Annotated in this window: 51 protein-coding genes (1 of these 51 cut by a window edge); 25 read left to right on the top strand and 26 right to left on the bottom strand. The window is 72.4% G+C overall.

Features of this window, described 5'->3' with window-relative positions:
* The 7 genes from ACFWJW_RS23885 to ACFWJW_RS23855 all read left to right on the top strand — a co-directional run.
* A protein-coding gene (locus ACFWJW_RS23885) for a BtpA/SgcQ family protein (protein WP_387244887.1) crosses the window boundary here: on the top strand, nt 1–238 show its 3' portion. Its footprint begins 572 nt before the window's first position; the window shows 238 of its 810 coding nt (coding positions 573–810); its start codon lies beyond the left edge, outside the window; the stop codon is at nt 236–238.
* 59 nt (nt 239–297) lie between these two features.
* Nucleotides 298–1443 carry an SIS domain-containing protein gene (locus tag ACFWJW_RS23880; protein WP_387244884.1) on the top strand — a complete coding sequence of 382 codons (1146 nt, stop codon included), beginning with the start codon at nt 298–300 and terminating at the stop codon, nt 1441–1443.
* Nucleotides 1440–2147: a cupin domain-containing protein gene (locus tag ACFWJW_RS23875; protein WP_387244881.1), complete on the top strand. Its 708-nt coding sequence runs from the start codon at nt 1440–1442 to the stop codon at nt 2145–2147. Before ACFWJW_RS23880 ends, ACFWJW_RS23875 begins: the two co-directional genes overlap by 4 nt.
* 92 nt (nt 2148–2239) lie before the next feature.
* Complete coding sequence (locus tag ACFWJW_RS23870; protein ID WP_387244878.1) at nt 2240–3577, top strand: aldehyde dehydrogenase family protein; 1338 nt, start codon at nt 2240–2242, stop codon at nt 3575–3577.
* An 89-nt stretch (nt 3578–3666) separates the two neighbouring features.
* Nucleotides 3667–3981, top strand: coding sequence for a phosphopantetheine-binding protein (locus ACFWJW_RS23865; RefSeq protein WP_387244874.1), 315 nt, complete (start codon nt 3667–3669; stop codon nt 3979–3981).
* Nucleotides 3968–4930: an LLM class flavin-dependent oxidoreductase gene (locus tag ACFWJW_RS23860; protein ID WP_387244871.1), complete on the top strand. Its 963-nt coding sequence runs from the start codon at nt 3968–3970 to the stop codon at nt 4928–4930. The genes ACFWJW_RS23865 and ACFWJW_RS23860 overlap by 14 nt, the downstream gene beginning before the upstream one ends.
* Nucleotides 4931–5026: 96 nt before the next feature.
* Nucleotides 5027–5794 (top strand): class I SAM-dependent DNA methyltransferase, encoded by a 768-nt coding sequence (locus ACFWJW_RS23855; protein ID WP_387244869.1) that lies wholly within the window; start codon nt 5027–5029, stop codon nt 5792–5794.
* Between the two features lie 262 nt (nt 5795–6056).
* Here ACFWJW_RS23855 and ACFWJW_RS23850 read toward each other — a convergent pair whose 3' ends face one another.
* The 5 genes from ACFWJW_RS23850 to ACFWJW_RS23830 all read right to left on the bottom strand — a co-directional run bounded on the left by ACFWJW_RS23850 (nt 6057) and on the right by ACFWJW_RS23830 (nt 11495).
* Nucleotides 6057–7016 (bottom strand): pirin family protein, encoded by a 960-nt coding sequence (locus tag ACFWJW_RS23850; protein WP_387244866.1) that lies wholly within the window; start codon nt 7014–7016, stop codon nt 6057–6059.
* A gap of 69 nt (nt 7017–7085) precedes the next feature.
* Nucleotides 7086–7862 (bottom strand): dimethylargininase, encoded by a 777-nt coding sequence (gene ddaH / locus ACFWJW_RS23845; RefSeq protein ID WP_387244863.1) that lies wholly within the window; start codon nt 7860–7862, stop codon nt 7086–7088.
* 83 nt (nt 7863–7945) lie between these two features.
* Nucleotides 7946–8335, bottom strand: a complete 390-nt coding sequence (locus tag ACFWJW_RS23840) for a GntR family transcriptional regulator (protein WP_387244860.1) — start codon at nt 8333–8335, stop codon at nt 7946–7948.
* 262 nt (nt 8336–8597) lie between these two features.
* Nucleotides 8598–10448, bottom strand: coding sequence for an asparagine synthase (glutamine-hydrolyzing) (gene asnB, locus ACFWJW_RS23835; RefSeq protein WP_387244857.1), 1851 nt, complete (start codon nt 10446–10448; stop codon nt 8598–8600).
* A gap of 354 nt (nt 10449–10802) precedes the next feature.
* Nucleotides 10803–11495, bottom strand: coding sequence for a class I SAM-dependent methyltransferase (locus tag ACFWJW_RS23830; RefSeq protein ID WP_387244854.1), 693 nt, complete (start codon nt 11493–11495; stop codon nt 10803–10805).
* A gap of 194 nt (nt 11496–11689) precedes the next feature.
* On the opposite strand from ACFWJW_RS23830, the gene ACFWJW_RS23825 reads away from it, so the two are divergent.
* Complete coding sequence (locus ACFWJW_RS23825; protein WP_387244851.1) at nt 11690–14233, top strand: SpoIIE family protein phosphatase; 2544 nt, start codon at nt 11690–11692, stop codon at nt 14231–14233.
* Between the two features lie 336 nt (nt 14234–14569).
* Complete coding sequence (locus ACFWJW_RS23820) at nt 14570–15574, top strand: lytic polysaccharide monooxygenase (RefSeq protein WP_387244848.1); 1005 nt, start codon at nt 14570–14572, stop codon at nt 15572–15574.
* Nucleotides 15575–15643: 69 nt separating this feature from the next.
* On the opposite strand, the gene ACFWJW_RS23815 is transcribed toward ACFWJW_RS23820, so the two are convergent.
* Nucleotides 15644–16111, bottom strand: a complete 468-nt coding sequence (locus ACFWJW_RS23815) for an Lrp/AsnC family transcriptional regulator (protein WP_085924269.1) — start codon at nt 16109–16111, stop codon at nt 15644–15646.
* A gap of 80 nt (nt 16112–16191) precedes the next feature.
* Between ACFWJW_RS23815 and ACFWJW_RS23810 the strand changes: the two genes are divergently transcribed.
* On the top strand, nt 16192–17475 hold the full coding sequence (locus tag ACFWJW_RS23810) for an APC family permease (protein WP_387244845.1): 1284 nt from the start codon (nt 16192–16194) through the stop codon (nt 17473–17475).
* Here ACFWJW_RS23810 and ACFWJW_RS23805 read toward each other — a convergent pair.
* On the bottom strand, nt 17465–17947 hold the full coding sequence (locus ACFWJW_RS23805; protein ID WP_387244841.1) for an SRPBCC family protein: 483 nt from the start codon (nt 17945–17947) through the stop codon (nt 17465–17467). The two genes, ACFWJW_RS23810 and ACFWJW_RS23805, sit on opposite strands and share 11 nt — an antisense overlap.
* Before the next feature lie 74 nt (nt 17948–18021).
* On the opposite strand from ACFWJW_RS23805, the gene ACFWJW_RS23800 reads away from it, so the two are divergent.
* On the top strand, nt 18022–18609 hold the full coding sequence (locus ACFWJW_RS23800; protein WP_042157401.1) for a TetR/AcrR family transcriptional regulator: 588 nt from the start codon (nt 18022–18024) through the stop codon (nt 18607–18609).
* 64 nt (nt 18610–18673) lie between these two features.
* Here ACFWJW_RS23800 and ACFWJW_RS23795 read toward each other — a convergent pair whose 3' ends face one another.
* Nucleotides 18674–19564: an esterase/lipase family protein gene (locus tag ACFWJW_RS23795; protein WP_387244837.1), complete on the bottom strand. Its 891-nt coding sequence runs from the start codon at nt 19562–19564 to the stop codon at nt 18674–18676.
* 321 nt (nt 19565–19885) lie between these two features.
* Between ACFWJW_RS23795 and ACFWJW_RS23790 the strand changes: the two genes are divergently transcribed.
* Entirely contained in the window at nt 19886–20533 is a 648-nt protein-coding gene (locus tag ACFWJW_RS23790; protein WP_387244834.1) for a pyridoxamine 5'-phosphate oxidase family protein, read from the top strand.
* 148 nt (nt 20534–20681) lie between these two features.
* Here the strand turns inward: ACFWJW_RS23790 and ACFWJW_RS23785 are convergent, their stop codons facing one another.
* The gene (locus ACFWJW_RS23785; protein ID WP_387244831.1) at nt 20682–21788 is read right to left on the bottom strand and encodes a helix-hairpin-helix domain-containing protein; all 1107 of its coding nucleotides are present in this window, start codon (nt 21786–21788) and stop codon (nt 20682–20684) included.
* A complete protein-coding gene (locus ACFWJW_RS23780) occupies nt 21785–25396 on the bottom strand; it encodes a DNA polymerase III subunit alpha (RefSeq protein WP_387244828.1) in 3612 nt (1203 codons plus the stop codon). The genes ACFWJW_RS23785 and ACFWJW_RS23780 overlap by 4 nt, the downstream gene beginning before the upstream one ends.
* Nucleotides 25397–25617: 221 nt before the next feature.
* Here ACFWJW_RS23780 and ACFWJW_RS23775 point away from each other — a divergent pair, with 221 nt between their 5' ends.
* Entirely contained in the window at nt 25618–26652 is a 1035-nt protein-coding gene (locus ACFWJW_RS23775; RefSeq protein ID WP_387244825.1) for a DUF3533 domain-containing protein, read from the top strand.
* A 377-nt stretch (nt 26653–27029) separates the two neighbouring features.
* Nucleotides 27030–27257, top strand: a complete 228-nt coding sequence (locus ACFWJW_RS23770) for a 4-oxalocrotonate tautomerase family protein (protein WP_387244822.1) — start codon at nt 27030–27032, stop codon at nt 27255–27257.
* 275 nt (nt 27258–27532) lie between these two features.
* On the opposite strand, the gene ACFWJW_RS23765 is transcribed toward ACFWJW_RS23770, so the two are convergent.
* Complete coding sequence (locus ACFWJW_RS23765) at nt 27533–28303, bottom strand: SDR family NAD(P)-dependent oxidoreductase (RefSeq protein WP_387244819.1); 771 nt, start codon at nt 28301–28303, stop codon at nt 27533–27535.
* 107 nt (nt 28304–28410) lie between these two features.
* On the opposite strand from ACFWJW_RS23765, the gene ACFWJW_RS23760 reads away from it, so the two are divergent.
* From ACFWJW_RS23760 to ACFWJW_RS23750, 3 genes are all read left to right on the top strand, one after another.
* Nucleotides 28411–29148 (top strand): TetR/AcrR family transcriptional regulator, encoded by a 738-nt coding sequence (locus ACFWJW_RS23760; RefSeq protein ID WP_387244816.1) that lies wholly within the window; start codon nt 28411–28413, stop codon nt 29146–29148.
* A gap of 404 nt (nt 29149–29552) precedes the next feature.
* Nucleotides 29553–29993 (top strand): subtilase-type protease inhibitor, encoded by a 441-nt coding sequence (locus tag ACFWJW_RS23755; protein WP_387244811.1) that lies wholly within the window; start codon nt 29553–29555, stop codon nt 29991–29993.
* 93 nt (nt 29994–30086) lie between these two features.
* Nucleotides 30087–30878, top strand: coding sequence for a metallophosphoesterase family protein (locus ACFWJW_RS23750; RefSeq protein WP_387244808.1), 792 nt, complete (start codon nt 30087–30089; stop codon nt 30876–30878).
* An 87-nt stretch (nt 30879–30965) separates the two neighbouring features.
* Here ACFWJW_RS23750 and ACFWJW_RS23745 read toward each other — a convergent pair whose 3' ends face one another.
* The 3 genes from ACFWJW_RS23745 to ACFWJW_RS23735 form a co-directional block, all read right to left on the bottom strand.
* Nucleotides 30966–32042, bottom strand: coding sequence for a S1 family peptidase (locus ACFWJW_RS23745; protein ID WP_387244805.1), 1077 nt, complete (start codon nt 32040–32042; stop codon nt 30966–30968).
* Between the two features lie 452 nt (nt 32043–32494).
* A complete protein-coding gene (locus ACFWJW_RS23740; protein WP_387244802.1) occupies nt 32495–33415 on the bottom strand; it encodes a slipin family protein in 921 nt (306 codons plus the stop codon).
* 226 nt (nt 33416–33641) lie between these two features.
* Nucleotides 33642–34550: a S1 family peptidase gene (locus ACFWJW_RS23735; RefSeq protein ID WP_387244799.1), complete on the bottom strand. Its 909-nt coding sequence runs from the start codon at nt 34548–34550 to the stop codon at nt 33642–33644.
* Between the two features lie 918 nt (nt 34551–35468).
* Here ACFWJW_RS23735 and ACFWJW_RS23730 point away from each other — a divergent pair.
* A complete protein-coding gene (locus ACFWJW_RS23730; protein WP_387244797.1) occupies nt 35469–35918 on the top strand; it encodes a cell division protein SepF in 450 nt (149 codons plus the stop codon).
* Between the two features lie 102 nt (nt 35919–36020).
* Here ACFWJW_RS23730 and ACFWJW_RS23725 read toward each other — a convergent pair whose 3' ends face one another.
* Both ACFWJW_RS23725 and ACFWJW_RS23720 read right to left on the bottom strand, forming a co-directional pair.
* Nucleotides 36021–37217 carry an acyl-CoA dehydrogenase family protein gene (locus tag ACFWJW_RS23725; protein WP_387244794.1) on the bottom strand — a complete coding sequence of 399 codons (1197 nt, stop codon included), beginning with the start codon at nt 37215–37217 and terminating at the stop codon, nt 36021–36023.
* Between the two features lie 131 nt (nt 37218–37348).
* Nucleotides 37349–38992, bottom strand: a complete 1644-nt coding sequence (locus tag ACFWJW_RS23720; RefSeq protein WP_387244791.1) for an MFS transporter — start codon at nt 38990–38992, stop codon at nt 37349–37351.
* A 212-nt stretch (nt 38993–39204) separates the two neighbouring features.
* Here ACFWJW_RS23720 and ACFWJW_RS23715 point away from each other — a divergent pair, with 212 nt between their 5' ends.
* Nucleotides 39205–40398, top strand: coding sequence for a hypothetical protein (locus ACFWJW_RS23715; protein ID WP_387244788.1), 1194 nt, complete (start codon nt 39205–39207; stop codon nt 40396–40398).
* Nucleotides 40399–40685: 287 nt separating this feature from the next.
* On the top strand, nt 40686–41723 hold the full coding sequence (locus ACFWJW_RS23710; RefSeq protein WP_387244786.1) for a phosphatase PAP2 family protein: 1038 nt from the start codon (nt 40686–40688) through the stop codon (nt 41721–41723).
* A 104-nt stretch (nt 41724–41827) separates the two neighbouring features.
* Here the strand turns inward: ACFWJW_RS23710 and ACFWJW_RS23705 are convergent, their stop codons facing one another.
* The gene (locus tag ACFWJW_RS23705; RefSeq protein WP_018087928.1) at nt 41828–42040 is read right to left on the bottom strand and encodes an I78 family peptidase inhibitor; all 213 of its coding nucleotides are present in this window, start codon (nt 42038–42040) and stop codon (nt 41828–41830) included.
* 522 nt (nt 42041–42562) lie between these two features.
* Here ACFWJW_RS23705 and ctaD point away from each other — a divergent pair.
* The gene (gene ctaD, locus ACFWJW_RS23700; RefSeq protein WP_387244782.1) at nt 42563–44242 is read left to right on the top strand and encodes a cytochrome c oxidase subunit I; all 1680 of its coding nucleotides are present in this window, start codon (nt 42563–42565) and stop codon (nt 44240–44242) included.
* Here the strand turns inward: ctaD and ACFWJW_RS23695 are convergent.
* From ACFWJW_RS23695 to ACFWJW_RS23685, 3 genes are all read right to left on the bottom strand, one after another.
* Nucleotides 44133–45167 carry a helix-turn-helix transcriptional regulator gene (locus ACFWJW_RS23695; RefSeq protein WP_387244779.1) on the bottom strand — a complete coding sequence of 345 codons (1035 nt, stop codon included), beginning with the start codon at nt 45165–45167 and terminating at the stop codon, nt 44133–44135. The genes ctaD and ACFWJW_RS23695 overlap by 110 nt on opposite strands.
* 72 nt (nt 45168–45239) lie before the next feature.
* Nucleotides 45240–46217 (bottom strand): hypothetical protein, encoded by a 978-nt coding sequence (locus ACFWJW_RS23690; protein ID WP_387244776.1) that lies wholly within the window; start codon nt 46215–46217, stop codon nt 45240–45242.
* Entirely contained in the window at nt 46214–47473 is a 1260-nt protein-coding gene (locus tag ACFWJW_RS23685; protein WP_387244773.1) for a glycosyltransferase family 4 protein, read from the bottom strand. Before ACFWJW_RS23685 ends, ACFWJW_RS23690 begins: the two co-directional genes overlap by 4 nt.
* Before the next feature lie 325 nt (nt 47474–47798).
* Here ACFWJW_RS23685 and ACFWJW_RS23680 point away from each other — a divergent pair, with 325 nt between their 5' ends.
* Nucleotides 47799–48593: a phytanoyl-CoA dioxygenase family protein gene (locus ACFWJW_RS23680; protein WP_387244770.1), complete on the top strand. Its 795-nt coding sequence runs from the start codon at nt 47799–47801 to the stop codon at nt 48591–48593.
* Between the two features lie 30 nt (nt 48594–48623).
* Here the strand turns inward: ACFWJW_RS23680 and ACFWJW_RS23675 are convergent, their stop codons facing one another.
* On the bottom strand, nt 48624–49184 hold the full coding sequence (locus ACFWJW_RS23675; RefSeq protein ID WP_387244767.1) for a transglycosylase family protein: 561 nt from the start codon (nt 49182–49184) through the stop codon (nt 48624–48626).
* Between the two features lie 284 nt (nt 49185–49468).
* On the opposite strand from ACFWJW_RS23675, the gene ACFWJW_RS23670 reads away from it, so the two are divergent.
* Both ACFWJW_RS23670 and ACFWJW_RS23665 read left to right on the top strand, forming a co-directional pair.
* Nucleotides 49469–50278 carry a hypothetical protein gene (locus ACFWJW_RS23670; protein ID WP_387244764.1) on the top strand — a complete coding sequence of 270 codons (810 nt, stop codon included), beginning with the start codon at nt 49469–49471 and terminating at the stop codon, nt 50276–50278.
* A 118-nt stretch (nt 50279–50396) separates the two neighbouring features.
* Nucleotides 50397–50729 (top strand): hypothetical protein, encoded by a 333-nt coding sequence (locus tag ACFWJW_RS23665; RefSeq protein WP_387244761.1) that lies wholly within the window; start codon nt 50397–50399, stop codon nt 50727–50729.
* A 26-nt stretch (nt 50730–50755) separates the two neighbouring features.
* On the opposite strand, the gene der is transcribed toward ACFWJW_RS23665, so the two are convergent.
* The 5 genes from der to aroH form a co-directional block, all read right to left on the bottom strand.
* A complete protein-coding gene (der, locus tag ACFWJW_RS23660) occupies nt 50756–52216 on the bottom strand; it encodes a ribosome biogenesis GTPase Der (RefSeq protein WP_387244758.1) in 1461 nt (486 codons plus the stop codon).
* Nucleotides 52217–52279: 63 nt separating this feature from the next.
* Complete coding sequence (locus ACFWJW_RS23655) at nt 52280–52936, bottom strand: lysophospholipid acyltransferase family protein (RefSeq protein ID WP_387244755.1); 657 nt, start codon at nt 52934–52936, stop codon at nt 52280–52282.
* A complete protein-coding gene (cmk, locus tag ACFWJW_RS23650; protein WP_387244752.1) occupies nt 52933–53667 on the bottom strand; it encodes a (d)CMP kinase in 735 nt (244 codons plus the stop codon). The genes ACFWJW_RS23655 and cmk overlap by 4 nt, the downstream gene beginning before the upstream one ends.
* Nucleotides 53668–53753: 86 nt before the next feature.
* Complete coding sequence (locus tag ACFWJW_RS23645; RefSeq protein WP_387244749.1) at nt 53754–54839, bottom strand: prephenate dehydrogenase; 1086 nt, start codon at nt 54837–54839, stop codon at nt 53754–53756.
* A complete protein-coding gene (aroH, locus tag ACFWJW_RS23640) occupies nt 54836–55198 on the bottom strand; it encodes a chorismate mutase (protein ID WP_042157464.1) in 363 nt (120 codons plus the stop codon). Before aroH ends, ACFWJW_RS23645 begins: the two co-directional genes overlap by 4 nt.
* Nucleotides 55199–55430: 232 nt before the next feature.
* Between aroH and ACFWJW_RS23635 the strand changes: the two genes are divergently transcribed.
* Nucleotides 55431–56126: a DNA polymerase beta superfamily protein gene (locus ACFWJW_RS23635; protein WP_387244745.1), complete on the top strand. Its 696-nt coding sequence runs from the start codon at nt 55431–55433 to the stop codon at nt 56124–56126.
* Nucleotides 56127–56302 lie beyond the last annotated feature (176 nt).

Below are 56302 nucleotides of genomic sequence, written 5' to 3'. Positions count from 1 at the left end.
GCTCTCGCACCCTGACGAACGCACGGCCCTGCACATGATCGCGTCCGTCCGCGAGGCCGCGCCCCACCTGCCCGTCATCCTGGCCGGACACACCAACCACGACAACGCGGCACGCTTGCTCGCCGCCGCGGACGGAGCGTTCGTGGGCACCTGCCTGGAGCGGGAGGGCTGGGGCGGCACGGTCGATACCGGCCTCGTGCGGCGTTACGTCGACATCGTCCGGGAGGCCGAGCGATGACGCCCGCGCACGGCCCGGGTCCCGGCCCGGCCGGACCGCCGCAGCTGGACCCTGAGGTGATGCTCCGTCAGGTACAGTGCCTCGCCGACGACCTACGGGCCCACGCCGCACCCTTCGCCGAACAGGTGCGAGCGCTGCCGGACTCCCTGGACCTGGCAGGCATCGAGTCGGTGGTCATCGTCGGCAACGGCGACAGTGACCACGCCGCCCGGGCCGTCGAGATGGCTTTCCGGTCCCTCGCCGGTGTGGACTGCCGGCCGGTGAGCGCGCTGCCCTTCACCCACTACCGGAGGTCCGCCGCCCCCTCCTCCCCGGCCCGCGTGCTCACCCTCGCGATCTCCGCCTCGGGCAGCAGCCCGCTGGTGGTCCGGTCGGCCGAGCAGGCGAGGGCGGAGGGGGGCGCGGTCGTGGCGCTCACCGGAGGAGCGGCGAGCCCGCTCGCCCGGGCCGCACACGGCACCGTCCTGCTCGCGCTGCCCGGCCAGGAGCCGTCTCCGGGCGTACGCACCTACCAGGCCAGTCTCCTCGGAGCGCTGCTGCTGGCGATAGCCCTGGGGCAGGCACGTGGACACCTGGACCGCGCGACGGCCGACACCCTGCGGGACGAACTCGGCGCCCTGGCCGACGCGGTCGAAGCCACCGTGGGCGAGAACATCCGGCGGACCCGGCAGATCGCCGACCGGATCGCGCACGCACCGGTGCTGACCCTGCTCGGTGGCGGACCGTCCCATGGCAGCGCCCTGTACAGCGCGGCGAAAGCCATCGAGACCTCCGCCGTCTTCGCCGTCGGCCAGGACCTGGAGGAGTGGTGCCATGTCGAGCGGTTCGCCGGCCCGCGCGACCTGCCGGTCTTCGTGCTGGCCCCGGACGGCCGCTGCTCCCGGCACGCCCGCCGGGTCGCACAGCGCGCCGCCGAGCTGGGGCGACGGCTCATCGCGGTCGCTCCCGCTGACCACCTCGACGGCCTCCACGCCTGGGCGGAGCTGCCCGTCCACGGGCAGGTGCGCGAGGAATTCTCCCCGCTGCTCTACCACTTGTTCGCCGCCCCTCTCGCCTGCCACCTCGCCCAGTGCCTGAACCGGGTCCCGTTCGCCGCCGGCCGGGCCCCGCACGCCCCGCCGGCACCGGCGAGCCACCAGGCGGCCCTGCGCTCCCGCCCGTTCCCACCCCCAACTCCCGAGACCGTGAAGGAAGAAGCACCATGACCGAGACCGCCCAGAGCCTGCCCCTCGAAGAGACCCTCGACATCCTGCGTAAGGAGTTGCACCACCTCCCCGCGGCGGAACGCGAGGCCAAGGCGGTGCAACTGCTGTCGGTCCTCGGCCGCGCGAAAGCCACCGACGCTTCGGCGCTCCCGCCCCTCGAAGCGCCCGGCCTCCGCCGCTCCCCCCTGCTGATCTGCGACTGGGCGGCCGATCTCGGGCTGGACGGGACGACCCAGCAGCTCGGCATCGAGGTGGCCCCCGGCCCCACCCGGGTGTCGAAGACCGACGACGCCACCGGACGCTCGCTGCTCTCCAGCGGTCATGTCGGTGCCGACATCCTGCACGTTCCCGCCGGCAGCGGCTTCGCCCCGCACACCCACCCCGGGGACCATCTGCTGTTCGTCCTGGCGGGCACCGGCACCATCGCCGTCGCCGGAGAGATCGTGGAGACCCGTCCCGGACAGGTCTACATGGTGGAGGGCGCCCTCACCCACGCGGTGGGCGCGGTGACCGACCACATGATCCTCGCCGTGGGCGCTCCGCACCGTCACCTGGACAGCCCCGAACGGCAGGAACTCACCGCGTACACCGCGCTCCTGGGTGACCTCGGCCGGATCACCTGCCGTATCTGCGACATCGAGGGCTCCAGCGGCGAGGAGCTCGCCGCGAAGGGCTGCCCGCACTCCCCGCACCGGCTCGGCTGAACCCTCGGGTCGTCGCACCACCTGCCGTCCCCTGACCCGAAACCACCTGGAAAGCAGGGCCCACGATGTCGCAGCACCCACTCACTCCGCCCTTGACCGACCCGCGCACCGGCCGGGAGCGGTGGTCCCTCGCCGTCGGCCGCGAAGCCGAGACCCGTGCGGCGGTGGCGGCCGCCCGCGGCGCCCAGCCCGCCTGGGCCGGCCTCACTCCCCGGGAGCGGGCGCGACGCCTGCTGCGGTTCGCGGACCTCATCGAGGAGAACGCCGCTTCGTATGTGGCGGCCGAGCAGGCCGGTACCGGGAAACCAGACGCCGAGGCACAGGGCGAGGTCGAGAACTGCGCCGATCTGCTGCGGTTCTACGCCGGCGCCCAGCGTGCCGACACCGCACCCGCGGGCGGCCGCCGGATGAGCGGCCGCGAGAGCTGGGTGCGCTGGGAGCCCATGGGCGTCGTCGCGGCGATCGTGCCCTGGAACTACCCGCTCATGATGGCCGCCTGGCGCATCGGGCCGGCGCTCGCCGCCGGCAACACCGTCGTGCTCAAGCCCGCGCTGACCACTCCGGACACCGCCCTGCTGCTCGCCCGGGACGCGGCCACGGCCCTGGTCCCCGACGCGTTGGTGACGGTGCCGGGCGACCGCGACACCGGGCGGCTGCTCGTCGCCGAGGACATCGACATGGTGGCCTTCACCGGCAGCGAGGCCGGGGGCCAGGATGTCGCCGGCCGGGCGGCACTGCACCGGGTCAGCCTGGAGCTGGGCGGCAACTGCCCCGCCCTGGTGCTCCCGGACGCGCCCGAGGACACCTGCGAGGAGCTGGTGCGGGCCGTCACGTACAACGCCGGTCAGAGCTGTGCCGCTCCGGCCCGGGTGATCACTCTGCGGGAGAACTACGACCGGACCGTCGCCGGGCTGGCCAAGGCGATGGGCGACCGGCGCGCCGGATCCGACTTCGGACCGCTCAACAACGCCGACCAGGCGGCGCGTTACGACCGCATCGTGGGAAGCAGCGCGGCGGGCGTCGACCATGTCGCCGACATCGCGGCGCAGCGGGGCCAGGAGAACGGCTTCTGGCGGCCCGGACGGATCCTCGCCGATCTGGCGCCGGACGACCCGGCAGTGGTGGAGGAGGTGTTCGGCCCGGTGCTGACGGTCCAGGCGGTGGACGACGTCGACGAGGCGGTGGCCCTGGCCAACTCCGTACGGCAGGCGCTCGCCGCGAGCGTCTGGGGATCCGGCACGGCCACCACACTCGCCCTGGCCCACGAGCTGAACGCCGGGGAGGTCTGGGTCAACTGCCACCTGGACCAGAGCCCCGAGCTCCCGCACGGCGGCCGCGGCAGCTCCGGGCACGGCACGGACATGAGCGTCCTCGCCCTCACGGAGTACCAGCGTCCCAAGACCGTCACGGTGCGCCTCCACACGCACTGACGCCCCCCGGCCGGGCCCCTGCCGGGCCCCTTGCCCCCAGCCCGGGTCCGCCGTGCCCGGCCGGGCCGACGAAGGAGAAGAAGAGAAACATGAGTGCTAGGACCGGTCGAACCGGTGACGCTCTGAGCGAGACGGTCCGCGACCTCGTCGCCCGCCAGTTGCCCGACACGGCCGGTGTCGACCTGACGCCGGACCTCCCACTACGGGACGCCGGGCTGAACTCCCTGGGCACCGTCGCCACGCTGGTGGCGATCGAGAGCGAGTTCGGTCTCAGCCTCCCCGACGAGCTGATCACCCCGGAGACCTTCCACAGCGTCCGGACGCTGGCCGCCGCCCTCGCGTCCGTGGTGGATGCGGAACCGGGCGCAACGGGCAAGGCGAGGGCCGAAGATGCCGTCACCTGAACCAACACTGAGGTTCGGAGTCCACTCCGGGCAGCAGTATGAGACGTACGACGAGATCCTGGCCCTGTGGCGCAGGGCCGAGGAACTCGGCTACGACTGGTGCTCGATCTTCGACCACTTGCGACCACCCATGGGCGGTCCGGAAGGCCCGTGCTTCGAGGGCACCACGCTGCTCTCCGCACTGGCCGCGCAGACGGACCGGATCCGCGCCGCGCTCATGGTCGCGCCGGTGGCCTGGCGTCATCCGGCGATGCTGGCCGCGCTCGCCGCGACCATCGACCACGTCAGCGCCGGGCGGGTGGAGATCGGCATCGGCGTCGGCGGGGCCGATCTGGCCCACGAGCAGTACGGCTTCGGCCTGCCGGCACGCACCGAGCGACGGGAAATGCTGGAGGAGACCGCCACGGTCCTGCGGGGCCTGTGGTCGGGCGAGCGGTTCTCGTTCACCGGCAAGCACGTCCGCATCACCGAGGGCTACCTCCGTCCGGCCCCGGTGCAGCCGCGGCTGCCACTGGTCGTCGGCGGTGCGAGCGGGCCCGTACTGCGGGTGGTCGCCCGGCACGGCGACGTGTGGAACAGCCTGCTCACGGACACCGCCCGGTATCGCCGACGCATGGAGCAGCTGGACCGCGAGTGCGAACGGGCCGGCCGTGACCGGGCGGAGATCCGCCGTTCGATGACCTTCCGCGCCCTGCTCGTCGACGACCCGGCGGAACTGCCGGCCAGACTCGACCGATTGCGTCGCACCTTCCCGCCCGATTCCCCGGTCTGGCCGGAGTATCTCCTCTTCGGTACGCCGGAGCAGTGCGTCGAAGCGCTGCTGCCCTACCGCGAACTGGGCGTCACCGACTTCGTGCTGGGCGTCCGGCCCCCGGTGGACCACGACACCGTCACGCTCTTCGCCGAACGCGTGATCCCCCAGCTGCGCCCCGCCTCCACCCCGGCGTGAGCCCACCATCCGCCCCTGAGCAAACACCCCCACCACACCATCCACCGTGCTGACGTTCACGTGCCCTGAGCGGTGCCGCCAAGAAGGGAAACCCGTATGGCCAATTACTATTCCAAAGGATTCGCCGCCTTCTTCGACAGCAGTTACACCGGCTGGGTGGACCGGTTCTCACCGAAGCTGGCCGAACACCTGGCACAAACAGCCGGGGACGACCTCACCGCGGCGGACATCTGCTGCGGCACCGGCGTGACCGCCGCGCATTTCCTTGAGCGCGGATGGACCCTCTACGGGGTGGACGGTTCCAAGGCCATGCTCGATCTCGCGCGCACCCGGCACACCGGGCGGATCGAGGAGGGCAGGTTCTGCGTAATACAGGCCGATGCCCGCTCGTTCGACCTGCCCACCACCGTCGCCGCATGCGTCAGCCTGGACGGCGCACTCAACCACCTGCCCTCCCTCGACGATCTGCGACGGTGCTTCACCGCGGTAGCCACTGCACTCGCACCGGCCGGCGAGTTCGTGTTCGACCTCTACGAGCAGTCGCACTTCCTCCACTGGAACCACGCCACGCTCACGGACAGCCCCGAGGCGGTCGTGGTCAAGCGCGGAGTATGGGACACCGGCAGCCGCAGCGGAATGCTGCGGGTCTCAGGCATGTTCAACGCCGGGGACCGGGCCCAGCGGGTCGACCAGACCCTGACGAGCTGGCACTACGACACCACCGACGTCACCGAGGCCCTGCACGCGGCAGGACTGGAGCCACTCCCCCACGACTTCGGCGGCATCGACCTCAAGTGCGACTCGGGCTCCTGCTCCCGGACCGACGTGCCGTGCCGCACGATCTATCGCGCGCGAAAGATCTGACCCGGCGGCGGACGGCCGACTCCACGACACCGGGTACCGGCGGTCCCGCCGACCGTGCGAGGCTCGGTGGCCGGGACGCGGAGGCCACTCGTGCGAGGGCCGGGAAGCCGTCCCGGCACGAGACGTGTTCGGCTGACCGGGCGGCGCCGCCAACGACCGCTGCGCGCAGTGGTCCGGGCCCCCTTCCGGACCGGGCTGCCCCTGTCCGGAAGGGGGCCCGACCGCTCTGCACGGCAACCTCCCCGTCCAATACCTTCGCAGGTCAGCGCACCCTTCCCCGAGGCTTCAGGGCCACCGGCGGGAGTTCGGGAGCGGCCAGTCGGTCGCCGTCGTAGCCGTGGACGGTACCGAAGCGGGAGCCGGTGGTCCATTCCGAGCGGGCGTCCTCGATGTCCTGCTGGGAGCGGCCGATGAAGTTCCACCACATCACGATCTTCTCCTCGAACGGCTCGCCGCCCAGGAGCAGCAGGCTGCTGTCCGAGTCCGCGCGCAGGGGCAACTCGGCGCGGCCGCAGCCGAGGTAGAGGAGGGAGCCGGGGGCCAGCCGGACGCCGTCGACCTCGCTCTCGCCGGAGATGGTGAGCGCCGCGTACTCGAAGTCGGGGTCGAGCGGCAGGCGGGTGTCCGTGCCGCCGGTGAGGGTGAGGTCGGCGCCGACGAGAGGGGAGTAGGTGGTGCCGGGCGAGGTGGCGCCGGCCAGTTCACCGAGGATGACGGTGGCGGAGAGGCCGCCGCCGTTGATCACCGGCAGGTCGGCGTGGTGCTCGAAGGACGGCGCGGTGTCACGGTGCGCGCCGGGGAGTGCCACCCAGAGCTGGGCGCCGTGCAGGAAAGGGCCATGGCCGTGCGGCGATTCCTCGGAGTGTGCGATGGCCCGGCCGGACGTCATCAGGCCCAGTTCCCGTGGCCGTACGGTCTGGAGACTGCCGAGGCTGTCGCGGTGCAGCACCTCGCCCTCACGCAGCCAGCTGACGGTCTGGAGTCCCATGTGCGGATGCGGCGGCACCTGCATGCCGGGCTCGTCGACGATGTCGTCCGGACCGTAGTGGTCGACGAAGCACCAGGCGCCGACCATCCGCCGGCCGAGGTTCGGCAGCAGCCGGCGGACGACGGTGCTCTCGCCGAGGGGTACCTGCTTGCCGGGCTGGACGTCGCGGACCGGGCCCGTGCGGCCGGTGCCGCCGCACAGGCTGGGCGCGGGTCTGAGATCGAGGTTGCTCATGGCGCCACGATAGGCACGGTCAGCGGTGCGGTCCGGGCAGGCACACGAAGCGCCGCGGATGATGCCCCGTCATGCATACAGCTCGCGCAGCCGCACGGACAGGCAGGTCACACAGCCCTCCAGCTTCTCGAACTCGCTGATGTCCACGACCACCGGCTCGTAGCCCAGATCGGCGAAGAGCTCCGCGCTGCGGGGCGCGCCGGCGGCCATCAGCAGCTTGCCGCCGCCGAGCAGCACGACATGGGCGCCGGACTCCTCGGGGACGGGCAGGAAGCGGGGGAAGACGGCGGGGTCGTCGACCAGGGGCGGATGGCCGATGACGGTGCCGTCCGGGAGCGCGGTCACGGCGGATTTGAGATGCAGTACGCGGCTCACCGGCACCGCGACCACGCGGGCCCCCAACGGCTCGAAGGCGGCGCGGAGTTGGCGGACGCCCTCGGTGTTGGTGCGGCCGCCGCGGCCCACGTGGACGGTGTCGCCGACCTTGAGGATGTCGCCGCCGTCCAGGGTGCCGGGCGCCCGGATCTCGTTGACGGAGCAGCCGAGCGCCTCGACGGCCGCGCGGGCGTCCGCCACCTCGGGCCGCCGCTCTCCGGCGCCGGGGCGGGCGAGCAGGGCGACATTGCGGAACATGACCATGGTGTCCTCGACGAAGACCGCGTCGGGGCAGTCGTCGGCGGGGGCGACCTCGGTGAGGTGCCAGCCGTGGTCGCGCAGCACCTGGACGTAGGACTCCCACTGGCGCAGGGCGAGGGCGGGGTCGACCGGGCGCCGGTCTATGTGGGTGACCAGCCCCTCGGCGAGGCGGGGACCGGGGCGGCGGACGAGCGCCTGCTTGCTGGGCATGCGGCTGCGGCTCCTTTCGGGGGGTGGATCGGGGGCGGTCGGGTACTCGGGGCGGGGTGCGGTCGGCAGGCAGGCAGGCCCGGTCAGTCGTCAACTCCGTACGTGGCGCGCAGGGCGTTCTCGACGGCGGCGCGGGCCGCGTGGTGGTCCAGGCCGAGGCGCTGGGCGCGGCGGGCGTAGTTCTCGGCGGCCGCGGCGGCTTCCTTGTCGGCGGCCTCCCCGGCCGCCGCGATGAAGCTGCCGTTGCGGCCGCGGGTCTCGATCACGCCGTCGGTCTCCAGGGCGCGGTATGCCTTGGCCACGGTGTTGGCGGCCAGGCCGAGCTCTTCGGCGAGACCGCGGACGGTGGGGAGCTTGTAGCCGACCGGCAGACCGCCGTCCCTGGCCTGGTCCGCGATCTGGGTGCGTACCTGTTCGAACGGCGCGGCGGCCGCGGCCGGATCGATGGTGATGGTCAAGGTCTGCGGGGACACGGTGGCGCTCCTGTTGCTGGTGGTGGGGCGGGCGGATGCGCGACGGCGCGTACCCCTGGGTGACCCCGGGGTCCGTGCGCGTACGCGTACCCGTCGGTGCGCGTGTTTGTCGCATCCATTGTGCGTCAGGAGCGCCCGCTGTGACGGGAGGTTTCTCCTCTCGGGAGGTGTCACCCGTCGGGCAGTGTCCAGTCAGGCGGTGTCCCCTCGGGCGGTGTCCCCCAGGCGGTTGTCCCCCAGGCGGTTGTCCCCCCGGGAAGGATCACAGCTCCAGGGTGGTGCCCGTCGTCCGCAGCCAGGCGTTCATGCCGAGGACCAGCTCGGCGCCGGGGCGGATGCCGGGCGTCGCGCCGTCGGCGGTGGCCTGCGCGAGGGCGCCGGAGTCCAGCAGCGGCCGGACGGGAGCGGCGCGGTCGGCGGCCAGCTCCTTGAGTTCGTCGCGCAACGCCTCGATATAGCGCGGGTCCTGGATGCTGGGGTAGGGGCTCTTGACCCGGTCGGCGACCACGTCGGGCAGCACGTCGCGGGTGGCGGCGCGCAGCAGCGACTTCTCCCGGCCGTCGAACGTCTTCATCGGCCACGGGGTGTTGAAGACATAGTCGACGAGCCGGTGGTCGCAGAACGGGACGCGGACCTCCAGGCCGACGGCCATACTGGCCCGGTCCTTGCGGTCGAGCAGGATCTGTACGAAGCGGGTCAGATGCAGATAGCTGATCTCGCGCATCCGCCGCTGGAGGCCGGTCTCGCTGTCGAGGCGGGGCACTTCGGCGAGCGCCTCGCGATAGCGGCGCGCGGTGTATCCGGGCAGGTCGAGCTTGCCCAGCAAGCCGCGGTCCAGCAGCGCCTCGCGGGTGCCGCCACCGCCGGCGAACCGGCCGGAGAGGCCGGCCGCGATCCAGGGGAAGGTGTCGGCGTGCACCGCCTCGGGGTCGTGGAACCATCGGTAGCCGCCGAAGACCTCATCCGCGGACTCGCCGGACAGCGCGACCGTGGACTGCTCGCGGATGGCCTTGAACAGCAGGTAGAGGGAGGTGTCGCCGTCGCCGAAGCCGTTGGGCAGATCGCGGGCGGCGAGGACCGCGGCGCGGTGGCCGGGGTCCATCAGGGCGGCGGTGTCCAGGACGATGTCCTGGTGCTCGGCGCGGACGTGATCGGCGAGGGCGTGCGCGTACGGCCCGTCGGGGGTACCGCGCAGATCGTCGGGCCGGAAGTTCTCGGTGTAGCCGGTGAAGTCGACGGCGAACGAGCGGACCGGGCCGCGCCCCTGGGCGGCCAGCGCGCCGGCGGCGAGCGCGGTGAGGGCGGAGGAGTCCAGGCCGCCGGAGAGCAGGGTGCACAGCGGGACATCGGCGATCAGCTGGCGGTCCACGATGTCGTCGAGCAGCGCGCGGACGTGCGCGACGGTGGTGTCGAGGTCGTCGGTGTGCTCGTGGACGGTGAGGGCCCAGTAGCGCTTGACGGTCACCCCGCCGCGGCCGACCCGGACGAGATGGCCGGGGCGTACCTCGTGCATGCCCTGGTAGACGGCGTGGCCCGGGGTCTTGGTGAAGGTGATGAGTTCGGCCAGGCCCTCGGCGTCGACGGTGGGGCGGATGGCGGGGTGGGCGAGGATCGCCTTGGGCTCGGAGCCGAACAGCACCCCGTCGGGGGTGGGGTGGTAGTAGAGCGGCTTGATGCCCATCCGGTCGCGTATCAGCAGGAGTTGCCGGCTTCGTGGGTCCCAGAGCGCCAGGGCGTACATGCCGTTGAGGCGCTCGGCGAACGCCTCGCCCCACTGGAGGTAGGCGTGCAGCACCACTTCGGTGTCGCTGCGGGTGCGGAAGGTGTGGCCCAGCTGCTCCAGTTCGGCGCGCAGTTCGCGGTAGTTGTACACCTCACCGCTGTAGGTGGTGACGAGCAGGGTGCGGCCGTCGTGGGTCACGGTCATGGGCTGCTTGCCGCCGTCGAGGTCGATGACGGCGAGTCGGCGGTGGCCGAACGCGGCGTGGGTGTCGAACCAGAGGCCGGCCGCGTCCGGGCCGCGGCAGGCCATGGTTTCGGTCATCGCCTCAAGGGTGGCGCGCTGTCCGGTGAGGTCGTGGTCGTAGGAGATCCATCCGGTGATTCCGCACATGCTCGCGGCTCCTCCTTCGGGGGCCGTCGCATCCGGGCGGCGGCCTGCGGCAGGCACCGTACGCGCGGATAGGTGTATCGGCCACACAAGCCGTCCCGGAGCGGCCGGAACGGGCCACGCGCGCACCGCATTACGGAAAAGCAGCGGCAAAGCGGGGCCCGCACACCGGAAAAGAAGCGGCAATTTCACCTCCTGCCGACACCATCGGCCGGTTCCCCGAAGACGCGCGTCACCTACGTGAGTTGGGGGCGGCCGAGGCGCCGGGCGCGCTCGCTGCGGCGCCGGCCCGGCGGGCGAGCAGGACCTCGTCGCCGGCCCGGCGGGCGAGCAGGATTTCGTCGCCGCGGCGCCCCCTCAGAGGGACGTCGACGACTTCGGTATGCCGACGGGGAGGTCGGCGATCAGCACATACCGCTCATCGGCCACCTCCTTGCCCCACAGCGCCGGATCGTGCGCGAGGCTCTCCACTCGTGTGCGCACCGCCAACGGCTCGACGAGGGCGGCGAGTTCGGCGGCCGGCAGACCTATCGGGTCGGCCTCGCCCCAGCGGCCCTCCACCAGCACCAGCCGGCCACCGGGGGTGAGCAGACCGGCCCAGTGCCGCAGCGCGGCCGCGGGATCAGGCAGGGCCCACAGGACATGGCGCACCAGGACGACATCGAACCGCCGCTCCCCCACGGGCGGTTCGGCGGCGTCACCGACCAGGAACACGGCATCGCGGCCCGCGAGCTTGGTGCGCGCCCGCTCGATCATGCGCGCGGAGCGGTCGAGACCCGTGACGCGATGCCCCTGCTCGGCGGCGAGCAGGGAGAGGCTTCCGGTGCCGCAGCCCAGGTCGAGGACGGCGGCGGGCCCGGCGGGCAGCCAGGAGCGCAGCCGGGCGGCCCAGGCGGAGCGGACGGCGGGGTCGCGCAGACCGTGGTCGGGCTCCTCGTCGAAGGATGCGGCGGCCGCTTCCCAATAGGCGGCGTCGGCGGTCGGCAGCGGCGGGTTGAGGGGCTCGGTCACGGGCTGACAGGACGGATCGGCGGGCGCGTCGGGGCTCATGTGCCGATGGTGGCAGCACCCACTGACAACGCCGGCGGACACGGCTTCCGGGCGTACTGCGCGGGCCGGTGGCGGGCGCCGGGGAGAGCGCCCGGACAGGGTGAGGGGGTACCGTGGAAAAGGCCGGTCGTGTGCGGCGGCGCACCCTGAGAGAGCGCCTGTCGCACGGTGGGGACCGGCATTGGACCGGTCATATGTGTGCCTCCCAGAGCGGCCGTCTCTCCGGAGACGGCGTCTTCGACCTCACGCGGACGGCCGTGGTGATGGCCGATCGCGCGGGGGTGGCGCAGGGCTGGACGAAGGGCGCCGAGCGGCTGCTGGGCTACTCGGTCTCCGAAGCCGTCGGCCGGCCCCTGGGGGAGCTGTTCGCGGGCGTGGCCGCCGGGGCGCCGCAGGACAACAGATGGGAGTCCCGGCTGGCGGCGGCGGACGGCTGGAGCGGGCTGGAAGCCGTACGGCACAAGGACGGCCACCGGCTCGACCTGGAATTCCGCGTGCTGCCGCTGATGGATGCCCAGGAGCGCTCGACGCGTCTCGTCCTCGCCGCCGAGATGACCCGGACGCCCTGGTCGGGAGCGAGCCGGTCGTTCCTGGAGGGCATCCTCGGCATGTCACCGATCGGCGTGGCCATGGTGAACGCCGATCTTCAGTACGTGTGGCTGAACGACGCCTTGGAGGAGATGGGCGGCACCAGCCGCGAGCAGCGCCTCGGGAAGCGCCTGGGCGACATCCAGCCGGGCCTCGCCGTGGAGGCCATCGAGGCGGAGATGCGCAAGGTGCTGGCCACCGGCACCCCGTCGGTCGGCTACGAGTACCTGGGGCGCCCGGAGTCCGATCCGCAGCGGGAGCACGCCTACTCCACCTCGTTCTTCCGGATCGAGGACGAAGCCGGTCAGGTGCTGGGCGTCTGTTACATGGTCCTCGACGTCACGGAGGGCTACCGGGCGCGCCAGCGGATGGCCCTGCTGAACCGGGCCGGTGAGCGCATCGGCAGCTCTCTGGACGTCTGGCAGACCGCGCAGGAACTCGCCGATGCGGCGGTCCCGGAGCTCGCCGACTTCGTCACCGTCGATCTGCTCGACGCGCTGCTCTCCGGGGAGGAGCCGACGCCCGATCCGGTCGATGCCGCGGATCTGTTCACCATGCGCCGGGCGGGGCAGCAGTCGGTACGCGAGGGCTGCCCCGAGGCGGTGGTGGCGGTCGGGGACGCGGCCGCCTATCCGCCGTCGGCGCCCGTCGTGCTGAGTCTCATCGAGGGCGATTCGGCGCTGTTCCAGACGCTGGACCTCGCCGAGGGTGACTGGGCGGCCGAGGACCCGGTCCGCGCGGCGCACCTGCGGGAGCTGGGCTTTCACTCGCTGATGGTGGTTCCGCTCCGGGCCCGGGGCGCCTTCCTGGGGGCGGCCGCGTTCGCCCGCTGGCAGCACACCGGGCCGTTCCAGCCCGACGACCTGGTGCTCGCCGAGGAATTCGTCACCCGCGCCGCGATCTCCATCGACAACGCCCGCAGATACACCCGCGAGCACAACGCGGCCCTCACCCTCCAGCACAGCCTGCTGCCGCACGATCTGCCCGAGCAGTGCGCGGTGGAGGCCGCCTACCGCTATCTGCCGGCCGACTCGCTCAGTGGCGTCGGCGGCGACTGGTTCGATGTGATCCCGCTGTCCGGCGCCCGGGTCGCGCTGGTGGTCGGCGATGTCGTCGGCCACGGGGTGCACGCCGCGGCCACCATGGGGCGGCTGCGGGCCGCGGTGCAGGCGCTCGCCGACCTGGACCTGTCCCCGGAAGAGGTGCTGGCGCACCTGGACGACATGGTCAACCGGGTCGGCCACGACACCAACGCCGACGACGGGGTCATCGGCGCCACCTGTCTGTACGCGGTCTACGACCCGGTCGGCTGCCGCTGCACGCTGGCCCGTGCCGGCCACCCCGCACCGCTGCTCATCAGCCCCGCGGGCCGGGGCGAACTGCTGGAGCTGCCGACCGGACCGCCGCTGGGACTGGGCGGGATGCCCTTCGAATCCGTCGAACTGCCGTTGCCGGAAGGCAGTCTGCTGGCCCTCTACACCAACGGTCTGCTGCTGGGGAAGGCCCTCGATCTCGACGGCGGGATCACCAGGCTGCGTACCGCCCTGGCCGATGCGCAGGCCCCGCTGGAGGACCTCTGCGACACCGTGATCGGCGCTCTGCCGGGCGGACGGCCGGTCGATGACGTGGCGTTGCTGCTGGCCCGTACCCGGGCCCTGGCGCCGGCCCAGCTGGCGGCCTGGGAGATCCCCGCCGATCCGTCCGCGGTCGGCCAGGCCCGCCGGTCCGCCGCCGGCCGGCTGGCGGAGTGGGGCCTGGAGGACCTCGAATTCCCCACCGAGCTGATCGTCAGCGAACTGGTCACCAACGCCATCCGGCACGCCGCCGGGCCGATCGGCCTGCGGATGATCCGGGCGCGCACGCTGATCTGCGAGGTGTCGGACAGCAGCAGCACCTCGCCGCACCTCCGCCACGCCCGCACCACCGACGAGGGCGGCCGGGGGCTGTTCCTCATCGCCCGGTACGCCGAGCGCTGGGGCACCCGGTACACCGCCCAGGGAAAGATCATCTGGGCCGAGCAGCCGTTCCGGTCGGCCGGCGGCCCCGTATCGGCGAACGCCATGGACGCGCTCCTCGAAGGCTTCGACGACCTCGGCGACCCGGCTCCCGTCTCCGGCACCGGCACCGGCCGCGGCACCGAAGGCCACTGACGAACACTCCCCGCCGCAGACAACTCCCGCCGCGGGCACGGGCCGAGAGCGGCGCGCGGCGGCCGGCCGCCGGTAAGGGCGGCCCTCACCACCCGCCGATGCCCGTTTCCTCCCCGCCTGTATGAGCCCCCGCTTAGCCGTCCCTTAAAGCGACCATAAGGATCTCCAGGATCGCCCTTCAGCCCCCAAAACCGCTGTTCAGCACGGCTAGCGTGCTTCTCGTAGGCGGGTCACGGACCGCCGGCGCCGATCACCGGGGGCGGCGTCGCGTGCTGTGTCCCGACCCCCCCACACTCCCGCCCCCGCTCGACGCACTTGATGAAGGAGACCCCCACCATGACCGCTCGTCGCAAGGCCACCGGAATCGCCCTGGTCGGTATCGCCCCGCTCGCGCTCACCGCGCTCGCCGCGAGCCCGGCCGCCGCACACGGTTCGATGACGGACCCGGTCAGCCGGGTGTCGGCCTGCTACGCGGAGGGCCCCGAGAGTCCGCGGTCCGCGGCGTGCAAGGCCGCCGTGCAGGCCGGCGGGGCCCAGGCGTTCTACGACTGGAACGGCGTACGGGACGGCAACGCGGGCGGCCAGTCCCGGACGCGTATCCCGGACGGCAAGCTGTGCAGCGCCAACAGCCCCGAGTTCAAGGGCCTGGACCTGCCCCGCGCCGACTGGCCGTCGTCCCCGATGAAGGCGGGCGGCCACACCTTCCGCTACAAGGCCACCGCACCGCACAAGGGTTACTTCGAGCTGTACCTCACCAAGGCCGGCTACGACCCGAAGAAGCCGCTGAAGTGGTCCGACCTGGAGACGAAGCCGTTCGCCAAGGTCAACGACCCGAAGCTGGTCAACGGGGAGTACGTCTTCGACGCCAAGGTGCCGGCCCGGTCCGGCCGCCACCTGATCTACAGCGTCTGGCAGCGGTCGGACAGCCCCGAGGCGTTCTACACCTGCTCCGATGTCGTCTTCGGCAAGAAGGCCGCCGGCGGCACCGTCGCCAAGTCCGCGGCGGCACCCGCGCCGGCCGCCTCCGCACCGACCGACGCCCAGATCGCGGCGGGCGCCCCCAAGTCGTCGGTGGGCATGGGCCACCACCACGGCGGCGGCCAGCACACCGGCACGGACCGGCCGGCGGAGGCCGCGGCCCCGGCGCGCGCCGACGCCGCGCAGGCCAACGCCGCGCGCCCCAACGGCGGTTCCCGTCCGGTCGACGGCCAGCGGCTGGCGGAGACCGGTGGCGACAGCTCCACCGCCCCGCTCGCCCTCAGCGGCGCCGCCGTGCTCGCCGTGGGCGCCGGGGTCGTGTTCGCCACCACCCGCCGCAAGGCCGCCCGGCACCGCGGCTGAGTCCGGCAGCCCGGGCCGCCCGGGAAGCGACGCCGCCCCCTGCTGCACCCAGGGGGCGGCGTCGCCGTATCAGGACCCGGCCGGCGGCAACGCCTCGATGATGTCGTTGGCGACATGCTGGTAGATGACCGAGCTCCGGCAGTCGACGACCTCCCGGCGCTTGAAGACCTGGTCCATCAGGAGTGCGTGCAGCCGGTCGACGTCGGGAACGGCGACATGGACCAGGAAGTCGTCGCCGCCCGCGACGACATAGACGCTGAGCACCTCGGGCAGCGAGGTCAGAAATGCCTTGAAGCGCTCGATGACCTCGCGGTTCATCGGGCGGATACGGACCGTGAGCAGCGCCTGGACGGGCCGGTTGAGGGCGCGCAGGTCCACGGTCGCGCGATAGCCGGTGATCACTCCCCGGGCGCGCAGCGCCCGGACCCGCTCCAGGCAGGTGGAGGGCGCGATGTTCAGCCGGCGGGCCAGGTCGCGGTTGGTCTGCCGTGCATCGCGCTGTAGTTCGCGGACAATCGCCGAATCAATGTCGTCCATGACCCCCATGGTGCCGCAGCCACCGAATTATGTTCGGCGAGAGGCCGCATTGATCAATCCAACGGTTACGTTCTGCGACTGTGACCGTACAACAAACATCCCTCCCGGCATCCGCACGACCGGATGTACGGCGGCTGGGCGTCGGCAGCGGTACCGCGCTGTGCGCCGGGGCCGTCCTCGGGCCCGGCGTCCTGACGCTGCCGTCCCTGGCCGCCGCCGCGGCCGGCCCCGCCTCGATCCTGGCCTGGGTGGTCCTGCTCGCCCTGTGCGTGCCGGTGGCCGCCTCCTTCGCGGCGCTCGGCGCCCGGTTCCCCGACGGCGGGGGCGTGGCCACCTATGTGCACCGGGCGATCGGGCCGCGGGCGGCGGCCGTGGTGGGGTGGTGGTTCTACGGGGCGGTGCCGGTCGGCGTGGTCTCGGCGTCGTGGATCGGCGGGAAGTACGTGGCCGACGCGGCCGGTTGGCACGACACGGGCGCGGCCGTCGTGGCCGGGGCGGTGCTGGTGGTGGCGCTGGTCTCCAACGCGGTGGGGCTGCGGCTGTCGGGCCGGGTGCAGCTGCTGCTCGGCGGGCTGCTGGCGGTGGTGCTGCTGGGCACGGTGCTGGCGGCCGCCCCACAGGTGTCCGTCCGCCATTTCACGCCGTTCCTGCCCGGCGGCTGGTCCTCGGTCGGGTCGGCGGCCGGGGTGCTGTTCTTCGCGTTCGCCGGCTGGGAGGCGGCCAGCCATCTGTCGGGCGAGTTCGCCGATCCCGGGCGGGACCTGCCGCGGGTGACCCGCCGTACGCTCGCCGTCATCACCGTGCTCTACCTGGGGCTCGCGGTGGCCACGATCGGTGCGCTGGGGCCGGCCGCGGCCGGGACCGAGACTCCGCTGACCGAGTTGCTCGCCCGGAGCGTGGGCGGCGCCGCGCGCCCCGTGGCCGCCGTGGCGGCGCTCTTTCTGACCTTCGGTGCGGTCAACTCGTATCTGGCCGGGGCCTCCCGGCTCGGTGCGGCGCTCGCCCGGGACGGGGCGGCGCCGCGCGCGCTGGCCAAGGGCGGCGCGCCGGGCGAGGTGCCGCGGCGGTCGCTGGCGGTGCTCGGCGCGGCGGCCGTACTCGTGGGGGTGGCGGCGGGCTTCGGCGGCGCCGATCTGGATCTCCTGATGAGGGCCACCGCCACCTGTCTGGCGGCGGTGACCCTCGCCGGCCTGGCCGCCGCGCTGGTGCTGCTGCCCCGCCGCACTCCCCTGTGGTGCGGCGGGTGCGCGAGCGCCCTGCTGACGGCGGCCGTGCTGGCCTTCTCCGGATGGCTGCTGCTGATCCCGGCGGGACTCGCCTGCGCAGCCGTCGGCTTTCTGACGCTGCGCCGGATCAGCCGATGAGGCGGCGCAGCAGCCGGACATAGCGGCTCCAGCGGGCGGGCCGGGCGACGGTGCCCGTACAGGCCCGTTCGGCGCGGTCCAGGCTGTCCTCCAGGACGGCGTCGTGGAGGGGCCGGAAGGCCAGCGGCCAGCTGAGCCGGGCCCCGCCGCGGGCGTGCATGGCGAGGGTGTGGCGCAGCAGCGCGCGGTCCGGGCCGAGCGGGTGGACGGTGTATTCGTGGAAGCCGTGGAAGCCGCGCGGGGCGGTGAAACGGAAGCGCACCCACCGGCCCGGGACGTAGTCCGCCACGGTGTAGTGGACCGGGCCGTGGCCGCCGGCCGCGCCCGGTGCCAGCGGGCCGTCGAGCCGCATCGGGGGCCAGTCGTGGCCCGGCCAGAGCGGGTCGGTGCCGCCGGACAGGCCGTCGATCAGCAGACCGGCCTCGGCCCCGGACACCGGCAGCACCCGCTCGTGCACGTTGTAGACAGCCATCGCGCCCTTCCTCACCTGGTCCGCACCCGTTCTAGAGGGTGCTCTCCAATATAGTGGAGAGTACCCTCTAGAACATGGCAAGGCCACCCCGGTTCGACACCGCACAGCTCCTCGACGCCGCCGTACGACTGGCGGCCGAGTCCGGGCCCTCGGGCGTCACCATGTCCGCGGTCGCGGCCGCCGCCGGCGCCCCCAGCGGCTCGCTCTACCACCGTTTCGCCGGCCGCTCGGCCCTGCTCGCCGAGGTGTGGCTGCGTACCGTCGAGGGCTTCCAGGCGGGCTACTTCGAGGCCCTGGAATCCTCGGACGACCCGCGCGCCGGGGGCCGGGCGGCCGCCCGGCACATCGTGGCGTGGAGCCGCACCCACCCGGCGGAGGCCGCGCTGCTCCTGTACGGGGCCCAGGAGTTCGGGCGGGACGACTGGTCCGACGAGCATCTGCTGCGCGCGGAAGAGGGGAACATGCGGGTACGGGCCGCCCTGGCGGCGCTCGCCGGGGCCCTGGGGCTGCACGGCCGGGAGGGCTTCGACCGGGTGACGCTCGCCGCCGTCGACCTCCCGCTGTCGCTGGTCCGCCGCCATCTGCGCGGTGGCACCCCGCTGCCCCCGCACGCCGAGGACCTGGCGGAGCGGTGCACCGACGCCCTGTTGGCCGCCGACTGACCCGCGCGCCTGGTACGGAGCGCGGCCCGGGCCCGCCACAGCGGCGGGCCGGGCCGGCTCCCGGTCAGCCCGGCAGACAGGTCGTCCGGGTGGCGTGCGCCGGGTCGAGGGCATTGGCCGTCTCGTGGAAGGCGACGCGGTCGACGAGCCCGATGGCCACATGCTCGGAGAGGTCGAGCCCGCACAGGTCCTGGACCACCACATTGCGTACGTCGGGGCCGTCGAGGAAGGCACTCCGGTAGGGCGTGACGACCTCGTCGTACTTGGTCGCGATCACGGTGTAGTGCACCCCGGGGAGCGTGTCACCGCCCTCGTTGAGGCGGTTGAGGATGTCCGAGCCGACGATCTGGTCGGCCAGCCCGGGGGTCAGCTTGTCGATGTAGTCCTTGGCGCCGGGAAAGTGGTCGAGCAGACGGGTCAGACCGTTCAGATCGGTGCCGTGGTTGTCGGGGGCCAGGCCGACCAGCGCGTTCACCTTGTCTGCGCCACCATGGAACTTCAGGTACACCCGCGACATCATGCCGCCCTGTGAGTGGCCGACGAGATCGACCTTCTCGGTGCCGGTGGCGGCCAGCACCCGGTCCACGTAGGCGGCGAGCTGCCGGGCGGACGCGTCGACCGGGCCCAGCCCGTGGAAGAACGGGACGCCGGGCAGCTGACCGTAGTCCAGGGAGAAGACGCAGTAGCCGCGGGCCACCAAGTAGGGCGCGAGGCCGAGCCAGTTGTCGATGGAGTTGCCGAGCGTGCCGTGCACCAGGACCACCGGCCGCGGGTGGGCGGCGGAGGGCTTGCAGGAGTAGTTGTTCCAGCCGCCGGCGGCGGCCGTCTGCGCGGCGCTTCCGGCCGGGGTGGCGGCGGGCGACGGGTCCGCGGCCGCGGCGGGAACGGTGGCGACGCCGAGGGCCAGGGCGAGGGCGGGGAGGAGGGTGAGCGTTCTTGACCAGCGCAGCTTCATACGATGCTCCTTGCGGGGTGAGGGGACTCCGAAGTGCTCGGTGAGCCGTTCACCTGCGATCCGGATCGCAAGGGCCAACGCAGTTGACTGGCAAGTAAGTTACGGCTGGGTAAGCGCGGTGTACCAGCGGTCTGACGGTGAAGGAAGCCGCACACAACCCTCACCGGACGTCCGGGGGCCGGCGCACGGTTTCCGTGCTCGGCGCTGCCTGTGCACCCCGTCCGCCGCGACCGGTCCGGATGTCAGACCCGTCCCGTAGAGTCGGTAACAGCTTGACCAGGCAAGCGACTTGACCAGGTGCGAGACACGAGGGGGCGACCGATGGAAACGGCCGGGACGGCGGATCTGAGCGGGACGGTGGAGATCTCATCGGCGGCGGAGCTGCGCGAGCTGATCGGTGAACCCAGCCGCCATGCGGCACACAAGACCCGTCACCGGCTGCACGACCTCGACCGCCAGTGGCTGGCCCGCTCGCCGTTCTGCGTGATAGCCACCGCGGACGCGCAGGGCCGCTGCGATGCCTCGCCGAAGGGCGACCCCGCGGGCTTCACCCATGTCCTGGACGACACCACCCTGGTGATCCCGGACCGCCCCGGCAACAAGCGCATGGACGGCTGGCTCAACGTCCTCGAAAATCCGCAGGTCGGGCTGAACTACCTCCTCCCGGGGCGCGGCGACACCCTGCGCATCAACGGCCGCGCCCGGCTGCTGCGCGATGCCCCGTTCTTCGACGCACTGACCGTCAAGGGCCACCGCCCGCGGCTGGCGCTCCTGGTGGAGGTCGAGGAGGTCTTCTACCACTGCTCCAAGGCGTTCCTGCGCTCGGAGCTGTGGAACCCGGAGACCTGGCGGCCGGACGCGCTGCCCTCCCGCGCCCGCATCGTCAAGGGCCTCGAGGCCCCGGACGTCTCCCTGGCGGAGCTGGAGCAGCACTACGGCCCCCGGTATACGGAGCGGCTCTACGGCTGAGGCACAGGACGCCGGGAACCGGCCGGTCCGGGCCGGCGCCGTTCGGCCCAGGGCGATGTCTGGCGCGGCGATGCCGCCTACATCGAGCAGCGTGCAGACCAGTGGGAGAAGGCCCTGCTCACCGGCTGACCGGCTGACCGACGGCAGGCTAAGGCCGGTTGACCCAAGGCCCCAGGGGCTTGGTACTCGGTGGCGGCGGGGTACGGCTTGTCTGGCCGAGGGTCGCGGCGGGTCGTACGCTTCCGGTGCCGAAGCGTGCCCGGGCGCGGTCGACGGCGGCCTCGATGCGGTGTGCCTTGTCGTCGGAGGGGTCGAAGGTCAGCTGGCGCGCGGCGCGTTCGGCGCGGCACAGGTCCTCTGCGCGGAGCGCCACGGAGCGCACCCGTGCCCGTTGAAGTCCGAGCGCGGCATGCAGCGCATAGGCCGCCTCGGTCAGCGCGGGCCCGTGCGCGGTCGGCCCGTCCAGCCGCCGGGTGCGGGTGGTGGTGGAGCGGTCGGCATAGCGGACGGTGAGGGTGAGCGCGCGGGCCACCTGCCCGCTCGCGCGCATCCGGGCGCCGAGGTCGTCGGCGAGCGAGAGCAGCGCCCGGCGGCGCCTGGCCGGGTCCAGTTCGTCGTGGACGAAGCGGTGTTCGGCGCCCATCGAGCGGGCCGCGGCGTTGGGCGTCACCGGCGTCGGGTCGATCCCGCGGGCCCGTTCGTAAACGATCCGGCCCGTCCTGGCGCCGAGGATCCGCTGGAGGGTCGCGGGCGGTGCGGCGGCGATCCGGCCGATGCTGTCGAACCCATAGGCGCTCAGGGCGCGCGCGGTCGCCGGGCCGACGCCGTGCAGTGCCGAGACCGGGCGGCGGTCGAGGAACGCGGCGACGGCCGGGGCACCCTCGGGGACGGCCCGGATCTCCCCGGGCGCCGCCCCCTGGGACGCCATCCGGGCGAGCAGCGGGTTGGCGCCGATCCCGATCGTGCACCGTACGCCGTGCCAGGCCAGCGCGCGCAGCCGCACCAGTTCGGCGAGGCCCGTCGCGTCCCGGTCGAAGTAGCGCAGCGCACCGCGCACATCCGCCAGCGCGGCGTCCGGCGGCAGCGCCTCGATCACCGGGGTGAACTGCGCCAGCAGCCCCAGCAGTTGCTCAAAGCAGCCGGCGCTCACGGGGGTGCCGTCGACGGTCCGGAACCGTACATGGAGCATGCCCGGCTGCCGCGGGGCGCCGGGCGGATCCGGCGGTGCGGCGGGCGGCTTCGACGCGGGGGTCATCCCGCGCTCCCCGGGCTGGAGTGCCACAACTTGCGTCCGGTGGCGGCGCGTTCGCCGGGCGGCTGGAGGTCGGCCCACGGGTGCAGCTCGTAGCCGGTCGTCAGCCGGATGGTGCGGCCCGGGGCGGCGGCCGGCTCGGGCTCGCGGTCCGTCCCGGACTCCTTGCCGGGTCCCTGGCCCGGTTCCGCCGCCGGTGCGTCCGGCACCGCCGACGGGGTGTCCGCCTCGGCCGTCCCCGTACCCGCCTCGGCCGCCACCGTATCCGGCACCTCCGCGAGCCGGGCGGCGACCGCCTCCAGCCCGCCCTCGCGGCGCAGTTCGGCCAGCTCGGCGAGGTTCCAGGCGGCGGCGCCGACCACGCTGAGGCTGCGCGGACCGCGCCGCTGGACCGTGCCGCGCACCAGCAGCAGCCAGGAGTGGAAGATCGTGTGCGCACAGGCCGCATGACTGTCGTCGAAGAAGGCGCAGTCGACCAGCCCGGTGCTGTCGTCCAGGGTGGTGAAGATGACCCGGCGGCCGGAGCGGATCGGCGGTGTCTGGGTGGCCGCCTTGGCCCCGGCGACCAGCACCGTCTCACCGTGCCGGGCCTCGCGCAGCAGCCGGGCCGGCAGCGCGCCCAGCTCCGCGAGGAACTCCCGGTGGTCGGCCATCAGATGCCGGGAGGCGTCCATGCCGAGGACGCCCAGCTCGGCGCTGAGCCGTTCGACCTCGCTGAGGTCGGGCAGCCCGGCCGGCTCGACCGGATCGACCGGTTCCGCGTCCGCGCCGTCGAGGGCCCGTCCGGGCAGCGTCAGCTGGCCGCCGGGCGCCTGCCGGCCGCGGTGGTGCAGCTCGGCGATGTGCAGCAGCAGGTCCCGCCGGTTCGCCCCGAAGGCGTCCAACGCGCCCACCCGGGCGAGGCGTTCGGCCACCGGGCGGCCCGGCCTGGCCCGCTGCCACAGGTCCTGTAGCGAGTGGTAGGGCTGCCCGGCCTCGATCCGCTGCGCCTCGGCCTCGCTCATCCCGTGCACATCGCGGAGCGCGAGCCGCAGCCCCCAGACCGCGGAGTCCCCCGGTCCGGCGCCACGGGAAGCCCCACCGGACACCAGTTCGATTCGATGAGCGACCGCCGACCGGTTCACATCCAGCGGCAGCACCGGCACCCCGCGTCGCCGCGCGTCCGCGAGCAGCAGCCGCTTCGGATACATCCCCGGGTCATGGGTGAGCAGCCCGGCGTAGAAGGCCGCGGGATGGTGCGCCTTGAGCCAGGCGGACTGGTAGGTGGGCACCGCGAAGGCCACCGCGTGCGCCTTGCAGAAGCCGTATGAGCCGAAGGCTTCGACGATCTCCCAGGTACGCGCGATCACATCGGGTGCGTACCCGCGCCGCTCGGCACACTGCGCGAACCAGGCGCGCACCCGGCCCTGGAGCTCCGGATGCGACAGCGCCCGCCGCTTCTCGTCGCCCTCGTCCCGCCCGCAGCCCGTCATGATCCGCAGCAGCTCGATGATCTGTTCGTGGAACACCACCACCCCATAGGTCTCGCGCAGCGGTTCCTCCAGGTCGGGGTGCGGATAGCGGATCGCCTTGCGGCCGTGCCGGGCCTCGATGAAGGGCCGCACCATATCGGCGGCGACCGGCCCCGGCCGGAACAGCGAGATGTCGACGACCAGGTCATGGAAGGTGGCGGGCTGCAACCGGCCGACCAGGTCGCGCTGGCCCGGCGACTCGATCTGGAAGCAGCCGAGCGTCTCGGTCGAACGGATCAGGTCGTAGGTGGCCGGGTCGCCGGGCGGCACCTGTGCGGGGTCGTCGAGATCGATCCGGCGCCCCGTGGCCCGGCCGATCTCGGCGACCGCATGCGCCATCGCGGACTGCATCCGCACGCCCAGCACATCGAGCTTGAGCAGCCCCATCTCCTCCACGTCGTCCTTGTCGAACTGCGACATGGCGAAGCCCTCGCCGCTGGTCGGCACGACGGGCGTACGGTCCAGCAGCGTGGCGTCCGAGAGCAGCACCCCGCACGGGTGCATGGCGATCCCGCGCGGCAGTGCGTCCAGCGCCTCGACCAGCGGCCACAGCTGCTCGCCGCCGGCCTCCCGCACCCCGCGCAGCTCCGGCAGCTCGGCCAGCGCGGCCCGGGCGTCCCGGGCGCGGATGTGCGGGAACGCCTTGGCCAGCCGGTCCACCCGCGCCGGGTCCATGCCCAGGGCGGCGCCCACGTCCCGTACGGCGTGCCGGACGCGATAGGTCTCGGGCATCGAGACCGTGGCGACCCGCTCCGCGCCGAACCGGTCGAAGATCGCGCGGTAGACCTCCAGCCGGCGGGCGGACTCGACGTCGATGTCGATGTCCGGCAGCGCCGCCCGCCGTTCGGACAGGAAGCGCTCCATCAGCAGTCCGTGCTCGACCGGATCGGCGTGCGCGATGCCCAGGAGGTGGTTGACCAGGGAGCCGGCGCCGGACCCGCGGGCCGCCACCCGGATTCCCATCTCCCGTATGTCGTCCACGACTTGAGCGACCGTCAGGAAGTACGAGGGGTAGCCGAGCCGTTCGATCGTGCGCAGCTCGTCGTGCAGCCGCGCCCAGCGTGCGCGGTCGTGGTCGTAGCCGCGCAGCACCATCCCGGCGGCGCAGCGCGAGCGCAGCACCCGGGCGGCGGTGCGGTGGCCCGCGCCGACCAGCCGCGGCTCGGGGAAGTGGATCCGGCCGAGCCCGATGTCGTCCTGCGGATCGACCAGGCACTCCCCGGCGGTCTCCTCGGTCATGGCGAGCAGCCGGTGGGCCAGCCCGCGCCGGAAGCCGGCCGCCTCGGCGATCCGCTCGGCGGTGTGGCTCATCGTGGCGCCGTCCTTGAGCCAGCGTTCCCCGCTGTCCCGGGCCTCGGGCCGGTGCCGGTCCACCGGCACCAGACGGCGGGCGGAGTCCAGCACGTCGGCGACCGGGCCCTGGCCGGGGTCGGCATAGCGGACCGCGTTGGTCAGGACGGCGCGGAGGCCCTGGTCGACGGCGAAGCCGAGGGTACGGGCGGCCAGCCGCGGGGAGCCGGGGCCGCTGCCGGGCCGGCCGTGGTCGACGACCTCCAGGCGCAGCGCCTCGCCGTACAGCTCGCGCCAGGGACCGAGAAGCCGCGCGGCGCGGTCCGGTCGGCCGGCCGCCAGCGCCCGGCCGACCTCGGAGTCCGGTCCGAGCAGCACGGTCAGTCCGTCCGTGGCGGCTTCCAGGGCGTTCCACGGGAGGACGGGCTGCTCCCTCTGTCCGGCGTGGGCGGCCGAGACCAGCCGGCACAGGGCGGCCCAGCCGGCCGCGCCCTCGCGGGCCAGGAAGACGGCGCGGGCGGCGGACTCGTCGAGGAAGGCACCGCCGCGCACCGGAGTGCGGCGGCGCGCGGTGGGCGTGGGCGCCGACGCGCGCTCCGCCACGGCGAGTTCGCTGCCGAACAGCGGGCGGATACCGGCTTCGGCCGCGGCCTTGGCGAACCGTACGGCCCCGGAGAGCCCGTCCCGGTCGGTCAGCGCGAGGGCGTCCATGCCGCGTTCGGCGGCGCGCTCGGCGAGCCGCTCCGGATGGGAGGCGCCGTAGCGCAGGGAGAACCCCGAAGCGGTGTGCAGATGCGTGAACCCGGGCATCCGCACCTCCTGCACCTCATCCGCCCCCCGGCTGACCTTGCGTCCCCCGTTCCTCCTCTCCACCATAACCCGCGCATCGAACATTCGTACGAAGATATGCCGAGAGGCCGGTCACCGATCCGCCGATCAGCCCCACCGATCTGCGCACCTCTGCCGCCAACCGGAAGATAAGGGCACAAAAGCACCGGACCCGGCCGCTGACGTGTGGCGAGGAGCGAGGCATGGCCACGACGGACGACGGCACCCGCACCACCTTCCTCGGGGAGGTGAAGAGCGCGGTGACGCCGCACGCCTCACTGCTGGTGCTCGGCGTCCTGGGGCTGGTGATCGCCTTCATCACGTCGTACACCGGCGCCTTCCACCACCCCGCACCGGCCGATGTGCCGCTCGGCGTCGTCGCCCCCGCGCAGGCCAGGGCGCAACTGGTGGACAAACTGGACCGGCTGCCGGGCTCTCCCCTGGACCCGCGCGCGCTGCCCTCCGAACGGGCCGCCCGGCAGCAGCTCGCGGACCGGACCATCGACGGCGCACTGATCGTCAACCCGCGCGGGAGCACCGACCGGCTGCTGGTCGCAAGCGGCGGCGGCGCCTCCCTGGCCCAGGCGGTCGAACTGGTCGTCCGCTCGGCCGAGAAGGCCGGACACCGCAGCGTCCGCACGGTCGACGTGGCCCCCGCCGCCGCGGGCGACAGCCGCAGCCTGTCGTCCTTCTACCTCGTCGTCGGCTGGTGCGTCGGCGGCTATCTGTGCGCCGCGATCCTCGCGATCAGCGCCGGGGCGCGCCCCTCGAACGGACACCGGGCGGTCATCCGGCTGGCCGCGCTCGCCGTCTACGCGCTCGCCGCCGGGCTGGCCGGCGCGATCATCGTCGGACCGGTCCTCGGCGCCCTGCCCGGCACCTTCTTCGGACTGTGGGGGCTGGGCGCCCTGACCGTCTTCGCGGTGGGCGCCACCACCCTGGCCTGCCAGGCCCTGCTGGGCATCCTCGGCATCGGCCTGGCGATCCTGCTGATCGTCATCCTCGGCAATCCGAGCGCGGGCGGCGCCTACCCCTACCCGCTGCTGCCCCCGTTCTGGCGCGCCATCGGCCCCGCCCTCCCGCCGGGCGCGGGCACCTGGACGGCCCGCTCCCTCGCCTACTTCCGCGGCAACGCGATCACCGGCCCACTCCTGGTGCTCGCCGCCTGGGCGGCGGGCGGCATCCTGCTCACCCTGACCCTGTCGGTCTTCCGCAAGAAGGGCGAGAGCCCGCCATGACCCTCCCCGCCGACCGGCCGCAACGACACCTGGGGCGAGATGCGGCACCGGGCCGGCCCAGCGCCTAGGCACCTCTTGAGCAGCCTGTCCATGTGGCTGGTTCCGCGCTCCCGGACGTCACCGGAGTCGATCTGCGACACTGGGAGAAACGTGCCGGCGCAAGCAGCGGTTGACATCCGTCACGGCTCGACGGTCAACCGGGCCGGCCGGACGAGGGCCGGGAGCCGGCTACGAAACACTGCTCAGGCAGGCCGCGAGAAGCCACGCGGATTGCCGGCTCCCACTTCCCCTCAGTGGACACCAAGCCCACACCGCGTTCGGCCCCGAAGCCGGAGCGGCATGACGGCCGGATCTCACCATCACGTGGGAGGTATCCGATGCCATTCATCGACATCAAGGTGATCGCAGGGGTATTCACCCCCGAGGAGAAGCAGAAGATGGTCGAAGATGTCTCCGAGGCGTTGATCGCCATCGAAGGTGAGGCACTGCGACCGGTGACGCATGTGGTGATCACCGAAACGCCCAGTGGCGAATGGGCGGTCGGCGGTAAGGCCCTGACAGCCGAAGACGTTCAGGCCAAGAGGGCCGACCAGCCCAAACGGTAGGTGTCTTCGAGCTCCTGGTCACTGCGACGTCGATCCAGGCCATGACCTGCACGGCACGAGCAGACCGCGGCTGGCGGAGCGGACGCCTTGCAGCCGGGTCTCTCGCCCGTCATTCACGTCGATACGCAGGAGCATCTGGCTGACGATCACGCGCACGAGGATGAGGTGACCGGCAGTGCTGCCGTGCCGCACCGCGTTTGGTGACCGGCTCGGACACGCAGAGCGTGATGTCGTCGATGCGGTGACGGAGCTGTTCTACGGGGAGTGCGGCAGGCTCACATATGCGTGCCGCCGTCGATCCGGATCTCCGTACCGGTGATGAACGCGCCGTCCCGCGAGGCGAGCATCGCGATGACCCCGGCGACCGTCTCCGGGCCGGCGAAGCCTTCCCCCAGGGCCGGGAAGAGCTTGGTGAACAGGGTCATGTCGGCGTCCTCGGGCAGTCCCGGCACCGGGCCGCTGGTCATGCCGCTGGCGATGGAGCCCGGTGCCACACACACCGCGCGCAGCCCCTGCTTGCTGTACTCGCTCGCGATGGCGTGCGTCATGGACTGGATGCCGCCCTTGCTCGCCGCGTACGCCGACATGTACGGGTGCGCGAACGAGGCCGATGTGGAGCTGAAGTTGACCACGACCGGCGCCTCGCCCTCCAGGAGGGCGGGCAGCGACTCACGGATCATCAGGAAGGTGCCGGTCAGATTGACCCTGATGACCTGGTTGAAGAGGTCCAGGCCGGTCTCGTGGGTGTGTGCGGCGCGCAGGATGCCGGCCGCGTTGACCAGGACGTCCAGCCCGCCGAGGGCGGCCACCGCGGTGGCGACGCCCGCACGGACCGCCGCCTCGTCGGCCACGTCCAGCACCACGGTCTCCAGCCGGCCGCCGGTGCCCTCCGCGGCGGCCCGGTCGGCGGTGCTCCGCAGGCCCGTGGCGTCGACGTCCGCCGCCACCACCCGGCCGCCCTCGGCGAGGATCCGGTGGACCGTCGCCCGGCCGATGCCCGAGCCGGCTCCGGTGATCAGTGCGCGGCGTCCGTCAAAGCGATCCATGGTCCAGCTCCGTTCCCGAGGTACCCGGGCACGCTAACCCGAATCTGGCACGTCGTGCCACCCACGCCTTCCGTGCCACCTTGACACGCGCTCTCTACACTGAAGCCATGCCGACCGCGCCCCGCTCCACCCCGCCGCCCCGCCCCTCGCTCACCGAGCGGCGCAAGGCCGAGACCCAGCTGGAGATCGCCCGTACCGCGGCGGCCCTGTTCACGGAGCACGGCGCCGCCGTCACCGCCGAGGAGATCGCCCGCACCTCAGGAGTCGCGCTGCGCACCTTCTACCGCTACTTCCGCACCAAGGAGGACGCGGTGGTGCCACTGCTGGCCAACGGGGTGCGGGAGTGGATCGACGATCTGGCCACGCCGCCGGCGGATGCGGACGCCCTCCCCGTACACGAGGTGCTGGAGCGGGCGGCCCGCCGGGCCCTGACGCCCGCCGACGAGCCGGCCGCCGAAGCGCTGCGCTGGACCCGCGGGCTGCTGCGGGCGATGCCGGGCGATCCGGCGCTGCGCGCGGTCTGGCACCGGGTGCATCACGACTCCGAAGAGGCGCTGCGGCCGGTCCTGGCACGGCTGACCGGCGCGGACCCGTGGGCGGCCCGGCTGACCGCGGCCGCCGCGAACACCGCGATGCGGATCGCGGTGGAGGAGTGGGCGGCGGGAGACGCGGCGCCGGACGGGCCGCGGGGGCCCGCCGCGCTGGTGGTGCGGGCCATGCGGGCCCTGACGGCGGGGCTGCCGGAAATGACCGGGGCATACGAAGTGAACGGGCGGGAAAACAAGGAGGACTTGGGCCGGCGAGGCGATGAGGAGGGCGCCGCGGCGGACGGCCGGAGCCGGTGAAGGAGGGCACCGCTACGGGCACACCGGGGCGGTAAGGCGACCAACGGGCGGCCGGTTCTTACCTTTACGAACGCCCCGGGCAGCACGGAGGGAGCCTCCGGCCCCCCACTTCAGCCAATCACCGGAGATCGAAACCCGCCCGAACGACCGGTCGGTGGCCGAATCCCTTCGCTGCGTGGCCGAGTGGCGTTTGCCCGGGGCATGCCGGCGGCGGCATCCCCGCTGGCCGCACACCGCTTCGCCCCGCCCGTCCGGTACCGCCTCCGGCCGGTTCGCGCCATTACTCTCAGCTTTCATCTAACGACTCAAAGCGATCGCTCCTTGCCCACTCGGGATGCTTTCGGTGTGCGGTTGGGCCAGACTCCCGTCCGGTATCTGCACCTTCGAGCAAGGGAGTGTTCGTCATGCGGTACATCACTGGGGCGGTCGCGCTCGGCGCGGCACTGGTCCTGGGCACGCTCGCCACCACCGCGCACGCTGTCGCCGCACCGGCGCAGCCCGCGCGGACCGGCGGGCTCTACGCCCCCACGGCACTGGTGCTGACAGCCGGCCAGGGCGAAAGCCGCGCGACCGCCACGGTGCAGCGCGCCGTGACGCTCAGCTGTATGCCGGGGGCGACCGGCAGCCACCCGAACCCGAAAGCCGCCTGCGCCGAACTGCGCACGGTGGCCGGTGACTTCAACGCGGTGACCACCGCCCCGTCCGACCGGCTGTGCACCAGGGAGTGGGACCCCTACGTGGTCACCGCCGACGGCGTGTGGCAGGGCAAGCGGGTCTCGTACACCTACACCTTCGCCAACTCCTGCGCGATGGCCGACGGCATGGGCGCGGTCTTCGACTTCTGACCGCTCCCTCACACCGGAAATCCCCGGGCACCGGACAGTGGTGCCCGGGGATTTCCCGTGCGAGGGAGCGTCGACGGTCCCTACGCTCGGCGCATGAAACCTTCCCCCACCGGCGCGGGCGTCGCCGTGCTCTCCGACATCCATGCCGTGCTGCCGGCGCTGGAGGCGGTGCTCGCCGAGCCGGACGTCCGGGCCGCCGACCGCATCGTGCTGACCGGTGATCTGCTCGCCGGGCCACTCCCCCGCCAGACCCTGGCGCGGCTGCGCGCCCTCGGTGACCGGGCGGTGTGGATCAGCGGCAACGCCGACCGCGAGATGGCCGCCGCCCGGCCGGGGAACGGACCGGCGGATCCGATGGATGCCTGGGCGGCGGGTCAACTCGGCCCGGACGAGCTGGAGTTCCTGGGGTCGCTGCCCGCCACCGTGACGCTGGAGGTGGCCGGTCTCGGGCCGGTCCTCTTCTGTCATGCCACCCCGCGCGACGACACCGAGATCGCGCTGGTCGACTCCCGGCCGGAGCGCTGGGCGGAGGTGCTGGCGGGGGTGCCCGAGGCCGTGCGGACGGTGGTCTGCGGGCACACCCATATGCCGTTCGTCCGGTTCACCCACGGGCGGCTGGTGGTCAATCCGGGGAGCGTCGGCATGCCGTACGGCCGGCCGGGCGCCCACTGGGCGCTGCTGGGGCCGGGCGGCGGAGCGGTCACACTGCGGCATACGGCCTTCGATCACGAGGCGGCCTGCGCCCGGATCGCCCGGGAATCGGGCTCTCCGTCGGCGGCCGCGTGGGCGGATACCTATGTCCGGGCCCGGCATTCCGCCGAGGAGGCACTGGCGGCGTTCGGGCCGGGTGACGGCCGGGACGCCGCCCGGGGCACGGACGGCTGAGCGCCGCGGGACGGTGCCGGCCCCGGACGCTGAGCGGATCCGGGGCCCGGCACCGTGCGCCGAGCTGCTGCGGAGTGGGCCGGTGGGTCAGCCGATTTCCGCGCCGTATGCCTTCAGGGCCTCGGTGACCGGCTGGAAGAAGGTTTCGCCGCCGTTGGAGCAGTCGCCGCTGCCGCCGGAGGTGAGACCGAGGGCGGACTCGCCGTCGAAGAGCGCGCCACCGCTGTCGCCGGGCTCGGCGCAGACATCGGTCTGGATCAGCCCCTCGACCGTGCCCTCCTGGTAGTTGACGCTGGCGTTCAGCGCCTTGACGGTGCCGTCGTGCACCTGGGTGGTGCTGCCGCTGCGCTGCACCTTCTCGCCGACGGTGGCCTCCGCGGCCTTGGTGATCTTCTGGGTGCTGCCGTTGTAGAGGTCGACCTCGCTCGGGTGCGCGGTGTCGCCGGTGTACTTGGCGAGCGAGTAGTCGTCGCCGGGGAACTTGGAGTCCTCGGTGGTGGCGATCGCCGAGCCGCCCTGCTGGTCGGACCAGCTCTTGATCTCGTTGCCGCAGTGGCCGGCCGTCAGGAAGTGCGGCTGGCCGTCCTTGACGACGTTGAAGCCGAGCGAGCAGCGGGCACCGCTCCCCCAGATCGCGTCGCCGCCGCCGATGAAGGGCTTGAACTGCCCCTTGCTGTGGCGGACCTCGACCTTGTCACCGAGGCTCTTGGCGACCGTGGTGAGCTTGTCCAGCTTGGCGCCCTTGACCGTGCGGTCGGCGGTCACCACGACCTTGTTGCTCTGCGGGTCGATGCCCCAGGACGTGCCGGGGATGGTCGCCTTCGACTTCAGCGTCTGCCGGGCCGAGTCGAGCTGGGCGAAGGTGTGCTTGACGAGTCTGGCTTGTGCCCCCTTCGCCCGTACGGCCTTGGCCGCCGCCTGGTTCACGACGTTGACCACCAGCTTCTTGGCCTTGGCGTCATAGAACGCCCCGGCGGTGTCCGTCTTGAGGTGGGAGGCGAGCGTGCTCGCCGCCGCCGAGGTCAGCTTGGCGGGCGTCGGCTTGGGGGCGGGGGCCTGGGACGCGTTGGCGTTGGCGAGGGTGACGGTGGCGGTGGCGGCGAGGGCGAGCGCACCGGCGCCCGCGATGACGGCGCGCCGGTTGGGTATGCGTCGGTGCTTCAACTCAGGGCCTCCCGTGGGGGGAAGAGCCCGGAAACTGTGGGGAGTTGCCCGGGCCCGGAGAGTAGGGGATCAGGACTGGCACGGGTCCGCCCCGAGGAGCGGCGGCTCGGGGAGTCGCGTCCATGCCAAGGTGGGGCCGAGTATTCCCATCCGCCTCACTCGCGCACAAGACCGAGTTCCGGTCTCACATGCGGGAGTTCACCACTTCGCCACACGAAGCACACACCGACATCCGTGCACCTCGACCCGAGTGCGGACATCAGCGGGCACGCGAAGCGTGCGGCGGACGGCAACGTGTGAGGACTATAGCTGGCCGGAAAACACCGGCCGGGAGCCGCCCCCGGGCCCTCAAAAACGCCATATATACCCGTACCAAGGGGTACATACGGCATTCAGTGGCACATCAGAAAGGCAGCCGGCGCCCGCCTCAGACCCTCATGCGCGAGGGCGGCCTACGGCAGATCCTCCACCGGCGGGAGGTCCGCCAGCTCCGGCGGCAGGGCGTCCTCCGTACCGTGCTCGACGGCCGTACGCGACGACCGGGGCACCGCCGGGGCAGGCCGCTGCACACCGTCCCGCTCCGCCTCCGCGGCCGCGGTCTGCGCCTGGGCCTGGAGCCCGGAGCGCTCCAGGAACCGCAGCAGTTCGACCGGGAAAGGCAGGACAAGGGTGGAATTCTTCTCGGCGGCGACCGCCACCACGGTCTGGAGCAGTCGCAGTTGCAGCGCCGCGGGCTGGCCGGACATCGCCTCGGCCGCCTCGGCCAGCTTCCTCGACGCCTGGAGCTCGGCGTCCGCGTTGATCACCCGGGCACGCCGGTCGCGGGTGGCCTCCGCCTGGCGGGCCATCGACCGCTTCATCGTCTCCGGCAGCGAGACATCCTTGATCTCCACCCGGTCGACGGTCACGCCCCAGCCGATGGCCGGGCTGTCCATCATCAGCTCCAGGCCCTGATTGAGTTTCTCGCGGTTCGACAGCAGATCGTCCAGCTCGCTCTTGCCGATGATCGACCGCAGCGAGGTCTGCGCCATCTGGGAGACCGCGAAGCGGTAGTCCTCGACCCGGATCACCGCGTCGGCGGCGTCCACGACCTTGAAATAGACGACCGCGTCGACCCGCACCGTGACGTTGTCGCGGGTGATGCCCTCCTGGGCGGGCACCGGCATCGTGACGATCTGCATATTGACCTTGCGCATCCGGTCGATGATCGGAACGATCATGGTGAACCCGGGCTCGCGCACCTCGGAGGCCAGCCGCCCCAGCCGTAGCACCACACCGCGTTCGTACTGCTTGACCACCCGCGCCGCCGCCATGAGATACACCGTGCCCGTGCAGGCCAGCGCCACCGCCGCCGTCACCAGTTCTTCGACCATCACGGCTCCCTGAAGATATGCCGCACATGTCTGGATCACGCTGTTTACCATGGTATGCCCGGCCTGGAAGGCGGTCGAGACCGTCGGCGGACACCGAGGAGCCCCCGTCCGCCGGCGGACGGGGGCCGTCATACCGCCGGAGCCAGGTCCGGCGTGGTGTGCGGGAATCCCGCCGTACGGGCCCGGGCCGCGCGATCCCGGGCCGTACGGACTCAGCCGGCCGGCGTCAGTAGACGCTCACGCCGTACGCGCTCAGCGCCTCGGTGACCGGCTGGAAGAACGTGGTGCCGCCGGAGGTGCAGTCACCGCTGCCCCCGGAGGTGAGACCGAGCGCCTTGGTCCCGGAGTAGAGGGGACCGCCGCTGTCGCCGGGCTCGGCGCAGACCGTGGTCTGGATGAGGCCGGAGACGATGTCCCCGCCGCCGTAGTTCACGGTGGCGTTCAGTGCGGTGACCTTGCCGCTGTGGGTGCCGGTGGTGGAGCCCCGGCGGGTGACCGACTGGCCGACGCTCGGGGTGCCGGCGCTGGTGATGTCCTGGCTGCCGACCGTGCCCGCGTGGGCCACGGAGGAGTTCGTGTACTTCACGATGCCGTAGTCGTTGCCGGGGAAGCTGGAACCGGCGGTCGGACCGATGCTCGTGGTGTGCGAGGAGTTGGTGTACCACGGCGGGTTGCCGTCGGTGCAGTGCCCGGCCGTCAGGAAGTAATAGGTGCTGCCGCTGCGGACGTTGAAGCCGAGCGAGCAGCGCCAGCTGGGTGCGTAGATGGCGTCGCCGCCGGAGATGAACTTACGGAAGGTGCCCGCGATCCGGTCGATGCGGACCGCGTCGGCGTTGCTGCCCGCGGCCCGCTCGATCTTGGCGATCTCGCTCCGGGAGACCGTGCGGTCGGCGGTGACGACCAGGGTGCGGGTCGCGCCGTCGACCCGCCAGGCGGTGCCCGGGACATCCGCGGCACGTACCGCGTTCCCGGCGGCGGAGAGCTGGGCGGCGCTGAACTTCTGTGTGGGGGCGGGGTTCTGTGCGTTGGCGGTCGGGATGGCGATGGCACCGATGGCCACCAGTCCGGACGCCACGGCGATCAGCCGGGTGCGTCTCGCCACGCCGCTGCGGGGGGTGGTGCGCTCGTTCCTCACTGATTCCTCCGAGGGGATCGGGGGCCGCCGGTGGGCGGCCGGTGAGGCGCAGCCAACGGGCACACCAGAATCCGCACGTTCATTTTCGGCGTGCCCCTGACAAGCGCTGAGCGGAGTCTCGGGCGCACCACCCCCGCCGCGCAAGAGGTCCGCACCGATGTCTCACGCCCGACACACGGCCGCAACCTCACCACCGCCCCCAACACAACGCCCCGGCAGCCGCGTTGACGGCTGCCGGGGCGGCGCTGACCCCCTCGGTCACGGGTGGGACGGATCAGTGGACGATACGGTTCCGACCCGCCCGCGGGGTGACGGGCAAAGGCATGGCGGGGCGCCGGTCAGTCTGCGGCCCCAGGGCGCCCCGTACGACGGGTCCGTGGGACGGCCGCCCCGCCCCCGTACCACTTCGGCGCCGGGATCCGGGGAGGCTGCGCGACGTGGCGCGAATGATGCGCCCTGCCGGGGGGCGCACAAGCCACCCGGAACGCGGTCCTCCGGCTGCCATCGTCGGACAATCGGCTCGCTCAACTTTCGAGGGAAGCGGGTCCGGTGGACACAGGTCGGAATCCGCCGCCGCGTCAACACCCCTCCGATGGGCCAGTCTCCCGATCATCGGGCTATCCCGCGCCCCTCCGCCGAGTCCCTTGGCATTTGCCCTGGTCCCGTGCACGAACCGACCCGGGGGTCCGCTGCGATTTCTTGCCCTCATCGGCCCCGCTCACCCGATAGAGTACCGACCGTGATGTTCGTCGTACTGTCAGTTTCCTTACGGGGCGCGTAAGCTGATGCTGCGCCACCCTCTTTGCACCAGATGTGTCACGAACCCCCCGTGCGGCGGCTATCCACTTGGCACACCCTCCGCCTCATGAACGACGATAGGGGCGGACACGCAGAGACCGCGGGTGAGAGGAGGCGTCAATGGGATCGGTGCGCAAGGCGAGTGCCTGGCTTGGCCTCGTCGACGACAGTGATGACGAGCGCTACTACGACGACGACTACGCCGAGGGACCCGATGCCGGTGACTCGGGCGACAGCCCCTGGGCCACCGACCCCCGGGTCCGAGTGGCCGACGAGGCCGCCCAGGACCAGGGCACCCGCATCGCCACGGTCTCCCCGGAGAGCTTCCGGGACGCCCGCGGCATCGGCGAACTGTTCCGGGACGGCGTCCCGGTGATCGTCAACCTGACGGCCATGGAGCCCTCCGACGCCAAGCGGGTGGTGGACTTCGCGGCCGGCCTGACCTTCGGTCTGCGCGGTTCGATCGAGCGGGTCGCCACCCGTGTGTTCCTGCTGACCCCCGCCGACTACAAGGTGGTCAGCGGGGAGGCCCGCGGCCACCGCAACGGCGGTTTCTTCAACCAGAGTTGAGCCGTCCCGCGGCTGTCCGGACGGGGTCCGGGCGCCCGCGGGGCCGCCACCGGCGCACCGGCCCCCGGGTGGCGCGGCGCCCCGCTCAGCGGGCGAGGCCGCTCACCGGAAGGCGTCCAGGCCGGTGAGCGCCTTGCCCAGCACCAGCTGGTGCATCTCGACGGTGCCCTCGTAGGTGAGCACCGATTCGAGGTTGGTCGCATGCCGCATGACGGGGTACTCCAGCGAGATCCCGTTGGCACCGAGAATCGTCCGGGCCGTGCGGCAGATCCCGATCGCCTCCCGTACGTTGTTCAGCTTGCCGAAGCTGATCTGCTCGGGGCGCAGCCGCCCCGCGTCCATCCGCCGCCCCAGATGATGGGCCAGCAGGATCCCCTTGTGCAGTTCGAGCGCCATGTCGGCGAGCTTGGCCTGGGTGAGCTGGAAGCCGCCGATCGGCTTGCCGAACTGTTCCCGGGTCTTCGCGTAGTCCAGCGCCGCCTCGAAGCTGGCGCGCGCGGCGCCCATGGAGCCCCAGACGATGCCGTAGCGGGCGTGGCTGAGACAGCCGAGCGGGCCGCGCAGTCCGGTGACCTCCGGGAGCACCGCATCGGCCGGCAGCCGTACGTCGTCCATGACGAGTTCGCTGGTCACCGAGGCACGCAGGGACCACTTATGGGTGATCTCGGGGGCCGAGAAGCCGGGGCTGTCGGTGGGGACCACGAAGCCGCGGATGCCCTCGTCGGTCTGCGCCCAGACGACCGCGACACCGGCGACCGAGCCATTGGTGATCCACATCTTGCGGCCGTTGAGCACCCAGTCCCCGCCGTCGCGCTTGGCGTAGGTCCGCATCGCGGCGGGGTCGGAGCCGATGTCGGGCTCGGTCAGGCCGAAGCAGCCGATGATCTCGCCGGCCGCCATCCGGGGCAGCCACTGCTGCTTCTGCTCCTCGGAGCCGAAGCGCCAGATCGCGTACATGGCGAGCGAGCCCTGGACGGAGACCAGCGAGCGGATACCGGAGTCGGCGGCCTCCAGCTCCAGGCAGGCCAGACCGTACTGGACGGCGGAGGCGCCCGCGCAGCCGTAGCCGGTCAGGGACATCCCGAGCGCGCCGAGGGAGCCGAGCTCACGGGCGAGTTCGCGGATGCCGGGCAGTTCGCCGCGCTCGTACCAGTCGGCGATCTGCGGCAGCACCCGGTCGGCGGCCCACCGGCGGACGGTGTCCCGTACGGCGCGGTCCTCGTCGGTCAGCAGGTCGTCGAGGCCCAGGGGGTCGCCGGGGTCGAACGGCGGAAGCGTCGAGGACGGCGGTGCGGACATGGCGGGCCTCCGGCGGATGCGAAAAACTAGCACTGGTAGTTATTTGCGCATCCGACGGTACGGGCCATGGTGCCGCGCGGCAAGGGTCACCGCCGCGCGGCGGGGCAGGGACGCCCGGGAGGAGAGCCGGGTCAGCGGCCGGAGCTCGCCGGGGCGGGCTCGCTGCTGCCGCGGCCGGCGCCCTCACCCGGGGCGGGCTCACCGTCCGCCTCCGCCCGCTCCGTGGAGTCCGCCGCCCGGCGCGGCAGCCGCAGCGCGATCCCGGCGCCGACCAGCAGCAGCACGGCGCTGGCGACGAGGGTGACGTGCAGCCCGCGGACGAAGGAGTCCCGGGCGGCCTCCCGCAGGGCGGCGCGGGCGGCTCCGCCCAGACCGGCGGCGACCTTGTATGCCTCGCCGAGGGAGTGCGCCGCCGAGGCGGAGGCCCGCGCGGGGACACCGTCGACGTGGTTCAGGCCGGGGGCGTAGGCGGCGTTCATGACGCTGCCGAGCAGGGCGACACCGATACCGGCGCCGAGTTGGTAGGAGGTCTCGCCGATCGCGGCGGCACCGCCGGACTGTTCGGCGGGCGCCTCGCTGAGCATCGACTCGTAGGCCCCGAACAGCGTGGACTGGAAACCGAAGCCGAGCAGCACAAAGCCCAGGGACAGCAGCCAGGGGCGGTCCTGAGCGCTCATCGCGGTCAGACAGAGCACCGCGACGGCGGTCAGCACGAAGCCGAGGGAGACCATCGCGCGCGGCCCCAGGGCCTGAAGCATCTTCGAGCCGGTGAGGCCGGCGGCCATCGCGGCGAAGACCAGCGGCAGCATCCGCAGCCCGGTCTCCAGCGGGCTCAGTCCGAGCACCAGCTGGAGGTACTGAACGGCGATCAGCTGAAGGCCCACCAGGGCGAGCATGGCCAGCACGATGCAGCCGACGGAGGTGCCGAACGCGGGCCGGGCGAACAGCCGCACATCGATCAGCGGGTCCTTGCGGCGGCGCTGGCGGCGGACGAAGAGGACCAGCAGCAGGACGCCGAGGACGATGGGCAGCAGCGTGGTCGGGCCCACCACGGCCGCACCGCTGCCGATCCGCTTCACGCCGAGGACGATCCCGAGCACACCGAGCGCCGCGACGATCGCACCGATCACGTCCCAGGGGCCGTTGCGCTCCCCGCGCGACTCCGGCAGCAGCCACCGTCCTATCAGCAGCATCGCGGCCATCATCGGGATGTTGATGAGGAAGACCGAGCCCCACCAGAAGTTCTCGACGAGGAAGCCGCCGAGGACCGGGCCGACCGCGGCACCGACCGCGGCCACCGCGCTCCACACACCGATGGCGACCGCGCGCTCGCGCCGGTCGGGGAAGACCTGACGCAGGATCGACAGCGTGGCCGGCATGATCATGGCGCCGCCGATGCCGAGCAGGGCGCGGGCCACCATCAGGATCTGCGGATTGGGCGCGAGCGCGGCGGCGGCCGAGGCCAGGCCGAAGAGGCCGTAGCCGAGGAGGAGGACGCGGCGGCGCCCGACGCGGTCGCCGAGGGTGCCGAAGAGGATCAGCAGCGAGGCCGCGATCAGCGGATAGACGTCGACGATCCAGAGGAGCTCGACGGGTCCCGGTCGCAGGTCCTCGGTGACCGAAGGCACGGCGACGTACAGGATCGTGGTGTCCAGCGCGACGAAGAGCAGGCTGACGCAGAGCACGATCAGCACGGTCCAGCGGTTCGCACCACCACGTGTAAGCCGGGGAACACCAGCCGTCCGTCCACTGCCGGACGCGGTCGTCCCGGACATGCAGCACCTCCAGTCATGCTCTCGCGGCCACGGAACAGGGCGCGAAAACGCCCCGGGCGAACCGGCGGCACGGGCGAGTTAAGACGCTCAGACTACGCGAGTCCCGTGGCGTGCCGCGTGGCTCACCTCACGATGAGACGCTCATCGCAGCGCCATGCGTTCCCCCACCTGCCGTCGGCAGTCGTTCTTCGGCCACCTGGATAATCGTCCCGATGAACGATCTTGCCTCCGCCGCCGTTCCCGGCCGGACCCCGTACGACGTATCCGTCGTACGGGCCGCGCTGTGCCGGGCCGCGCCCGCGCTGCTGGCGTATGCGGCGATCCGGCTGCTGGGCCTCGTGGCCCTCGCCCTCTGGTCGGCGGCCGACGGCAAGAACTGGCACACCCTGCTGACCGCCCGCTGGGACGCGCTCTGGTACACCCGGGTCGCCGAGCAGGGCTACGGCTACACCGTCACGCTGGCCAACGGCGAGGTGCACTCCAACCTCGCCTTCTTCCCGCTGCTCCCCTGGCTGGAGCGCGGACTGTCGGCGCTCACTCCGCTGTCGCCCGCCGACGCGGGACTGCTGGTGGCCTGGCTGACGTCACTGGGTGCGGCCTGGGCGCTGTACGCGACGGGGGAGCGGCTGCACGGGCCGCGGGCCGGGGTCGCGCTCGCGGCGCTGTGGGCCGCGCTGCCGGTCGGGATCGTGCAGTCGATGGCGTACTCGGAGGCGCTGTTCACCGCGCTCGCGGCCTGGAGCGTGTACGCCGTGCTGACCGGGCGCTGGCTGTGGGCGGGGCTGCTGGCCTCGCTGGCCGGGCTGACCCGGCCGGTGGGCGCGGCGGTGGTGGCGGCCGTGTGGCTCACCGCGGCGGTGACGCTGTGGCGGGAGCGGGCCGGCGGGGCAGGGCTGCGCACGGCCGCGCGCCGGCACCCGGGGATGCTGCCCGGTGTACTGCTCGCGCCGCTCGGCTGGTGCGGCTTCTTCCTGTGGGTCGGCGCGCGGCAGGGCTCGTTCAGCGGCTATCTGGACGTCCAGGAAGGCTGGGGCAACGGCTTCGACGGGGGGCTCGCGTTCGGCACCTTCGTGTGGCACCAGCTGTCGGGGCCCGCGTTCGCCGCCGGACTCGCCCTGGCCGTCGGCGTCGGGCTGGTTGCCTGGCTCTACGTGCACGGGATCCGGCAGGGGCAGCCGCTGGCGCTGGCGGTCTACGGCGGGGCGGTGCTGCTGCTCGCGCTGACCGCCAAGGGCTACTTCGGTTCCAAGCCCCGGCTGATGCTGCCGGCCTACCCGCTGCTGCTCCCCCTGGCGGCGGCGCTCGCGCGAAGACGCCCACTGTGGACCTGGCTGGCCGTCGGGGTGGCGGCGGCGGGCTCCGCGGCCTACGGGGCCTTCTGGCTGAATGGTTCGGGCCCGCCATGACTCCCTGCCACCACTCCACGTGACCGGATGAGTCCACTCCGTAACCGCCCCGTGAGGAAACGTCACGCTACCCGTGGGCGAATAGCCGATAAACCCCGGAGGGGAAAAGCGGATAAGGCGCTCAGGGTGACGACACGCGCATGCGGGGAGCCGATTGAGAATCGCCGGGAATTCGCTTCCAAATCCCTGTGCCGAAGCCTCGATTGAGACACATTCCACATCACATCGTCATTACAAAGCGCACAGTTTGACCAAGCACCTACATCACACGCGGTAACGTCGATTGAGTGCGTACCGATGACAAGCTCGACCAGATGGAGGAGCGCCCCACCGATCGCGTTCGACCGCCCAGCATGACCCGGACCCGCATGTGGCTGTTCTGGGGCACCCTGGCGGTCTATTTCGCGATCGTGGCCGGGGTGCTGGCCACTTCATGGCTGGTCACGTTCGACTGGCAGGTCATGTTCTTCCGGCCCTACAAGCAGTGGCCGGAGATCCATGCCTTCCTCGACTACTTCGTGGTGCTGGGGCAGCGCGGACCGACCGCGGTGGCGGTGGCCGCCTGGCTGGGCTGGCGCTGCTGGCGGCAGCGCAACCTCCACCCGCTCCTGGTGCTCGGCGCCTCACTGCTGCTGCTGAACATCACCGTGGGCGCCGCCAAGCTCAGCATGGGCCGGCTCGGCCCGCACTACGCGACCGTGGTCGGCGCCAACGAGATGTGGCTGGACGGCGACATATTCCCCTCGGGTCACACCGCGAACGCCGTGGTCACCTGGGGTGTGCTGGCCTACCTGGCGACCACCTCGCTGCGCCGCCGCACGCTGTCGCTGATCGCCGCGCTGGGCGCGCTGGGCGTCGGCATGACCACCGTCTACCTCGGGACGCACTGGGTCAGCGATGTGCTGCTCGGCTGGGCCGCGGGGCTGCTGGTGCTGCTGGCGATGCCCTGGCTGGAGCCCGCGATCACCTGGTTCGAGGACCGCCTGATGGGCGTCCTGCTGCGGCTGTGGCTGCGGCTGCGCCCCGATTCGCTGCGCGGCCCGCTGCCGGCCGGCGCGCCGGCCCCGGGACTCTCCCGGCAGCGCATCGCCTCCGACGGCGAGGTCCTCGTACGCGAGACGATCTCCGCCGGGACGGGCGGCCGCTCGGCCACCGGGCACACCCCGGACGGCTGGCCGCACCACCCGTCGCGCCCGTATTCCATCCGCTCGGAGCGCACGCCGGCCAACCCGGCGGGCAGCCGGCGGCCGCCGCACGCGGACCGCGTCCCGCGCACCACGCCGCTGAGCCCGACGTCCGGGCGCGGCCGCAACGGGAGCGGCTGACCGCCCCACCAGCCGCGGGGCCGGTACGCACACACCTCAACCCCGCACCGAAGGCCCCGGCCGCTCCCAGGAGCGGCCGGGGCCTTCGTCGTCGACCGCCGGGGTCAGCCCTGCCAGGTGCGGTGCACCTCGCCGTCCTTGACCTCGAAGTTGAGCCGGCCGGCCAGGTACTCCATCGTGATGATCGCGCCCGGCGGCAGCGAGCGGACGGTGGTCCAGCCGCGCGCTCTCGCCTGCTCCTCGGCGTCCTGCTGCGCGAGACCGACATACGCCTCGATGTCGTCCTGGGGGTTGTCGGGGAGGTTCGGTACGTCCATGACAGCCACCGTAGGCGCCCGCGACGGCCCGTGGAAGGCCCGCCCTCGCACGCCCCGGTGACTTCCCGGTCCGGCATTGGTCACACTTGTGTCACAGCGAACGTTCGCGCGTTTGCCGGAACTTCCGTCACCCGTACGCGCCGCGTGACGGCGCAACCGGGTGGAAAATTAATCGGCCGGAATTCCGTCTTGATCGAAGACGGAACGGACGCAGTCAGTCCGGTCAACGCGACGCGCCGTCCGAAAACAATCCCCGGCAGTTCCGGATTTGCATTACCCGACGCTCTTTATCGGCCGACCGGAAATTAGCCAACGAGACACACTCCGCACACATTTCCCGCACATCGCCCATCGCCTCGCTTACCGGGCCCCGCGCTCTCCCGGCCCCGCCGTCCACCGCCCCGCCGTCCGAGGCCGACTGGATGCCACCGGAACGGACCGGAGCGCCCTCTCGCCCTGCGTCCGCCGCGCGAGCATCATGTCCCGGGCCCCAGTCCACCTTCGACGAACGAGGTGCAGCGGATGGTTACGGACACCGACCGGGCGCACATCCGGCCCTCCAGGGCGCGGCGCCCCGGCTCGGTGCTGGTGGACTGGCTGACCACCACCGACCACAAGAAGATCGGGCACCTCTACCTGATCACCGCGTTCGGGTTCTTCCTGGTGGGCGGCCTGCTGGCGATGGTGATGCGCGCCGAGCTGGCCCGCCCCGGGCTCCAGATCATCAACGCCGAGCAGTTCAACCAGGCGGTGACCATGCACGGCACGATCATGCTGCTGCTGTTCGCCACGCCCGCGTTCGCCGGTTTCGCGAACGAGATCATGCCGCTTCAGATCGGCTCCCCCGATGTGGCCTTCCCGCGGCTGAACATGCTCTCGTACTGGCTCTTCCTCTTCGGCGGGCTGATCGTGCTGGGCAGCTTCCTCACCCCGTTCGGCGGCCCGGCCTTCGGGTGGACGGCCTACGCCCCGCTCAACTCGATGGTCCGCTCCCCCGGCATCGGCGCCGATATGTGGATCATGGGGCTGGCGCTGGCCGGATTCGGCACGATCCTCGGTGCCGTCAACTTCATCACCACGATCATCGTGCTGCGGGCGCCCGGCATGACGATGTTCCGGATGCCGGTGTTCACCTGGAACGTGCTCTTCACTTCGATCCTGGTGCTGATGGCCTTCCCGGTGCTGGCGGCCGCGCTGCTGGTGCTGGAGGCGGACCGGCAGTTCGGGGCGGTGGTCTTCGACGCGCAGTGGGGCGGGGCGCTGCTGTGGCAGCACCTGTTCTGGTTCTTCGGCCATCCCGAGGTCTACATCATCGCGCTGCCGTTCTTCGGCATCATCACGGAGATCATCCCGGTCTTCTCCCGCAAGCCGATCTTCGGCTACGTCATGCTGATCGGCGCGACGATGGCCATCACGGCGCTCTCGGTGATGGTCTGGGCGCACCACATGTTCGTGACCGGGGCGGTGCTGCTGCCGTTCTTCTCCATCATGTCGTTCCTGATCGCGGCGCCGACCGGGGTGAAGTTCTTCAACTGGATCGGCACCATGTGGCACGGCTCGGTGTCGTTCGAGACGCCGATGCTCTGGTCGATCGGGTTCCTGGTGAGCTTTCTGTTCGGCGGGCTGACCGGCGTCATCCTGGCCTCACCGCCGATGGACTTCCACGTCACCGACTCGTACTTCGTCGTCGGCCACTTCCACTACGTCGTCTTCGGGACGGTCGTCTTCGCCACCTACGCGGGCTTCTACTTCTGGTGGCCGAAATTCACCGGCAAGATGCTCGACGAGCGCCTGGGAAAGATCCATTTCTGGACGCTGTTCGTCGGCTTCCACGCCACCTTCCTCGTCCAGCACTGGCTGGGGGTGGAGGGCATGCCCCGGCGGTACGCCGACTATCTGGCCGCCGACGGCTTCACGGCCCTGAACTCGTTCTCCACCATCGGCTCCTTCCTGCTCGGGCTGTCCACGCTGCCCTTCCTCTACAACGTCTGGAAGACCACCCACTACGGCGCCAGGGTCACCGTGGACGACCCCTGGGGCTTCGGCCGGTCCCTGGAGTGGGCGACCTCCTCACCGCCGCCCCGGCACAACTTCACGACCCTGCCGAGGATCCGCTCCGAGTCCCCGGCTTTCGATCTGCACCACCCGGAGGTGGGGAAGCAGCCGGTGGTGGTACCAGCGCCCGATCCAGCCGGTTCCTGACCTCCCGTACCTTGTCGAGCAGCTCCGGCGGCTCACGGACCTCGAAGTCGAAGCCGGTCAGCACGATGTGCAGCACCATCAGGTCGAGGCTGTGTGCCCCGGTGCGCAGCAGACAGTGCTGCTCGTCGACCGCTTCGAGCACCCCGGCCGCCGGGCTGATCCGCGCCGCGGCCTGCTCCAGGGAGGCATGCAGCAGCACGGTGGCCCGCATCGCGTAGGCCCGGGTGGAGATGCCCTGGGAGACATAGGCGGCGAGGTCCTCGGCCGGCGGCGGACGGGGGTCGAAGCGCGGCCCGTGCGGCGGGGTGGGGGTGATGCGGTCGGCACGGTAGGTGCGCCAGTCGTCGCGGTCCACGTCCCAGGCGACGAGGTACCAGTGGCGCCGGGCGCAGACCAGGCGGAGCGGTTCCACGGTGCGGCGGGAGGCCGTGCCGTCATGGGTGGTGTAGTCGAAGCGGAGCCGCCGGCTGTCCCGGCAGGCGTGCGCGAGCTCGGTGAGGGTGTGCGGATCCACCCGGGGCCCGCCCGCGTCGAGGATCGGCACGGTGAAGGCGGTCAGCGCCCCGACCCGGCGCCGCAACCGGTGCGGCAGCACCTGCTCCAGCTTCGCCAGCGCCCGTACGGATGCCTCCTCGATGCCGTCGACACCCCCGGCCGCCGCGGTGCGCAGCCCGACCGCGACCGCCACCGCCTCGTCGTCGTCCAGCAGCAGCGGCGGGAGTTCGGCGCCCGCGCCGAGCCGGTAGCCGCCGGCCGTCCCCGGCGCGGAGTGGACGGGGTAGCCCAGCTCGCGCAGCCGGTCGATGTCCCGGCGCACCGTGCGCGGGGTGACATCGAGCCGGTCGGCGAGCTCCGCGCCGGACCACTCCCGGTGGGCCTGTAGCAGGGAGAGCAGGCGGAGCAGACGTGCCGAGGTCTCCAACATGGCCCGAGTTTCGCAGCCTTTGCGGACAGCTGCGGTCCTCGATGCGGGACCGGGACCGCAGCCGGTGCCCCGTCAGTCCTCGGCCGGCCCGGCGACCCGTAGGGCCAGGTCGTTGTCGAGCGTGTAATACGGGCCGATCCTGAGCTCGCCCGCGGCGGCCGGCACCGGCAGTGCCGGGTAGCTGAACACCTGCTTCTTGTCGGCGACATCGTCCAGGAGGCGGGCGATCCGCACCGGCCGGGCACCGTCGGCGAGCCGCAGCCACAGGTCCCACGGCTCGCTGCCGCGCTCCCACCGGCCGGCCAGCTCCGCGTAGGGCAGCGTGAAGGTGAAGTCCGCGCCCTCGACGGTCAGCGGGACGGTGACCGGGGCCGCTGCCGTGTCCGGGGCCGCCGGATTACGGCGCGCACGGGCCTCCGCACGGGCGCCGGCGGCCGGGACGGCACCGTAGAGCCGGCCGGAGACCGTCATGCCGTCGGGCGCGACGAGGATGTCACCGGCCTCGGCGTGCGGGCCGCGCAGCCAGCTGCGCAGGGCGAGGTTGCCGAACTTCGTCGCATACGGGATGCGCACCCCGAGCCGGCCGATGCCCGCCAGCGGCCGGCGGTCCACCAGCGACCGCAGATCGTTGACGCCGGGCAGCAGACGCCGGGGGTCCCGGCCGTCGCCGAGGTCGGCGTAGGCGTTCCAGCGGCCCTCGGCGAGCGCGACGGTGCTGGGCAGTACGGCGCGCAGCCGGCCGGCGCCGTTCGGCCCGAGCGGCAGCCGTACCTCGTCGTCCGCGCCGTCGCCGCCGCGCAGCCGCAGTACCAGCGCCGCGCTCCAGGTGGTGTGGGTGTCCTGAGGGGCGTTCAGGTCGAAGGTGAGGCCGCCCGCGGAGTCCGCGATGCAGTCGGCCCGCAGCTCCACCGGAGCCGCTTCGCCGCCCCGCTCGCCCGGCCGCCCGGGCCCCTCGGGCCCGGTGCTCGCCGGAACCATGGGTTCCTGATCGATGGCGGACGACTCCTTCGTCTCGTGTCCGGTCACGGTCAACTGGCTCGACGCCGTCATACCGTCCGCACCCCTCTCATGGCGGCGCGGGCCGCGTCCTTGGTGGCGTAGGCGCCGCTGAGCAGGGCTCCGCGGGCGCGATGCAGGCTGCTGTGCCATCGGCTGTCGCGCCTGCGGGCGAGCAGCTCCCCGAAGAGCGCCTCATAGCGCCCGGCGACGGTGGCGGGGTCGAAGCGCGCCGACGAGGCCAGCGCGGCCACGCCCATCCGCTTGCGGGCGGCATCGTCGTTGATCAGCGTCAGCAGCGAGGCGGCCAGCGCGTCCGGATCGCCGACCGGCACCAGCTTGCCGTCCACCCCGTCGTCGATGATCTCGCCCGGCCCGTGCGGGCAGTTGGTGGCGACGACCGGCAGACCGCAGCGCATGGCCTCGACGATGGTCATCCCGAAGGACTCCAGGCTGGAGGAGACCGCGGCGATCGAGCCCTTGGCCCACTCCGGCTCCAGAGGGTTGGCCGGGCCCATCAGGAAGACGTGGTTGTACAGGCCGAGTTCGTCGATCAGGGCGCGCAGCCCGGCCTTCTCGGCGCCGCCGCCGTAGATCCGCAGCCGCCAGTCGGGACGCTCGGCGGCGACCTGGGCGAAGGCACGTATGAGCACGTCATAGCGCTTGACGCGGGCGAGCCGGCCGGCCGCGACGACCCACTTGCCGCTGCCGTCGGCGGGCGCGACAGCGGGCGCCGGCACGCTGTTGGGCACCGCCTCGACGCGCACGCCGGGCAGCCGCAGCGTCCGGCGGTAGGCGCCGGCATCGGCCTCGGTGACGGTGGTGACCGCGTCGAGGCGCGGATAGGCGCCGCGCAGCGCCAGCTTGAGCGCCCGGTTGTGGGTGTCCAGGGTGAGGTGCTCCTGGCCTATCCGCACCGGGCCGCGGCGCGCCTGCTTGGCGATGTGCACATTGAGGCCGGGCCGGGTGCCGACCAGCACGTCCGCCTCCGTCCGGCGCAGATGCTGGGCGATCCGGCGGTCGGTGAGCTCGCTGTACTGGTCGTAGCGGCCCTCGGCGGCGGGGAAGACCCGGGCGGGACGGGCGTGTTCGGGATCCGCGCCGTCATGGCCCGGACTGCTCTCCCTGAGGTCGACGAGATGCCGCAGCGAAACACCGGAACCCAGGTCGAAGACCGGGTCGTCGCGGTGGCGCAGCACGGACACGATCTCGACGTCATGCCGTTCGGCGAGCGTCCGGGCCAGATTGAACGTCGTCCGGATCGTCCCCCCGATACCGTAGGCATTGTGAATCAGGAATGAGATGTGCATCCGTCCCCGTGTCCCCTGGTCTTCCGGTCTCCCCCTGGGCCACTTCGCACTCCCCTCCTGATGGTGCGAGGCGGCCCCCTGCACTAGAGAAGGACCGCGGAACGGGGATCCGGGTTGGGCCTTTCGCCAACTTGTTCCAAAAGAGTTAGTTCATCGGTAGCTGCCCCATGGAACCCGCGGGCCACAAATCCCCTCCACCCCGCAGGAACCGGAGGCGTCCGCCGAGCGCCGCTCACCCCGGCCCGGCGGCCTCGCCCGCTCCCGCACCGGCGGCGCACCAGGAAAATCGCTGGCCGCCGCCCATCCCACGCGTCACGCTGACCCCATGGATGAATCAACCATCGATGACAACGCCGTGTCCGCATTCGTGGAGCAGGGCTTTCTCCGTGTGGAGGGCGCGTTCTCACCCGAGGTCGCGGCGGAGTGCCGGGAGATCATGTGGCGGGACATCCCGGGTGAGCCCGGCGATCCGGCGACATGGAAGGACCCCGTCGTACGGCTCGGCTACTACGGGCAGGAACCCTTCCGGGCCGCCGTCAACGCGCCCCGGCTGCGCGCCGCGTACGACGCCCTCGCCGGACCGGGACGCTGGGCGCCGCGCGGCGACCTCGGCACGTTCCCGGTGCGGTTCCCCAGCGACGACGAACCGGGCGACGACGGCTGGCACATCGACGCGAGTTTTCCGGGGGCCGATCCCGCCGACTTCATGTCCTACCGGGTGAACGCCGCGTCCAGGGGCCGCTGGCTGCTGATGCTGTTCCTGATGTCCGACGTGGGCGACGACGACGCGCCCACCCGCATCCGTGCCGGCTCCCATCTGGACGTCGCCGCGCTCCTCGGACCGGAGGGCGAGGCCGGGTTGTCCTTCATGGACCTCGCCGCGCGCGCCGTGCCCGCCACCGAACACCGCCCGCTCGCCCTGGCCACCGGCCGCGCCGGTGACGTCTACCTCTGTCACCCGTTCCTCGTGCACGCCGCACAGCCCCACCGGGGCACCGCGCCGCGCTTCATGGCCCAGCCGCCACTGCTCCCCAGGCCGGGTGCGGACCCCAGGACCGAACGGCCCGACGGGGACTACTCACCGGTGGAGCTCGCGATCCGGCGCGGTCTCGGCTCCTGACGCCGTCGGGCCGGCCGTTCAGGGCAGGCCCTAGGGGAGCCGCAGCCGGGTGCCGATCGACAGCCGGTTCGGGTTCTGGCCGATGGTCGATCGGTTGGCCTTGTAGAGCGCCTCCCAGCCGCCCCTCACCCGGTACTTGCGCGCGATCTCGCCGAGCGTCTCCCCGCGCCGTACGACATGGGTCCGGCTCTTGGCGGTCAGCCCGTAGCGCCGGGCGCACTCCGGCCAGGCGCCCCAGCCCTGGGCGGCCTGGACCTTCTTCGCGATCTCGATCTGCTCCTCACGGGAGGCGAGGTCGGCCCGCGGCGCGAAGGCGAGGCCGCCGAAGTCCTCCCAGGTGGGCTGGTGGAACTGGAGCCCACCGTAGAAGGAGTTACCGGTGTTGATGTGCCAGTCACCGCTGCTCTCGCACTCGGCGAGGCAGCCCCATGGCCACTGGTCACCGGCGCAGGCGTGCGAGCCCTTGCCGGCGCCGTCCGGCCCGTCGGCGGCGGCGCCCCCGGACAGGCCCAGGACCAGGGCAGCGGCCGCCGCGGTGAGCAGCCCGACGGATCCCACGAGGCGCCGTGGCGCCGAAGAGTTGTCCGACATAGCCGGTGACGGTAAGCAGCCCTCCGCCGCTGACCAGCGTGCCACGCCCTCGGCCTCCCGGTCCCACCCGGTCCGGCGTACGGAACGCCGCCGACTGCGCCAAGTTCTGCGCAAGAGTTGGCGTTAAGTGACCGCTTGTGGGGCGGCTTTCCGTGATTTTCCGCTGTGCGGCGATTGGTTCGATTCTGTTCCCGTCCTCGCGTGACTCCTGCCGCAGGTCACCCGTTGTCCTTGTACGAGCCGGGAGACCACCCGGCAGACGCACAGAGATCGAGGAGCCACCCGTGCCGCGCATGCTCGACGTCAGCGACGACGTTCGCGCCGAGATCGGCGACGAAGAAGCCGACCGCCTGCTGGCCGGTGGCGACGCCCCCGGCAGCTACGACTGCACCTCCTGCCGGACCCCCGGAGACAGCGACCAGGAGCGCACCAGCACCGTCCTGTTCGTGGGCGAGGAGACCGCGGTGCTCGCGTTCGCCCATGCCACCTGCATCCCCTCGCAGGTCGTCCCGGTCTCGGAGGAGCAGCTCCAGGGAGCCGTGCGCTCCATCACCGGAGAGGACGCCGCCCCCCGCACCCCCGGATCGCAGCCGTCCCCGGCCGTTCCGGTCCCCACCACACCCCGCCAGGCGACCCTCGGGATCACCTGCGGTCTGGTGCTCGTCGAGGCCGACCTGCGCCCGGCCCTGGTGGTCGAGCCCGACGGCCCGATCGCCCGTCCCGGCTCGGTCGGCCCGGACGACGACTTCCTGCCGCTGCTCCTGGAGCAGGGCTTCCACCCGGTGACGGACATGAACCAGCTCCCCGGCCCGAACCCGGGCTGGTCCGCGCTGCTGGCCATGGGCAAGCTGCACGCCGTCCTCCAGCCGGGCAACTCCGGCCAGCAGTCCGCCTGGTGGCAGGCCCACCAGCCGCTGGCCGTCTCGGACGGCTGGCGCACCGCGGCCAACAAGGCGCAGTCCGTGGTGCTGTACGCCGCGCCCTCCGGCACCATCGGCCACCAGCCCCGTGAGGACCTGATGCGGCAGGCCCTGGAGGACGCCGCGGCGAAGGGCGCCCTGGTCGCCGCGGAGATCCCGCTGGCCGGCACCTGATACCCCAGCAGCCCCGATCGCGGGGGCAGGACCGCCGATCCGGCCGGTCATGCCCTCGCGATCAGCCATTTCCGCAGGAAAGCCGCATCCCGCGGCCATCGGGGTCGTTGGCACAGACGTGCACGCATACGACCCCTCCGTTCCCGCCCAGTACACCCACCCGATCCCCGGCATGCGCCCGTCGCGCGACCACGGGACGACGCACACCGCGGATCACGGCTCGGCGACGCCGATCTATGACGCGCTGTACGCCGAGTGGCGCCGCAGCTTCCGGGCGCTGCCCGGGGACCGTACGGACGAACCGGAGATCCCGGAGGCACTGCGCGGAAGCTGGAGCGGTACGCCGGGCTCCGCGGGTCACTGGGAGGTCGTGAGCCGGCAGCCCTACCACCGGCAGGGCCCGGCGGCGTTGCCCCCGGCACAGCGGGACTCCCGGCCGCGCGGACACTGAGCCGTCCGCCCGGCCGGAAACCGCCGCTACTTCTTCTTGCTGCGCTTCTCGCGCACCCGCACCGAGATGTGGATCGGCGTCCCGTCGAAGCTGAACTCCTCCCGCAGCCGCCGCTCGACGAAGCGGCGGTAGCCGGCCTCCAGGAAGCCGGAGGCGAAGAGGACGAAGCGCGGCGGCTTGGTGCCCGCCTGGGTGCCGAAGAGGATGCGGGGCTGCTTGCCGCCGCGGATCGGGTGCGGGTGGGAGGCGACGATCTCACCGAGGAAGGCGTTCAGCCGCCCGGTGGGGATCCGGGTCTCCCAGCCGGCCAGCGCGGTCTCGATCGCCGGGACCAGCTTCTCCATGTGCCGGCCGGTGCGCGCGGAGACGTTCACCCGCATCGCCCAGGGGATCTGCACGAGGTCCCGCTCGATCTCCCGCTCCAGGTAGAAGCGGCGCTCCTCATCGAGGGTGTCCCACTTGTTGTAGGCGATGACCAGGGCGCGGCCGGCCTCCACGGCCATCGTGATGATGCGCTGGTCCTGGACGCTGATGGACTCGGACGCGTCGATCAGGACGACGGCGACCTCGGCCTTCTCGACGGCCGCCGCGGTGCGCAGCGAGGCGTAGTAGTCGGCGCCTTCCTGGAGGTGCACCCGGCGGCGGATACCGGCGGTGTCCACGAACTTCCAGGTCTTGCCGGCCAGTTCGATCATCTCGTCGACCGGGTCGCGGGTGGTGCCGGCCAGCTCGTTGACGACCACCCGCTCCTCGCCGGCGACCTTGTTCAGCAGCGACGACTTGCCGACGTTCGGACGGCCGATCAGCGCGATCCGGCGGGGGCCGCCGAGGGCCGTGCCGAAGGTCTGGGCGGGGGCCTCGGGCAGCGCCTCCAGCGCGGCGTCGAGCATGTCGCCGGTGCCCCGGCCGTGCAGCGCGGAGACCGGGTGCGGCTCGCCGAGGCCCAGCGACCACAGCATGGCGGCGTCGGCCTCACCTGACGGGCCGTCGACCTTGTTGGCGACCAGGACGACGGGCTTGCCGGCCCGGCGCAGCAGCTTGACGACGGCCTCGTCGGTGTCGGTCGCGCCGACCTTGGCGTCGACGACGAAGACGACCGCGTCCGCGGCCTCGATGGCGAACTCGGCCTGCATCGCCACGGAGGCGTCGATGCCGAGGACGTCCTGCTCCCAGCCGCCGGTGTCGACGACCTTGAAGCGGCGGCCGTTCCAGTCGGCCTCGTAGGTGACCCGGTCGCGGGTGACGCCCGGCTTGTCCTCGACGACCGCTTCCCGGCGGCCGATGATGCGGTTCACCAGCGTCGACTTACCGACATTGGGGCGGCCGATGACGGCGAGGACGGGCAGCGGACCATGGCCGGCCGCGGCGATGTCACCCTCGACCTCCTCGAGATCGAAGCCCTCCTCCGCGGCGAGCTCCATGAACTCCGCGTACTCGGCGTCGCCAAGCGCACCGTGCTCGTCGCCGGTAGGGGTGTGGTCGTTCATGAAGTCCGTTCCTCGTTCATCATCGGTGGGCCGCTGGTCCGCGACCCACTACTCAAGTGTGGTTCAGCGCCCGGTCAGGCGCCTGGCCTCTGCCAGGTGGGCGGTCAGCCGCTCCTGGATCCGTACGGTCGCCTCGTCGAGCGCCTTACGGGTGCGCCGCCCGCTGTCGTCCCCCGCCTGGAAGGCGTCGCCGAAGACGACATCCACACGGGAGCGCAGCGCCGGCACGGCCGACGACAGCCGGCTGGGCCGGTCCTTGCCGCCGAGCACCGCCACCGGCACGACCGGGGCCCCGGAGCGCACCGCGAAGTACGCCAGGCCCGCCCGCAGCGAGGCGAAGTCGCCCTCGCCGCGGGTGCCTTCCGGGAAGATCCCCAGCACGCCGCCGTCCGCCAGCACCCCGAGGGCGTCGGTGATCGCCTTGCGGTCGGCGGTGTCGCGGTCCACCTTCAGCTGCCCGATGCCCCGCAGGAACGGGTCCAGCGGGCCGACGAAGGCTTCCTTCTTGATCAGGAAGTGCACCGGCCGCGGCGCGGTGCCCATCAGCATCGGGCCGTCGATACCGTGCGAGTGGTTGACGGCGAGGATCACCGGGCCGGCGGACGGCACCCGCCAGGCGCCCAGCACCCTCGGCCGCCACAGCCCGTACATCAGGCCGATGCCGATCCGGCGGCCGACCGCGGCACGGGCCGCGCTCGGCGCGCTGCCGCTGTCGGTCACCGGGCGACCCGCCCGGCCTTTTCGGCGCCGGCGCCCTCGATGAGAGTGACCACACACTCGATGACCTGCTCCAGGGTCAGCTCGGTGGTGTCCACCTCGACGGCGTCGTCCGCCTTGGCCAGCGGGGAGGTCTTGCGGCCGGAGTCGGCGGCGTCGCGCTTGATCAGCGCCTCGCGGGTGGCGGCCAGGTCCCTGGCCTCCTTGCCCTTGAGCTCGCCGCTGCGGCGGGCCGCCCGCGCCTCGGGGGAGGCGGTGAGGAAGACCTTGAGGTCGGCGTCGGGCAGGACGGTGATGCCGATGTCCCGGCCCTCGACGACGATGCCGCGCGGCGCCTCGGCGGCGATGCTGCGCTGGAGGTCGGTGATCAGGGTCCGCACCTCGGCGACGGCGCTGACCGCGCTGACCGCGGCGGTGACCTCCTGGGTGCGGATCGGGCCCGCGGCGTCCAGGCCGTCGACCGTGATGGTCGGGGCGGCCGGGTCGGTGCCGGAGACGATCACGGGCTTGGCGGCGGCGTCGGCCACCGCGGTCGCGTCATTGACGTCGATCCCGTTGGACAGCATCCACCAGGTGATCGCGCGGTACTGGGCACCGGTGTCGAGGTAGCCGAGGCCCAGCTTGGCGGCGACAGCCTTGGACGTGCTGGACTTGCCCGTGCCTGCGGGGCCGTCGATGGCGACAATCACTGCTGCCGGGGCGGTCCGAGCGGCGGTTTCCACGGTGACGAACACCTTTCTTGTACACGGGGCGGGGGTCCAAGGGCCATAAGGGCCTCGGACAAGGTTACTGGCTCACCCGCACGGTGCCGTCCACGGTGTCACTGCCGGATCGACCAGCCCCGCTCCCGCAGCTCCGCGGTGAGCACCGGCACCGCCTGCGGCTCGACCATGAGCTGGATGAAGCCCGCCTGCTGGCCGGTGGCGTGCTCGATGCGGACGTCCTCGATATTGACCCCGGCCCGGCCGGCGTCGGCGAAGATCCGGGCCAGCTCACCGGGCTGGTCGCCGATGTAGACGGCGACGATCTCGTAGAGGGCCGGGGCGGCGCCGTGCTTGCCCGGCACCCGCTCCCGCCCGGCGTTGCCGCGGCGCAGCACGTCCTCGATCCCACCGGCGCCGCTGCCGCGCTTGTCCTCGTCGGCGGACTCCAGAGCGCGCAGGGAACGCACCGTCTCGTCGAGATCGGCGGCGATCTCGGACAGCACATCGGCGACCGGGCCCGGGTTCGCGGACAGGATGTCGATCCACATCGCCGGGTCGGAGGCCGCGATCCGTGTCACATCCCGGATCCCCTGGCCGCAGAGGCGTACGGCGGTCTCGTCGGCGCCCTTGAGGCGGGCGGCGACCAGGCTGGAGAGCAGCTGCGGGGTGTGCGAGACGAGAGCGACCGCCCGGTCGTGCGCATCCGCGTCCATCACCACCGGGACGGCCCGGCACAGCGCGACCAGCTCCAGCGCGAGATTCAGCACCTCGATGTCGCCGTCGCGGGTCGGGGTCAGCACCCAGGGGCGGCCCTCGAAGAGGTCGGCGGTGGCGGCCAGCGGGCCGGAGCGCTCCTTGCCCGCCATCGGGTGGGTGCCGAGGTAGCCGGCCAGATCGCGGCCCATCGCCTCCAGCTCACGGCGCGGGCCGCCCTTCACGCTGGCGACGTCGATGTAGGCACGGGCCACCCCGCGCCGCATCGCGTCCGCCAGGGCCGTGGCGACATGGGCCGGCGGCACGGCCACGATGGCCAGATCGACCGGGCCCGGCGGCGCCTCGGCGGTACCCGCACCCAGCGCGGCGGCCGTCAGGGCCTGGGCCTGGTCATGGTCCTCCAGGAACACCTGCACACCCCGCGCGTTGAGCGCGAGCGCGGCCGAGGTGCCGATCAGGCCGGTACCGATGACGAGTGCGGTCCTCACTGCGCGATGTCCTTCCGCAGCGCCCCGGCCGCGCCGAGGTAGACATGGGCGATCCCGGCCCTGGACAGATCGGTCTCGACATGGGCCAGCACCCGCACCACGCGCTCCATGGCGCCGGTGATGTCCAGCTCCTGGGCGCAGATCAGCGGGACGTCCGTGATGCCCAGGGCCCGCGCGGCGGCGGCCGGGAAGTCGCTGTGCAGATCGGGGGTGGCGGTGAACCACACACTGATCAGGTCGTCCGCGCGCAGCTCGTTGCGCTCCAGAATGGCGGTGAGCAGCGCGCCGACCTGCTCCTGCATGTGCTCCGCGTCGTCCCGCTCCAGCTGGACGGCCCCGCGGACCGCTCGTACCGCCACGTCACTGCTCCCCTGCGTTATGTGCCGCGTCACGCACCTGTGCGCGCACTGATCAGCGTAACCAGCCGCACGGACAATCCGTACGGCGACGGCAGGACCGGCGGCACGGGACGGCGGTCCGCGCACCCCGCGACCGCCCGTACACCGACGGTGGCCGGGCCCCCGGCCGGCCGGCAAACGGCCCGCCGAAACCTGGTGACACCGTCCCCTCCCGCCAGCGACAATCGCCGCCATGTCCGAAGCCGCCGCAGATCACTCCCTGGTCACCGAGCACACCGTCTACGCCTGTGTGATGGGCTCGCGCGCCTTCGGTCTGGCCACGGAGAACAGCGACACCGACCGCCGCGGGGTGTTCCTCGCCCCCACCCCGCTCTTCTGGGGCTTCGAGAAGCCGCCGACCCATGTGGAGGGACCGCGCGAGGAGGAGTTCTCCTGGGAACTGGAGCGGTTCTGTCAGCTGGCGCTGCGCGCCAACCCCACCGTCCTGGAATGCCTGCACTCCCCCCTCGTGGAGCGCATCGACGCCACCGGCCGGGAACTGCTCACACTGCGCGAGGCGTTCCTCTCCCGGCAGGTCCACCGCACCTTCGCCGGCTACGCCGGCGGTCAGCTGAAACAACTGCGCGCCGACGTACGGCAGCACGGCGCGCCCCGCTGGAAGCACGCCATGCATCTGCTGCGGCTGCTGGCCTGCTCCCGCGATCTGCTCCGCACGGGTGCGCTCACGCTGGACGTCGGCCCCGACCGGGAGCGGCTGCTGGCGGTTCGCCGCGGCGAGGTGCCCTGGAACACGGTGGAGCGCCGGATGGCCCGCCTGTCCGAAGAGGCCGAGGCGGCGGTCTCCGGCTCCCCCTTGCCGGCCGAGCCCGACCGGGCGCGGGTGACGGACTTCTTGTTCCGCGCGAGGCGCGCGTCTGCGCTTGCTTGACCTCCCACGTTTTTGGCGTTCTCGCCGTGGGGGTTGCTCGCCGTTTGTTGCCCGCTTGCGCGGTGCACCCGCCGTTGCGCCTGCGGCGGGCGGTGCCGCTGCGCGGGGCTGTCGGGGTGCGGTGACGGGCCTGCGCGGGTGGGGTGTGCCGGACTGCTTCGCTTTACGTCCGGCAC

This window comes from Streptomyces sp. NPDC127097 (assembly GCF_042724075.1).
Taxonomy (GTDB): domain Bacteria; phylum Actinomycetota; class Actinomycetes; order Streptomycetales; family Streptomycetaceae; genus Streptomyces.
The sequence above is the reverse complement of the archived record's forward strand: the minus strand, read 5'-3'. Positions and strand labels throughout refer to the sequence as shown.

Coding starts and splice junctions, on each gene's coding strand:
- ACFWJW_RS23800 (WP_042157401.1), top strand. CDS start 18,022: ATGGCAAGGCCACCCCGGTTCGACACCGCACAGCTCCTCGACGCCGCC.
- ACFWJW_RS23830 (WP_387244854.1), bottom strand. CDS start 11,495: ATGAGCCCCGACGCGCCCGCCGATCCGTCCTGTCAGCCCGTGACCGAG.
- ACFWJW_RS23695 (WP_387244779.1), bottom strand. CDS start 45,167: ATGTTGGAGACCTCGGCACGTCTGCTCCGCCTGCTCTCCCTGCTACAG.
- ACFWJW_RS23705 (WP_018087928.1), bottom strand. CDS start 42,040: ATGGACGTACCGAACCTCCCCGACAACCCCCAGGACGACATCGAGGCG.
- ACFWJW_RS23780 (WP_387244828.1), bottom strand. CDS start 25,396: ATGCCCGGGTTCACGCATCTGCACACCGCTTCGGGGTTCTCCCTGCGC.
- ACFWJW_RS23865 (WP_387244874.1), top strand. CDS start 3,667: ATGAGTGCTAGGACCGGTCGAACCGGTGACGCTCTGAGCGAGACGGTC.
- ACFWJW_RS23770 (WP_387244822.1), top strand. CDS start 27,030: ATGCCATTCATCGACATCAAGGTGATCGCAGGGGTATTCACCCCCGAG.
- ACFWJW_RS23775 (WP_387244825.1), top strand. CDS start 25,618: ATGGCCACGACGGACGACGGCACCCGCACCACCTTCCTCGGGGAGGTG.
- ACFWJW_RS23825 (WP_387244851.1), top strand. CDS start 11,690: ATGTGTGCCTCCCAGAGCGGCCGTCTCTCCGGAGACGGCGTCTTCGAC.
- ACFWJW_RS23860 (WP_387244871.1), top strand. CDS start 3,968: ATGCCGTCACCTGAACCAACACTGAGGTTCGGAGTCCACTCCGGGCAG.
- ACFWJW_RS23715 (WP_387244788.1), top strand. CDS start 39,205: ATGAACGATCTTGCCTCCGCCGCCGTTCCCGGCCGGACCCCGTACGAC.
- ACFWJW_RS23680 (WP_387244770.1), top strand. CDS start 47,799: ATGGATGAATCAACCATCGATGACAACGCCGTGTCCGCATTCGTGGAG.
- ACFWJW_RS23740 (WP_387244802.1), bottom strand. CDS start 33,415: ATGGTCGAAGAACTGGTGACGGCGGCGGTGGCGCTGGCCTGCACGGGC.
- ACFWJW_RS23685 (WP_387244773.1), bottom strand. CDS start 47,473: ATGCACATCTCATTCCTGATTCACAATGCCTACGGTATCGGGGGGACG.
- ACFWJW_RS23785 (WP_387244831.1), bottom strand. CDS start 21,788: ATGACCCCCGCGTCGAAGCCGCCCGCCGCACCGCCGGATCCGCCCGGC.
- asnB (WP_387244857.1), bottom strand. CDS start 10,448: ATGTGCGGAATCACCGGATGGATCTCCTACGACCACGACCTCACCGGA.
- ACFWJW_RS23750 (WP_387244808.1), top strand. CDS start 30,087: ATGAAACCTTCCCCCACCGGCGCGGGCGTCGCCGTGCTCTCCGACATC.
- ACFWJW_RS23755 (WP_387244811.1), top strand. CDS start 29,553: ATGCGGTACATCACTGGGGCGGTCGCGCTCGGCGCGGCACTGGTCCTG.
- ACFWJW_RS23760 (WP_387244816.1), top strand. CDS start 28,411: ATGCCGACCGCGCCCCGCTCCACCCCGCCGCCCCGCCCCTCGCTCACC.
- ACFWJW_RS23850 (WP_387244866.1), bottom strand. CDS start 7,016: ATGAGCAACCTCGATCTCAGACCCGCGCCCAGCCTGTGCGGCGGCACC.
- ddaH (WP_387244863.1), bottom strand. CDS start 7,862: ATGCCCAGCAAGCAGGCGCTCGTCCGCCGCCCCGGTCCCCGCCTCGCC.
- ACFWJW_RS23725 (WP_387244794.1), bottom strand. CDS start 37,217: ATGTCCGCACCGCCGTCCTCGACGCTTCCGCCGTTCGACCCCGGCGAC.
- ACFWJW_RS23855 (WP_387244869.1), top strand. CDS start 5,027: ATGGCCAATTACTATTCCAAAGGATTCGCCGCCTTCTTCGACAGCAGT.
- ACFWJW_RS23795 (WP_387244837.1), bottom strand. CDS start 19,564: ATGAAGCTGCGCTGGTCAAGAACGCTCACCCTCCTCCCCGCCCTCGCC.
- der (WP_387244758.1), bottom strand. CDS start 52,216: ATGAACGACCACACCCCTACCGGCGACGAGCACGGTGCGCTTGGCGAC.
- ACFWJW_RS23880 (WP_387244884.1), top strand. CDS start 298: ATGCTCCGTCAGGTACAGTGCCTCGCCGACGACCTACGGGCCCACGCC.
- ACFWJW_RS23730 (WP_387244797.1), top strand. CDS start 35,469: ATGGGATCGGTGCGCAAGGCGAGTGCCTGGCTTGGCCTCGTCGACGAC.
- ACFWJW_RS23675 (WP_387244767.1), bottom strand. CDS start 49,184: ATGTCGGACAACTCTTCGGCGCCACGGCGCCTCGTGGGATCCGTCGGG.
- ACFWJW_RS23765 (WP_387244819.1), bottom strand. CDS start 28,303: ATGGATCGCTTTGACGGACGCCGCGCACTGATCACCGGAGCCGGCTCG.
- ACFWJW_RS23875 (WP_387244881.1), top strand. CDS start 1,440: ATGACCGAGACCGCCCAGAGCCTGCCCCTCGAAGAGACCCTCGACATC.
- ACFWJW_RS23635 (WP_387244745.1), top strand. CDS start 55,431: ATGTCCGAAGCCGCCGCAGATCACTCCCTGGTCACCGAGCACACCGTC.
- ACFWJW_RS23805 (WP_387244841.1), bottom strand. CDS start 17,947: ATGGCTGTCTACAACGTGCACGAGCGGGTGCTGCCGGTGTCCGGGGCC.
- ctaD (WP_387244782.1), top strand. CDS start 42,563: ATGGTTACGGACACCGACCGGGCGCACATCCGGCCCTCCAGGGCGCGG.
- ACFWJW_RS23815 (WP_085924269.1), bottom strand. CDS start 16,111: ATGGACGACATTGATTCGGCGATTGTCCGCGAACTACAGCGCGATGCA.
- ACFWJW_RS23690 (WP_387244776.1), bottom strand. CDS start 46,217: ATGACGGCGTCGAGCCAGTTGACCGTGACCGGACACGAGACGAAGGAG.
- ACFWJW_RS23790 (WP_387244834.1), top strand. CDS start 19,886: ATGGAAACGGCCGGGACGGCGGATCTGAGCGGGACGGTGGAGATCTCA.
- ACFWJW_RS23820 (WP_387244848.1), top strand. CDS start 14,570: ATGACCGCTCGTCGCAAGGCCACCGGAATCGCCCTGGTCGGTATCGCC.
- ACFWJW_RS23720 (WP_387244791.1), bottom strand. CDS start 38,992: ATGTCCGGGACGACCGCGTCCGGCAGTGGACGGACGGCTGGTGTTCCC.